This is a genomic window from Umezakia ovalisporum Ak1311, from assembly GCF_029891685.1.
Taxonomy (GTDB): Bacteria; Cyanobacteriota; Cyanobacteriia; order Cyanobacteriales; family Nostocaceae; genus Umezakia; species Umezakia ovalisporum.
Map to the genome: position 1 here is coordinate 57,672 of NZ_JANQDJ010000027.1, position 41,885 is coordinate 99,556.

The 41,885-nt window shown below is 40.4% G+C and carries 32 protein-coding genes and 1 tRNA gene (1 of these 33 only partly in view); 12 read left to right on the forward strand and 21 right to left on the reverse strand.

What is annotated here, in order from left to right; all coding sequences use genetic code 11:
• The 3 genes in view from ntrB to NWP25_RS04070 are tightly spaced (at most 58 nt apart) and all read right to left on the reverse strand, a layout consistent with a single transcriptional unit that may run on beyond the window.
• Window positions 1-747 carry the 5' portion of a nitrate ABC transporter permease gene (gene ntrB, locus NWP25_RS04060; protein ID WP_280649609.1) on the reverse strand. 93 nt of this gene lie to the left of the window's left edge, so only the first 747 of its 840 coding nucleotides appear in the window; it begins with the start codon at window positions 745-747; the stop codon falls past the left edge of the window.
• Window positions 748-805: 58 nt separating this feature from the next.
• Window positions 806-2,101: a CmpA/NrtA family ABC transporter substrate-binding protein gene (locus tag NWP25_RS04065; RefSeq protein ID WP_280649610.1), complete on the reverse strand. Its 1,296-nt coding sequence runs from the start codon at window positions 2,099-2,101 to the stop codon at window positions 806-808.
• A gap of 43 nt (window positions 2,102-2,144) precedes the next feature.
• Window positions 2,145-3,692, reverse strand: a complete 1,548-nt coding sequence (locus NWP25_RS04070; protein WP_280656801.1) for a ferredoxin--nitrite reductase — start codon at window positions 3,690-3,692, stop codon at window positions 2,145-2,147.
• 505 nt (window positions 3,693-4,197) lie between these two features.
• Here NWP25_RS04070 and NWP25_RS04075 point away from each other — a divergent pair.
• The 4 genes from NWP25_RS04075 (at window position 4,198) to NWP25_RS04090 (ending at window position 9,644) form a co-directional block, all read left to right on the forward strand.
• Window positions 4,198-5,907, forward strand: coding sequence for an NAD(P)H-quinone oxidoreductase subunit 4 (locus NWP25_RS04075; RefSeq protein ID WP_280649635.1), 1,710 nt, complete (start codon window positions 4,198-4,200; stop codon window positions 5,905-5,907).
• Between the two features lie 161 nt (window positions 5,908-6,068).
• Window positions 6,069-7,382, forward strand: coding sequence for a HEAT repeat domain-containing protein (locus NWP25_RS04080; RefSeq protein ID WP_280649612.1), 1,314 nt, complete (start codon window positions 6,069-6,071; stop codon window positions 7,380-7,382).
• Window positions 7,383-7,924: 542 nt separating this feature from the next.
• Complete coding sequence (locus NWP25_RS04085) at window positions 7,925-8,689, forward strand: hypothetical protein (protein WP_280649636.1); 765 nt, start codon at window positions 7,925-7,927, stop codon at window positions 8,687-8,689.
• A gap of 340 nt (window positions 8,690-9,029) precedes the next feature.
• Window positions 9,030-9,644, forward strand: a complete 615-nt coding sequence (locus NWP25_RS04090) for a hypothetical protein (RefSeq protein WP_280649613.1) — start codon at window positions 9,030-9,032, stop codon at window positions 9,642-9,644.
• A gap of 61 nt (window positions 9,645-9,705) precedes the next feature.
• Here the strand turns inward: NWP25_RS04090 and NWP25_RS04095 are convergent, their stop codons facing one another.
• From NWP25_RS04095 to pds, 4 genes are all read right to left on the reverse strand, one after another.
• The gene (locus NWP25_RS04095; RefSeq protein WP_280649614.1) at window positions 9,706-10,989 is read right to left on the reverse strand and encodes an ABC transporter substrate-binding protein; all 1,284 of its coding nucleotides are present in this window, start codon (window positions 10,987-10,989) and stop codon (window positions 9,706-9,708) included.
• Between the two features lie 202 nt (window positions 10,990-11,191).
• Window positions 11,192-11,283, reverse strand: a tRNA-Ser gene (locus NWP25_RS04100).
• Between the two features lie 149 nt (window positions 11,284-11,432).
• Window positions 11,433-12,365 (reverse strand): 15-cis-phytoene synthase CrtB, encoded by a 933-nt coding sequence (crtB, locus tag NWP25_RS04105; protein ID WP_280649615.1) that lies wholly within the window; start codon window positions 12,363-12,365, stop codon window positions 11,433-11,435.
• Entirely contained in the window at window positions 12,349-13,788 is a 1,440-nt protein-coding gene (pds, locus tag NWP25_RS04110; protein WP_280649616.1) for a 15-cis-phytoene desaturase, read from the reverse strand. The genes crtB and pds overlap by 17 nt, the downstream gene beginning before the upstream one ends.
• A gap of 522 nt (window positions 13,789-14,310) precedes the next feature.
• Here pds and NWP25_RS04115 point away from each other — a divergent pair.
• The gene (locus tag NWP25_RS04115; RefSeq protein WP_280649637.1) at window positions 14,311-15,084 is read left to right on the forward strand and encodes a glycosyltransferase family 2 protein; all 774 of its coding nucleotides are present in this window, start codon (window positions 14,311-14,313) and stop codon (window positions 15,082-15,084) included.
• 289 nt (window positions 15,085-15,373) lie between these two features.
• Window positions 15,374-16,483 (forward strand): beta-N-acetylhexosaminidase, encoded by a 1,110-nt coding sequence (nagZ, locus tag NWP25_RS04120; protein WP_280649617.1) that lies wholly within the window; start codon window positions 15,374-15,376, stop codon window positions 16,481-16,483.
• Between the two features lie 62 nt (window positions 16,484-16,545).
• Here nagZ and NWP25_RS04125 read toward each other — a convergent pair whose 3' ends face one another.
• The 3 genes from NWP25_RS04125 to NWP25_RS18500 form a co-directional block, all read right to left on the reverse strand.
• The gene (locus NWP25_RS04125) at window positions 16,546-16,944 is read right to left on the reverse strand and encodes a metal-sensitive transcriptional regulator (protein ID WP_280649618.1); all 399 of its coding nucleotides are present in this window, start codon (window positions 16,942-16,944) and stop codon (window positions 16,546-16,548) included.
• 92 nt (window positions 16,945-17,036) lie between these two features.
• Window positions 17,037-17,294, reverse strand: a complete 258-nt coding sequence (locus NWP25_RS18495; protein ID WP_313959060.1) for a hypothetical protein — start codon at window positions 17,292-17,294, stop codon at window positions 17,037-17,039.
• A 45-nt stretch (window positions 17,295-17,339) separates the two neighbouring features.
• Window positions 17,340-17,873: a hypothetical protein gene (locus NWP25_RS18500; protein WP_313959061.1), complete on the reverse strand. Its 534-nt coding sequence runs from the start codon at window positions 17,871-17,873 to the stop codon at window positions 17,340-17,342.
• Window positions 17,874-18,085: 212 nt separating this feature from the next.
• Here NWP25_RS18500 and NWP25_RS04135 point away from each other — a divergent pair, with 212 nt between their 5' ends.
• Window positions 18,086-19,324 carry an HhoA/HhoB/HtrA family serine endopeptidase gene (locus NWP25_RS04135; RefSeq protein ID WP_280649620.1) on the forward strand — a complete coding sequence of 413 codons (1,239 nt, stop codon included), beginning with the start codon at window positions 18,086-18,088 and terminating at the stop codon, window positions 19,322-19,324.
• 161 nt (window positions 19,325-19,485) lie between these two features.
• Window positions 19,486-20,667: an aldo/keto reductase gene (locus NWP25_RS04140; protein ID WP_280656793.1), complete on the forward strand. Its 1,182-nt coding sequence runs from the start codon at window positions 19,486-19,488 to the stop codon at window positions 20,665-20,667.
• A 55-nt stretch (window positions 20,668-20,722) separates the two neighbouring features.
• Here NWP25_RS04140 and NWP25_RS04145 read toward each other — a convergent pair whose 3' ends face one another.
• On the reverse strand, window positions 20,723-22,045 hold the full coding sequence (locus NWP25_RS04145; protein WP_280649622.1) for a hemolysin family protein: 1,323 nt from the start codon (window positions 22,043-22,045) through the stop codon (window positions 20,723-20,725).
• 241 nt (window positions 22,046-22,286) lie between these two features.
• Between NWP25_RS04145 and mfd the strand changes: the two genes are divergently transcribed.
• A complete protein-coding gene (gene mfd, locus NWP25_RS04150; RefSeq protein WP_280656792.1) occupies window positions 22,287-25,793 on the forward strand; it encodes a transcription-repair coupling factor in 3,507 nt (1,168 codons plus the stop codon).
• A gap of 256 nt (window positions 25,794-26,049) precedes the next feature.
• On the forward strand, window positions 26,050-26,289 hold the full coding sequence (locus NWP25_RS04155; protein WP_280649624.1) for a hypothetical protein: 240 nt from the start codon (window positions 26,050-26,052) through the stop codon (window positions 26,287-26,289).
• Window positions 26,290-26,412: 123 nt separating this feature from the next.
• Here the strand turns inward: NWP25_RS04155 and NWP25_RS04160 are convergent, their stop codons facing one another.
• Both NWP25_RS04160 and NWP25_RS04165 read right to left on the reverse strand, forming a co-directional pair.
• Complete coding sequence (locus tag NWP25_RS04160) at window positions 26,413-27,174, reverse strand: GDYXXLXY domain-containing protein (protein WP_280649625.1); 762 nt, start codon at window positions 27,172-27,174, stop codon at window positions 26,413-26,415.
• A 163-nt stretch (window positions 27,175-27,337) separates the two neighbouring features.
• Window positions 27,338-28,759, reverse strand: a complete 1,422-nt coding sequence (locus NWP25_RS04165) for a DUF2157 domain-containing protein (protein WP_280649626.1) — start codon at window positions 28,757-28,759, stop codon at window positions 27,338-27,340.
• 120 nt (window positions 28,760-28,879) lie between these two features.
• Between NWP25_RS04165 and NWP25_RS04170 the strand changes: the two genes are divergently transcribed.
• Entirely contained in the window at window positions 28,880-29,839 is a 960-nt protein-coding gene (locus NWP25_RS04170) for an RsmB/NOP family class I SAM-dependent RNA methyltransferase (protein WP_280656791.1), read from the forward strand.
• Window positions 29,840-30,038: 199 nt separating this feature from the next.
• On the opposite strand, the gene NWP25_RS04175 is transcribed toward NWP25_RS04170, so the two are convergent.
• The 8 genes from NWP25_RS04175 to NWP25_RS04210 all read right to left on the reverse strand — a co-directional run bounded on the left by NWP25_RS04175 (window position 30,039) and on the right by NWP25_RS04210 (window position 39,989).
• Complete coding sequence (locus NWP25_RS04175) at window positions 30,039-31,097, reverse strand: PstS family phosphate ABC transporter substrate-binding protein (protein ID WP_280649628.1); 1,059 nt, start codon at window positions 31,095-31,097, stop codon at window positions 30,039-30,041.
• A gap of 477 nt (window positions 31,098-31,574) precedes the next feature.
• Window positions 31,575-32,339, reverse strand: a complete 765-nt coding sequence (locus NWP25_RS04180) for an EH signature domain-containing protein (RefSeq protein WP_280698915.1) — start codon at window positions 32,337-32,339, stop codon at window positions 31,575-31,577.
• Window positions 32,340-32,360: 21 nt separating this feature from the next.
• Window positions 32,361-33,059 (reverse strand): hypothetical protein, encoded by a 699-nt coding sequence (locus NWP25_RS04185; protein ID WP_280698911.1) that lies wholly within the window; start codon window positions 33,057-33,059, stop codon window positions 32,361-32,363.
• Between the two features lie 22 nt (window positions 33,060-33,081).
• Window positions 33,082-33,726 carry an OmpA/MotB family protein gene (locus tag NWP25_RS04190; RefSeq protein ID WP_280649630.1) on the reverse strand — a complete coding sequence of 215 codons (645 nt, stop codon included), beginning with the start codon at window positions 33,724-33,726 and terminating at the stop codon, window positions 33,082-33,084.
• A gap of 5 nt (window positions 33,727-33,731) precedes the next feature.
• On the reverse strand, window positions 33,732-35,699 hold the full coding sequence (locus NWP25_RS04195) for a hypothetical protein (protein WP_280698913.1): 1,968 nt from the start codon (window positions 35,697-35,699) through the stop codon (window positions 33,732-33,734).
• A gap of 157 nt (window positions 35,700-35,856) precedes the next feature.
• Window positions 35,857-36,234, reverse strand: coding sequence for a hypothetical protein (locus NWP25_RS04200; RefSeq protein ID WP_280650106.1), 378 nt, complete (start codon window positions 36,232-36,234; stop codon window positions 35,857-35,859).
• Window positions 36,235-36,511: 277 nt separating this feature from the next.
• A complete protein-coding gene (locus tag NWP25_RS04205; protein ID WP_280650109.1) occupies window positions 36,512-36,973 on the reverse strand; it encodes a phosphate-starvation-inducible PsiE family protein in 462 nt (153 codons plus the stop codon).
• 298 nt (window positions 36,974-37,271) lie between these two features.
• Window positions 37,272-39,989, reverse strand: a complete 2,718-nt coding sequence (locus NWP25_RS04210; RefSeq protein ID WP_280650105.1) for a DUF3536 domain-containing protein — start codon at window positions 39,987-39,989, stop codon at window positions 37,272-37,274.
• A 508-nt stretch (window positions 39,990-40,497) separates the two neighbouring features.
• Here NWP25_RS04210 and cax point away from each other — a divergent pair.
• Window positions 40,498-41,589, forward strand: coding sequence for a calcium/proton exchanger (cax, locus tag NWP25_RS04215; RefSeq protein WP_280687629.1), 1,092 nt, complete (start codon window positions 40,498-40,500; stop codon window positions 41,587-41,589).
• Window positions 41,590-41,885: the final 296 nt, after the last annotated feature.

The following is a 41,885-nucleotide window of genomic DNA, read 5'->3' on the forward strand; positions in this document are numbered from 1 at the left end:
AATTTCACTTAAATTTGTGTCTGTAGTAGTGTTGTAAGCATTCCAAATAAATGAACCAATACCGACACCACCAACTAACATTTCTGCGGCAACAATCGCTAACCAAGATAACCCAATGCCAATTCTTAACCCGGTAAATATGTACGGAATTGTCGAGGGAAAGACAATTTTGATAAAATATTTTGCCCCTCTTAAACGTAACACCCTAGCTACGTTTACATAGTCTTGGGGAATTTGTTGTACACCAACTGTGGTGTTGATAATAATCGGCCAAATAGAAGTAATAAAAATCACAAAAATAGCCGAAGGATTAGCTTGTTGAAATGCTGCTAGTGAAATTGGCAGCCATGCCAGGGGCGGTACAGTACGCAACACCTGAAAAATAGGGTCAACAGCATTATATAAAAAGCGATTAGCACCCACTATAATGCCGATAATAATACCAACAATAGCGGCTAAAGAAAATCCGATACCAACCCGTTCTAAGCTACTGATGATTTGCCAACCTAGACCTTTATCTGTTTCGCCATTATCAAAAAATGGATGAATGATAAACGGGTCAAAAGTGTCATTTAAGGTTTTGATTGGTCCAGGTAGTTCAAAACTAGGTATCAAAACCAATGATTCCCAAATTACTAGAAAAACACCTAATGCAACTAATGGCGGTAACACTTTTTCTCTAATTAATTTACTAATAGCCTGCTGCGACTTTTTGCTGTTCCAGCGACTCCCCATAATAGCTGCCATTTTTTTGCCTCACCCTTTGATTTAGTTAACTAAAAAACAATTCACTATTTAGTACAGATTAAACTTTCTTGATTTTCAAACTATTCAAATATTCTTGTGGCTTTTCTGGATCAAACTTAACACCATCAAAGAAAGTCTCAATCCCACGAGAAGTATTGCTAGGAATTTCATAATCAGGCACATTCACTGCTTTAGCTGCTTGTTTCCACAAGTCTTCTTTATTCACCTCGTTAACAATTTCCTGGATTTTTAGATCCTTGGGCAAATAGCCCCAACGAATATTTTCGGTTAAGAACCAAATATCATGACTCTGATAAGGATATGAAGCATTATCTGCCCAGAATTTCATCCGATATGCAAAGTTTTCTTTTTTGCGTCCGTCGCCATAATCAATATTGCCTTTGAACCTATCAAGAATATCGGCAACTGCAACGTTAAAGTATTTACGTCCTGAGCAGATTTTACACATTTCTTCAGTATTCTCTAATTTGTCGCACCATTGTTGTGCTTCAATAATTGCCATTAACAGTGCCTGTGCAGCGTTGGGATTTTGGTTAACCCAATCTTGCCGCATAGCAAAGGCTTTTTCTGGATGATTATTCCACAATTCACCTGTAACTAAGGCCGAATAACCAATTTCTTGGTTTACCAATTGTGCGTTCCAAGGTTCTCCCACGCAGAAAGAATCAATAGTGTTAACTTTCATATTGGCTACCATTTGTGGTGGTGGTACAGGGGATAGAACTACATCTTGGTCAGGATTGATACCACCAGCAGCTAACCAGTAGCGCATCCATAAATCGTGTGTCCCACCAGGAAAGGTCATACCAAATTTCAAAGGCTTTTGGTCGCTTTTGGCTTTAGATGCTGCTGCTTTCAAAGCTTTGCTGTCTAACTGCACATTAAACTCTTTAAACTTATTAGCAAGAGAAATACCCTGACCATTGACATTTAATCGTGCCAAAATATACATTGGTACAATTTTGCTGATGGTCATTAAGTAGGGCATGGGAGTCAGGATGTGTGCGCCATCAATTCCACCACCGCTTGAACCAATTGCCAAGTTGTCACGGGTCACAGGCCAGGATGTTTGCTTGATGACATCGACATTAGTCATGCCGTACTTAGCAAAAAAGCCTTTTTCTTTAGCGATAATTAACGGAGCAGCATCAGTTAAGGCGATAAATCCTAACTTCGCTTTGCTGGTTTCTACTGCTGGTGCGTTAGCGGAAACTTCAGTAGCAGGGTTTGTGGTTGCTGATGGAGAGTTATTAGAACAACCATGAGCCAAGATAGAAACTGCTGCTGCTGCACCTGCGGTGAAAAGAAATTGTCTTCTGGGAAAGTTTGCCATTTGCTTAGTTTTGAAGAATAAGGAATGAGGAAATATTGAAATATTAATTATGGGGTTTTGCACCAAAGTGATGAACAAGTAAATCTCGCAATACAGGCTGTAAATCTTCGCAGGGTATACCTTTGTGTAGGCGGCTTCCCAGATGTGGATCTTTGCCAACTTTGCCACCCATATAGATGTCTACCCCTTCTACGGCTTTACCATTTTTACTAGTTTTGGTCCCCATCAAGCCGATATCTGCAACTTGAGGCTGTCCACAGGAATTAGGACAACCCGTCCAATGAATTCGTACTGGACGAGTGAGGGTCAACTCAGCTTCTAAGGCTTGAACCATTTCCAAAGCGCGGTTTTTGGTTTCTATGAGAGCAAAGTTACAAAACTGTGCGCCTGTGCAAGAAACAAGGGATCTGGTCAACAAATCAGGGTTAATTGTGAACCTCTGTAGTAGAGGTTCTGTTAAAAATGTTGCTAAACGCGAATCAGGAATATTGGGAATGATCAGGTTTTGCTCAACTGTCAACCGAATTTCACTACTACCGTAAACTTCTGCCATATTGGCAATTTCAAACATATCTTTGGCATATAGCCGACCAACAGGAATATGTAAGCCTACGTAGTTTAATCCTAGTTGTTTCTGTTTATATACACCAATGTGGTCACGTTTTTCCCAGTCAATTTCGTCTTTGGCAGCTGCAGGTAACAGTGTTTTACCCAAACGCTTTTCTACTTCTGAACGGAATTTTTCTATGCCCCATTCATCAATTAGCCACATGAGGCGAGATTTAAGACGATTAGCGCGTAAACCGTGGTCACGATAAACTTCTAAAATCGCTCTACACACAGTTACCACATCTTCTGGAGACACCCAAGCATTGAGGGGAATGGCTGCCTCGCAGCGTTTAGCTGAAAAAAAGCCACCCACTAGGACGTTAAAGCCAAGGATTGAGGATGGGTAATCTTTCAAGGCTGGAACGAAAGCTAAATCGTTGATTTCTGCATGAACTGAATTGTCACGACCACCTGTGATGGCGATATTAAATTTTCGTGGTAAGTTGCTAAATTCTGGATTTCCTTGACCTTGATTGGTGAACATATCTTGAATTTGCTGCACCAATTCTCTGGTATCGAATAATTCATCTGCATCTAACCCAGCCACAGGGTCACCCGTGATATTACGGATGTTATCCATCCCTGATTGGATGCTAGTTAAACCAACTGCTTCAAATTTAGCAAAGATATCTGGTAAATCCTCTATTCTGATGCCCCGGAGTTGGATATTTTGTCTGGTAGTAATATCAGCACTACCATCATCTCCGTAACGTTGCAAGATTGTCGCTAAAGCACGCAACTGAGCGCTACTGAGAATACCATTAGGTAACCGCATCCGCATCATAAACTTGCCAGGGGTGACTGGGCGAAAAAATACACCCATCCACTTGAGGCGATGGTCGCGGTCGTTTATGTCCATTGCTTCCCAGCCTAGAGAGGCAAATTTTTCTATCTCCTTCTTGACAGCAAGCCCATCTTTTTCAGCTTTGAGTTTCTCGAACTTGTTGAGGTTGGTTTTGGTGGTAGTTACTGTGTCTGTCATGAACTAACTCTTTACGAAGAATGGAGAACTGTGGACGGTAGTTGCCAAATATCAATTAACCGGTAGTCTTTTGATTACTGGGTCTAAAAGTACGTATACTTGTTTTTGCCTGATTTCTCGTATTCAAGAGCCTTTCCAGGTGAATCATCTGCTACTCAATGAGTGGCAAAATCTAAGTCTATCGAGTTAACTCAAGTTGTGCTTAGTTGTGAAAAAGTTGTAATCTTTTGCATTTTGAGAATTTGTCAAGCAGGTTTAGTTACTGTTTATGTAACGATTTCGATACTTATGAGGTTAAGGTGAGATCATAGTTAAAATCGTATAAGGTGCTACCTTTTTTGAGTAATTTTATTTAAGATGCATCAATTCAGTGCAATTTCTGCATAAACATTCCTGAGTGCTGTATTTTGGTTAAGATCTTTTCCACAATAAATACTTGTTAAGAAATTGTTAAAAAGTTTCATACTATGAGATGATTTACAAATAAATATTTTTTCTTATTGATATAATGGCGGATCAATTTCCCTGGCTAACCGCGATTGTCATGCTACCATTCCTTGCTGCTTTGGTTATCCCCGTGTTACCCAATAAAGACGGCAAGTGGGTGAGATCCTATGCCTTGGGTGTGGGAGTTGCAGATTTGATATTGATGTCCTATACCTTTTGGCGGCATTATGATCCCAGCAATGCTGGTTTTCAAATGGAAGAAAATTATACGTGGATGCCTCAATTAGGTTTAAACTGGGCGGTTGCTGTGGATGGGTTATCAGTGCCGTTTGTACTTCTGGCTGGACTGGTGACAACACTCGCAATTTTTTCGGCTTGGCAAGTTGATCGCAGACCCGGCCTTTTCTATTTCCTGATGCTTGTACTTTATTCGGCGCAGGTAGGGGTATTTGTGGCTAAAGACTTGCTGCTGTTTTTCATCATGTGGGAAGTGGAGCTAATTCCGGTATACTTACTTATTTCCATATGGGGCGGGCAAAAGCGTCGGTACGCAGCTACAAAATTCTTGCTGTACACGGCTGCGGCTTCTATATTTATCCTTGTGGCAGGATTGGCAATGGCGCTCTACGGTGGCGGTAATATCTCTTTTGATCTGACTGCTCTCAGACTGAAGAATTACCCCTTGGGTTTAGAACTGTTGCTATATGCAGGATTACTGATTGCCTTTGGTGTGAAGTTGGCTGTGTTTCCCATGCATACTTGGTTACCTGATGCTCACGGAGAGGCTTCTTCACCAGTATCGATGATACTGGCAGGTGTGCTGCTGAAAATGGGTGGATACGGACTGATTCGCCTGAATTTGGAAATTTTTTCTGATGCACATATTTACTTTGCACCAGTTCTCGCTATTCTCGGAGTTGTCAACATTATTTATGGTGCGTTGAATTCTTTTGCTCAATCGAATATGAAGCGTCGGTTGGCTTATTCATCAATTTCTCACATGGGATTTGTACTGCTGGGTATTGCCTCTTTTACTGATTTGGGCATGAACGGGGCAATGTTGCAAATGATTTCTCACGGTTTAATCGCCTCGGTGCTGTTTTTCTTAGCCGGGGTAACTTACGATCGCACTCGCACCATGTCAATGGATGATATGGGGGGTGTTGGTCAAGTAATGCCGAAGGTATTTGCACTATTTACCATCAGTGCGATGGCTTCTTTAGCCCTTCCTGGTATGAGTGGGTTTGTGGGGGAACTCTCGGTTTTTATGGGGATAACTACCAGCGATGTCTACAGTTCTGCTTTCTGCATCATCACGGTTTTCCTCGCCGCAGTAGGAGTTGTTCTGACGCCGATTTATCTACTCAACCTGCTGCGAAAGGTATTTTATGGGACTAGTGCAGCGCTGATGTGTGATATTAATAATGGAGCTTTTGAGAATCAGGATAATGAAGGAACAGCTTGTTTTGGTACTGACTGCTTGCTGCCGAATCAAACTGTTTATAGCGATGCTAAACCTCGTGAACTGTTTATTGCTGCTTGCTTTTTAGTGTTGATTATTGGTATCGGCTTGTACCCTAAGCTGACTATGCAGATGTATGATGTCAAGACTGTGGCAGTGAATGCTCAACTTCGCCAATCTCTTATGACTATCTCCCAAACAAACCCTCATGTCTATGCTCGGGAATTGTTAGTTCCCATTATGCCAGGATTAAATACTTGGGATGATTTAGCGATAGTTACACCGACGGTGAAAGCTGTGCTGTAAGTATGGTAGCTTGATCACCTCTGTGGCTATGAAACCTCAGGCAAATGGGTAAGTCTGATTAAAAAACAGTATTAACCCTGGGTTTCTCTGATTTGTATTTTTGATTTTTGATCTAGAATTGTCTGTGTTTCAACCACGGACATGTCCATTTCAAGCAAGGAATGGTGAACAGTATCAACCAGCTTTTAGTGCAAGCACAAACAGCATATGCTGCGGCAGATTGGTCATTGTTGACTCAATATCTACAAGAATTGATTTTCACTCTAGACTCTACACAACAAGAAATAGTTAAACATCGGGAATATCTGCTGGAATTAGCGCTCTCGATTTTCGCTGCGGGGAGTTTTCAGCAACGTTGGGATGTTGCCAAAATTTTCAGGCAATTGGGAGATATCGCTATCCCGCCATTGATTGATATTCTAAAAGATGAAAATGCTGAAGAAAATTTACGTTGGTATGCGGCTCGCACTTTAGCCGAGTTTGACCACCCAGATGTCATAGTATCTTTGGTGGATTTGCTGAAAACTACTGAAAATGAAGAACTCAAAGCTCTAGCAGCATCAGCATTGGGGCAAATGGGTACTACGGCAATTACAGTACTGACTCCACTTCTCGCTGAGGAAGAAACAAAACTTTTAGCAGTGCGATCGCTTGCTTATATTGGTACTAAGGAAAGTATTACACCTCTGTTGAGTGTTGTCCAAGATTCCCAAGCAGCAGTCCGCACCACGGCCTTAGAAGCCCTGAGTAGTTTTCATGACGAAGATGTACTACCAGCATTATTAAATGCTTTAGATGATGTTGCAGCTACAGTCAGACGTGCAGCTGTGCTGGGTTTGGGTTTTCGCCGTGATTTATCTATAGAATTGGATTTAGTAGCGAGATTGCAACCGAGGTTGTTTGATTTTAATCTTGACGTTTGTTGTGCAGCAGCCATGGCTCTTTCCCGCATGGGTAGTGATGCGGCTGCGAAACATTTATTTGAGGTGTTAATTTCACCCAATACACCATTTGAGCTACAATTACAAGTCATCCGCGCTTTAATGTGGGTGGAAACTTTATCTGGTTTGACATATTTGCACCAAGCACTTGATCAAAGTACATCAGAAATACTATGGCAAGAAATGATTACGGTTTTAGGACAAGTGCAAAACCCGCAATTAATCACACCAGCTGCAGAAATTCTGTTGGATGTTTTGCAGTCACAGCATTTAGGCACATTTGCAAATGCTGTTCAGGCTAAGATTAAAAGTTTGATCGCTCTCGGTTTAGGGGAATTAGGAAATAACCAAGCTGTTGAACCATTAATTTTATTATTGGCAGATGACAGTCAAGTTGTCAGATTAAATGCGATGGCCGCACTAAAAAAACTGGATAAAGAACTGGTATATCAACAGTTACAGGAATTAGCCAATAATTTGACTCTCACACCAGACTTGCAACAACGAGTAACCATCGCCCTTGCAGAATGGTAACACATTAAAAAAATCTCCCACTGCTTAAAAATTGCAGAGAGGAGATTTACAGTTAAAGTTCGTCAGGTGATCGGAATAGATATTTATTTAGTATTAATCACTAGTAATTTAATTCCTCCCAAAGATAGATAAATATTACTTGAATATTTTCATCAATTTTTATTCTTCCCAGGATAGTTGAACTCAGTGGTGATGAAGAAGAAAGTATAAAAAGTCAGGAAGAATCTGGATGAAAACTTGCATAGTCAAAGGGCGAACGCCGATGTTTTTTCAATTTCATTATCCATAAATAAGCAACTTTCAAGCCACCATCAGCAAATTCCCTCAACTCATCCAGTGCCATTGTGCAAAGGGCAGTGCCGGAGGCAATCGCTTATTATCAGCTGATTTCTGCTACCTAGTACCCAGTATTTTCATCAAGACTTATGTCTAGTTAAGGATGTAATAACTGATTTTCTGATGTTAAAGTTTGAATATCGTCAAATTTGTTTGAATCACAACCAGAAAATGTCGATGGCAACAATATTACGTTAGGAGTGAATGTGAATACTATTTTTATCGTCTTCGACGCGCTACGTGAAAGCAAAAGTTTATTTTACTTACCCGGTGTAGTTGCTCTAACAGTTTTGAGTAATGGTTTGTCTGCCGTTGCTGAAACAGTAGATATTCAACCGCTGACTAAATCTTGTGTAAATACAACATCTATAGATGATATTAAATTACACCAGTTTGCCTACGCTAATACTCAAAAAGTTGCTGATGGAACACTCACACCTGTACCAGGAACAGCAATAACTTCATCAGCAGCCCTGATTTCCGAATCCAAACCCACTGCTCAATTTTCTCCTACTCAGGTAGCACAAGCGGATATTAGTTTGGGTCAACCTACTCGTGGTGGCAGAAGCTATATTGGTGTTGCCGGTAATATTGGTTTAGGTGGCGGTGACTCATCTTTAGGTGACGGTAATTTTGCAGTCATGGGTAAAGTGGGAGTGACAAATACCTTATCGATCAGACCCGCAGCAGTATTTGGTAACAACACTACAATTATGGTTCCCATCACCTATGACTTCAGCTTACAACAGGCTGATCCATTTGACGAACCCTTAGCGATCGCGCCTTATGTTGGAGCAGGTGCAGCTATTAGAACTGGTAATGATTCAAAAACAGCCTTGTTGGTATCTGGTGGTATTGATTTTCCTTTAACTCCTCGATTCACTGCTACAGCTGCGGTGAATGCTGGATTTTTTGACGAGACTGATGTCGGTTTGTTATTAGGAGTTGGTTACAATTTTTCTGGTTTTTAATGACATAATGTGAAACATAAAAGGCGAAGTTAACAATAACTTTTGCCTTTTACATTTCGCAAGTTTAACAATGTAGAAAAGATGATTTAACTGAATTAATAGTTATATTAATAACATCTTGAATATCATATGAAATATATATTTTTTATCTTGATATGGGCAGCTAAATTATGTCATAATACTCAAAATATTAACTATCAGAGCTAACCTGCCAAAATTAACAAAGCTGCTTCCCACAGAATATAACAGTCTAAGTTTAGATCTAGTATTGCTTTTGGTAAAAATTATTTCAGTTTAAATAATACACAGGAAATCTTGGACAAAACTAGAGTTGATATATATGAATAAACCAGATCAAATAACCGATAATAAGACAAATTTTCTGGTAGAAAAGCAAAAAGAAGAAGAAGTTATGCATGATGTTCTTCTATTGTTGCAAAATTTAATTTCTAGAGAAGAAACTACAGTGAAGTTAGTATTAGATTCTCTATATGATGTAGGGTCAATTAATTTAATTAACCACAAGTTTCGCTCTGGAACTCTCAATACAACTTTGAAATTCATTTCCAGGACATCCAAGCCAATATTTAGAATTTTTGCTTGGCGGTGGTTTAAAAATAATGGTTCTCAATTAATCACTAACTGGCTAGCAAGCAAGGTTACTTTTACAACTAAAGAGAAACCAAAACCACAATTGGTTCTGGAACATCCGGAGATCAAGATTAATTCTGTTACCAAGCCTCAATATCAGCTTCAAGAAGTGAAACATCTGCGCTCTCAAGTAACATTGCTCACTGGTATTCTGGCGGGAGTTGTAACTATGTTAGGTGGTAGCTTTGTGTGGTTAGGTTATTCTCTGGAGCGATCGCATATGCAAAGAATTGTAGAATTGCAAACCCAGGTTAAAACTTTAGAAGCCAGTGTGAATGAGCCTGAATCAAAATTTGAGAATTAATTTGCCGAACTTGATGTGAAGAGGGGAAATTATAGCCCACAAACGTGGGCCGTGGAAGTTGTTATTGTGGATTAGGACTAACTTTGTCAATCACCTCAATTTTGCCATCTGGTGTTACAGTCCAAACATCGTATACACCGACAACATCACCATTAGCATCAACATCAACGTTACCGCTTGCGCCTTGGTAATTAATATCTTCACCTTCTCGGAGTAACTTCAGCCCTTCGCAGACATCAGTAACTTCTGTACCAGGCTCATTAGCAACTTCACGGACTTTTTGAGAAATACCAACCCCCGTGTTTTCCTGGGCGGCTTGTGCAGCAAGTACCAATAAAGCAGCTGCATCCCAAGCTTGGGGAGCATATTCCCCTGGTGAACCGCCTTTTTTCTCTTGCCACAGCTTGTTAAAATCAGCTAATGCTTTACCATTAGAACCTGGCACTGTACCCAAGGCGCCAGTGAGGAGATATTTACTGTCGCTACCTTTACCTACTTGGTCAGGGAAAGTGGGTGATTTGACTCCATCTGTGAGGAGAATTTGCACACCTTCTGTCAAACCTTGCTGATAAGCCGTTTTGAGGAGGAGACTACCAGTTTCAGCGTAAAGCACGGCTATGACTGCATCTGGCTTGTCAGCAAAAGCTGCTGCTGCTTCAGTATCAAATGTTTGAGCTTTGGGGTCGTAGCGGACAGGCTTATTTTTATTAATTACAGTTCCACCCAATTTTTCAAAAGCTTCTACAAATGCTTTTTCAAAGCCAACCCCATAGTCATTATTAATGACAACTGTAGAAACTCGCTTATAACCTTTTTGATTAGCTAGTTGAGCTAATGCTAATGCTTGGTAGGTGTCAGGAGGAGCGGTACGTGCCCAAAAGCCTTTAAAGTCTCCCTTTTGTGCCTTTTCTGTAAAAACTGGACTGGTACTACCAGGAGAAATTATCATGACTTGATTAGGTACAGCAACTGAGACAGCAGCAGTAGAAACACTGCTAGCAAAGGAACCAACTACGCCAGCTACTTTATCCAAAGTTGCCAATTTAGTCATCCCAGCCGCACCAGATCGAGGATCGGTTTGGTCGTCTACTTCCACTAGGGTAACTGGTTGGCTATTAACGCCCTCACAAGCGTTAACAGTTTCCACTAGCAAAGGAATTGAACCTACCATTTGCTGTCCGATAGAAGCTAAGTCACCTGTTGTTGGTAGTAGAGTACCAATTTTTAATCCTTGACTACTATTAGTTGTGCTATTGGTGTTGTTAGCATTTTCGCAAGCACCTAGGAGAAAACCGGCTGCTAGACTAGCTATACTCAATGCTAAAGCAGTGTTAATTCTTGGCATAGTTTACTTTTACTCCTGAAATATTTAGGAGTCTAAAAGTAAGATTCAAACTAGGTTGTTAGTTAGCCCAATCTTAAAAGACTCCAAAGGATAAATCATAGCATCTACCTAGGGGAGTACAACTGTTTACTGATACATTAATATCTGTTTGAATGTGACAACAACAGGCAAACCCTAGTTGCTCATGTTGAAAGGTTTGAAACGGAGAGGGAGGGATTCGAACCCTCGGTACGGAGTTACCAACCGTACAACAGATTAGCAATCTGTCGCTTTCGACCACTCAGCCACCTCTCCAGATGGGCTACAGATAATGATAATAGCAAACTTCTTTGAGTTAGTCAACTGCAAAAATTTGAGATTTGAGTTTTGTCAGAAATTGGGGCTTGCGCCCCGTCGCTATCCATCCCCACCGCATAAGCGGATGGGGAATTCGGGGAGGTTGGTTAAAGTACTTGCGATCGCATCCACGCCACTGGCAAAGAACATAATTTTTGCCATTGAGGTACGTAGGCACGACGAGTAAACACGTTGTAATCGTTGCGTTCAATTATAGTTAAAATGCGACTGTAATGCATGAGAGCGGCCCATACAGGCCAACGGGCATCAGTAGACAAGTAAGTAATACCTTTTTGGGCCTTGGTATAAAACTCTCTGGCTCTATTAATTTGAAACCGCATTAGGGAGCGCCAGCGATCATCTACTACACCTTTAAATAAATCTTCCTCGGTGTAATTAAATCGCGCCAAATCCTCCAAAGGAATATAAATTCGTCCACGTCGTGCATCTTCTCCCACATCTCTGAGGATATTGGTGAGTTGCTTGGCAATTCCCAAGGCAATTTCTTCAGCACTTGGCACATAAGGCTGTTGTTCACAGTTCCACGGGGCTGTGTTTTTGGTTTCATCCAATCCCATGACTGACGTTGACATTAAGCCCACAGTACCAGCGACGCGGTAACAGTATAGATATAAATCCTCAAAGGTTTCGTAGCGACTGCGATATAAATCCATGTGCTGGCCAGCAATCATGTCCCGGAAGGGCTGAATGTCGATTGGAAAGCGTCGAACAGTATCCGCTAAAGCTACATCATAATTTTCTACTGGGTTTCCAGCAAAAATTGATTCCAGCTGCTGTTCCCATAAATCTAGGGTTTTGGGGGTAGTCATGGCAGATCCAGGGCCATCTACCAGTTCATCTGTGCGGCGACACCAAGCGTAAATCGCCCAAATAGCTGGACGTTTTTCTTCGCTCAGGAGCAAAGTGCTTAGGTAAAAGGTCGCGGAGTACTTGGCTATAAGTTGCCGACAAAGTTTGTAAGACTCGTCTACAGAGACCAGCGTTTTCATGCGCGGAGGGGAATCAGGCAGTTGCAGCATTCGTTGCGGGCGGTCGGGTTGGCGTTTGCAGGGTTGAAGAATTTGCTACCGGGAGTGCTTCAGAGATTGCCTGCGCTGTCAGCTTACCAGAAAGTACAGCACCTTCCATACTGGCTAAGTAGCGTTGCATGGTGTAATCCCCAGTCAAATAAAAGTTAGTTATGGGGGTTTTCTGAGAGGGGCGATACTGTTGACGACCAGGAGTCGCTTTGTAAACTGAACGCGGTGTTTTCACTACATGGTATTTCAACAATTGCGCTGGATTTTCTCCTCCAAAATGGTTGGGGAAGAGTTTTTCCAACTCAACAATAGTTGCGGTAACAATTTCCTCATCTGATTTTGTGATCCAATCTTTTGCCGGAGCTAACACTAATTCCAGCATCGAGCGATCAGGATTAGCATATTCACGACAAGTATTACTCATATCAGCATAAACGCTGAGGAGGGGCGATCGGGAAAATAGCAGGTGATCAATTTTTGTTAATTTACGATCAAACCACAAATGTACGTTAATTACAGGTACGCCTTCTAGCCCTTCTAGCTTCTGGAAGAACTCCAGCTGCTGCCAAGCTTCTGGTAGCATCACCTTAAGGGGGTCAACTGGCATAGCGGATACGTACAAATCAGCCGTAAAGACTTCATCTTCTGCCCCATTTAACCCTCTGAGTAAAAATCCTTTCACAGTACCATCAGGGTTCAGCAAAATTTCTTTTAATGGTGCATTCAGGCGCACCTCACCACCGCCCTCGGTGATGTAGTCTACTATGGGCTGACACAAGCGTTCCGTTGGTGAACCATCTAAAAACGCCATTTTTGAGCCATTTTTTTCTTGGAGAAAGCGATTCAGGGCAGTTAGCAAGATGGTAGCAGAAATTTCATCTGGGCCGATAAAGTTGAGTGACTTGCACATGGCAATAAAAACTTCTTTATTCACCCGTTCAGGAATGTTTTGCTTACGCAACCACTCTGTCCAAGAGTATTGATCCATTTCCTCAACGTACTTCTGCCCCTGAACCATTGCCGGAATTAGACCTAATCCAAATTTAATTTTTTCCGGCCATGTCAGCATGTCGTTGTTTCTCAGAATTGCCATCACACCATTGAACGGAGCTGGTAAATCTGGAAAATCGAAACGGCTGTAAGTTCCTGGCGCTTCGGGCTGGTTGAAGATCATTGTGTGTTCTTTCCACTGCAATCGATCTTCAATATTTAACTCTTTAAATAGTTGCAGCATATTGGGATATGCGCCAAAAAAAATGTGTAAACCCGTTTCGTACCAGTCTCCATCAGAGTCTTGCCACGCAGCCACCTTGCCACCCAATACATCCCGGCGCTCCAAGACAATGGGAGTGTGACCTGCGTCTGTGAGATATTTCGCGCAGGATAACCCTGCTAGACCAGCACCCGCGATCGCTACTCGCATTTAAACTTACTGCCTTCCAATATTTTTTGATCGTTTTGTCGTTCTCATTATACGTTGCAATCCGTTACATTTGGCAGGGATTATGCCACCCCTTGTTCAAAAACTTCTCTGCCAGGCAACTTGATTATGATACACAAACAACAGCACACCCCCGGTATCATTACCACTTCAGTAATTCATCCTGTGGATGTGAGGCAAGATTTTTGTTTCCATCCCACTTAACCAGATTACTGTCATTACCGATTTTCGCGACTTAGCAGTTAAAAATAATTTTCCACCACTGTATCTCCTACACCAAGGACACTCTACGCAAATTAGTAGGTGTCCATAGAAATCACTACTATAACCCAGATTGCATTTATTTGATGGTAATTATTTGACTGATTGCTGAAAAATTGACAAATTTTTGCTTATCTATGCTATCCAAATAACAAGACTCAATTAAGAACTAGATCAATTATCTCATCTCCTATGGCGACATCTACTGCAGAGAATTCCTTTAATTCTAATGAAATGGTATCGATGTTAAAACAGATTACGCCTGTGATTCTGACTTACAATGAAGCAGCGAATATTGAGCGTACCCTCCAACAACTTTTTTGGGCTAAAAAAATCATAGTTGTTGATAGCTATAGTACCGATACAACCTTAGAAATTCTCAACTCCTATTCCCAAGTAGAAGTATTTAAACGTAAATTTGATACCCACGGTCAACAATGGAACTATGGCTTAGAGCAAGTCAAATCTCCTTGGGTACTTTCTTTGGATGCAGATTATGTAGTTACAGATGATTTAATCTCTGAAATGGCAGCTTTACCTGTGGATGGAGAAATTGATGGCTACTTTGTCAAGTTCAATTACTGTGTGTTGGGCAAACCTGTTCGCAAAACCAGAATACTTCCTCCACGTCAAGTTTTGTTTAAAAAAAGCAAAGCCACTTACATTGATGATGGACATACACAGGTTTTACAATTGACTGGTAAATCAGCGTTACTCTCTAGCTATCTGTACCACGATGATCGTAAATCGTTTAGTCGTTGGTTATGGTCACAGGAACGCTACACAGTGTTAGAAGCCAAGAAAATACTAGAAACTCCCGTCAACGAACTTGATTGGGTTGATCGAATCCGGAGAAAAAAAATCTTGGCTCCTGGGATGGTTTTTTTCTATTGTTTGATTATTGAAGGGTGGATTTTCAATGGTTGGCATGGTTGGTATTACGTATTCCATCGCGTTCTAGCAGAAACTATTCTGGCAATTCGGCTTATTGAAGCAGAGAAATTAAAAAATCAGTAAAATCATGCTACTTTAATTAGGTATCAATTCCTGGCATTGGCAACACACATCAAAATTAATGCAGCCTAGATGCGAACCGGGTTTATGCCTGATTACTTCTGAGCTATAGGCTTAAGAAAGCGAATTTTTACAAAAAATAAAGTATTGGATTGTATCAGGTTTTGCTCATATAGTAATCTTCCCAAGGAATAAACATGTATATAAAAAACAGCTTTTTAACTGCTATTACCTCCTGAGCAGGATTTGTTTGTTAATTAATCATTTGTTAATGAATCACAGGTCAAGCATTATGGCAACATCTCAACAGCTAGAAAGCTTTGGACGTCACTTAATAGTTGGTGTTTCTGGTACTTCATTAAGTGATGATGATAAACGCATCCTGAGTGAATTAAAACCAGCTGGAGTAATATTTTTCGCTAAAAACTTTCTGGATGGTCATCGTTATGAAGTTTGGCTGGAAAACTTTAAGGAGCTAAACGAGCAAATCAAAAAATATACTGAACGTGATTCCATGTTTATGACATTAGATCACGAAGGGGGAAGGGTAGTTCGGACACCTCCACCAATTACCCGCTTTCCCTATGCTTTATTATTGCCAGAGACAAAAACAGGAAAAAGCTTATCGTCAGTACGTCAAGTAGCAACAGCTACTGGTATAGAATTAAAATCCTTGGGAATAAATTTGTCTTGGTCTCCTGTAGCAGATATTTTTTCCCATGCTCAAAATCCGATTATCGGGCCTCGTGCCTTTGGTCGCACCCCAGAAACAACAGCTGAAGCGGTGCGTGAATACTATCAAGGACTACAGGAAGCAGGAATATTAGGATGTGCTAAACATTTTCCTGGACATGGAGACACCAGCAAAGACTCTCATATTGAATTACCAATACTCAACCTCTCCTTAGAAGACCTGCGGAAACGAGAACTGATACCATTTCAAGTACTCATAGCCGAGGAAATTCCTTTAGTCATGACAGCTCACATTTTATTCCCCAAGATAGATGCGTATTTGCCGGCAACACTTTCTCCAGGGATTCTCAAGAGCATACTCAGGGAAGAATTGGGCTTTAAAGGAGTGATTGTATCTGACGACCTAGATATGAAAGCTGTGTCAGATATGTTTACCCATGCCGGTACCGTAGCACGCGCCTTTAATGCTGGCTGTGACTTATTTATCGTTTCCCGTAATATTGATTCAATATCTATTGAGAGTACCTATGGGATGGCTGAAGATTTTGTTAATTCCTTAACTGATGGTAGCTTAGACCAATCAGTTGTAGCCGCAGCCAAAGAAAGAATTGACAAATTACTAGCAATCACCCCCCAATATATGATCCATACCTTGGAGCAAGATATACTCAAACAACACGCTGAATTAGCGATCGCTTGTGCCTATTAGGGAAAATTAGACTGTCTGAAAATACACTCTAACTAACTAAACCCCTGTCATAGCCTAGCCTATTACGGTAAAAATCGGTCTAAAGCAGCTTTTAACTGTTCAATTTCCACTTCCATATTGCCTTCTTGTGCTGCTCTAGCAATACACTCACTTAAATGTTCATCTAAAACAATTCTCGCTACTTTATCCAAAGCGCCCCGCACAGCTGCAATTTGCAATAAAACATCAGGACAAGGGGTATCCTGCTGCACCATTGTTTTAATACCGCGAATATGGCCTTCTATGCGTGACAGGCGATTGACAATTTTCCGTAGTGACTCTTGACTATGAACGTGAGAATGAACCGAATTTCCATGCCCGTGAGTATGATTGTTTTGGTCGTCTGCATTGTGAGTGTGAGGATTTTTGATTGGTTGGGATGCTGACGAAGATTCTTGAGCTAATCGGTTTGATCCGTTCATGATTATCTAAGCACTGGTAATACTCAGATCCTAGCCTAGAGACTCAAGAATCAAAGAAAAAATATTTCCTGAAGTTAACCCCAGTCAAACAGTTAAATTTCGTGGTCTCGTAGTTTTAAACCTAAACCCTCCCGACGACTGCGGAGGTCGTAGTAAATGACAGCTGTGAGAGTTTGATAAAAGGGTAAAATCACAGCACTAATACTAAAAATGATGGCTGGCAAAAATAGAAAATAAAGTAAAGCATATAGACTAGATCCATCTAGTATCAACGGTAAGAAAACTAATTCTAACAAACTAGTCATAACTGGCATCATAATCCGAGCCGGGATGGTAATTAAAAAAGCCACAAAGTAAATCAACAACAACCGCCAGCCGTAACCCTGAGTTAATTGTCAACTGCGACTAATGGCTGACACCCCGTCAACATTTTCTTCAATAGCCAAGAGCTCATATACTAAGCATAACCTCATTATGATCCAGAAACCGGTTACCACAATCAGACCCACCAAGGTAATCAGACCCAAAAGAAGAACAGCAGCAGAATTTTCGTATGGAAATATAAAGCCCCAGAAAACCCCTAAGATGACAAGTATAATCACTATACTTAGGCTAAATCCCACAACCATAAAAAATAATAACACCATCGCCATTAAAAACTGCCACAACCGAGAATTAACAAAGCGTTGACCAGAGGGGATACTTTCTGGCTGATTCACCAATTCACCGAAAGCCAAGCGGGAAATCAGAGCTGTGAGAGCTATAAACTTAACCGAACCATAGACGGGAACTAAGACCCAAAGGTGGGCCTTGAGTGCTAGGAAAAAATAGTCTTGAACATGAGAACGATACAAGCGTATTCCATTACTGATAACCTTACCTACACTCAGTGGTTGTGTGGGATCAGGAGAACCAATATTTCCCGCCATAGACCTAAAGCCTCGTTGAGATTACAGATATATGTAAGTATTGTACAGTAATTTAATTACAAGTAATTATAAGTAATACCAATTTTTCGTCAGAAACCGACAAAAACAATGCCAAGGCCAATACACAAGGGTTATTATCGATTTTGTCAAAATAAATGTAGGAAGATGTTTCATAACGTCTCACAATTAACCTTCTAGATGAGGTTGTGATTATGCGATTTTCTCAAGTAAGCGCTTTTCTACGTCAATTCAGTTCTTATCTGTTAGCCATGATTGTAGGTGTAGCGTTAACGGTGGGTACTTTTCATGTGTTACCTTCCCAAGCCAACCCGGCGCCGACTGTGGTCAGGGGTGAGGATGATATGACCATACCAACCCAAACATCAGGTATCAGCCCCCAACAGGAATCCCCCGCTAAGGTGGCTATAGGTAGCACTAGTTTTGTTACCGCTGCTGTAAATCGTGTGGGAAAGGCAGTAGTACGTATTGATACGGAACGCACTATTGCTCGTCGTATAGACCCATTTATGGAAGACCCATTCTTTCGGCGGTTTTTTGGTGATGGTTTCCCTCAACAATTGCCTCCTGAACAGTTACGCGGTTTAGGTTCCGGGTTTATCATTGACAAAGGTGGTTTGGTTTTAACCAATGCCCATGTGGTTGATAAGGCTGATAGAGTAACAGTCCGCCTCAAAGATGGTCGTACTTATGAAGGCAAAGTGCAAGGAATTGATGAAGTCACAGATTTAGCAGTTGTCAAGATTAGCCCTGATAGAGATTTACCTGTTGCACCTTTGGGTGATTCTGATCAAGTACAAGTGGGAGACTGGGCGATCGCAGTGGGTAATCCTTTAGGATTTGATAACACCGTGACCTTGGGAATTGTCAGCACCCTCAAACGTTCCAGCGCCCAAGTTGGCATTGCTGACAAACGCTTAGACTTTATTCAAACTGATGCTGCTATTAATCCTGGTAACTCTGGCGGGCCACTGTTGAATGAACGGGGCGAAGTCATTGGTATCAACACAGCTATTCGTCCTGACGCAATGGGTATTGGCTTTGCGATTCCCATTGATAAAGCTAAAGAGATTGCATTGAAATTGCAACGTGATGGCAGAGTTATTCACCCTTATTTAGGTGTGCAAATGATCACTTTAACCCCTGACCTAGCAAGGCAAAATAACACTGACCCTAATTCTCCTATTCAAATACCAGAAATTAATGGTGTTTTAGTAATGCGAGTCGTACCTGATTCCCCAGCAGCGTCCGCGGGTATGCGACGTGGTGATGTAATCGTACAAATTGACCGGGAATCTATCACCAGTGCAGATCAATTACAAAATCTGGTGGAAAATAGTCGTCTTGGTCAGTTGTTACAGGTGAGAGTGCAACGTGGTAATCAGACACAGCTGCTTTCAGTGCGTACAGCTGAGTTACAAGATCCTGTTTAATGTAGAGGTATTAGTGAGCCAGGGAATAAATTAAGATTCTCATGGCTCAAGTCGATTAAAAACCGACTGATCCCTCACCACTACACAAAGATACGAGCAACAAGCACAAGTAGAGGCACTATTAATTGTGTCTCTAGAAAATTTACTCTTTATACAAGTTTATGCTTTATAGAAGATTTGGCCGCACAGAATTACAGATGCCTGTTTTTTCTTGTGGGGGTATGAGATACCAGTTCAAATGGCAAGATGTCCCCGATTCGGAAATTCCTGGGGATAATCAGGCAAATTTAGAAGCGACTATTCGCAAAGCTTTAGATGTGGGAATTAATCACATTGAAACTGCCCGTGACTATGGTACATCAGAAATGCAATTGGGTAAAATATTGCCCCAGTTTCCCCGGGAGCAATTAATTGTACAGACAAAAGTTTGCCCTGTGGAAGATGCCAAGGAATTTCGTCAAACATTTGAACAATCACTGCGAAATCTCCAGTTGGATTATGTAGATTTGCTGGGATTACACGGTATTAATCATGGGGAATCTTTAGACTACAGTATGCGCCCCGGTGGCTGTTTAGAAGTGGCGCAGCAGTTACAATCTGAGGGAAAAGTAAGATTTATTGGCTTTTCTACTCATGGATCTGAAGATGTGATTTTGCAAGCAATTAATAGTCGTCAATTTGATTATGTTAACTTGCATTGGTACTACATTAATCAATGGAATTGGGAAGCAATTACAGCCGCTAACCGCCATGATATGGGGGTATTTATTATTAGTCCCTCAGATAAAGGTGGAATGCTATATAAACCACCCCAAAAGTTAGTTCATCTTTGTGATCCTTTAAGTCCGATGGTGTTTAATGATTTGTTTTGTCTTAGTCACGAAGAAGTACACACCCTCAGTTTGGGCGCTGCTAAACCTGGAGATTTTGATGAACATCTCCAAACTTTAGAATATTTAAACCGGGCTGAGGAAATTTTACCTCCAATATTGAGTAAGTTAGAACAAGAAGCGATCGCTGTTTTAGGAGAAGAGTGGGTAAAAACTTGGGATACTAACTTACCCAATTGGGAAGAAACCCCTGGACAGGTGAATATTCGTGTGATTTTGTGGTTGTTAAATTTAGCCATCGCCTATGATTTAGTAGATTACTCCAAAATGCGTTATAACCTACTAGGTCATGGTAGTCACTGGTTCCCTGGTAATCAAGCAGATAGTTTAGATGAGCTAGACTTGCAACCATTTCTGGTGAATAATCCCCACGCCCATAAAATTCCTCAAATGTTAGCAAAAGCTCATCAAATGTTAGCAGGTGATGAAGTTAAGCGGTTATCGAAGACCTAGGGCGTGGTCATAAGTGATTGGGAAGTGACTATTTTCACTCCTGGTGTTTGCTTTTCTAATCTTTAGTGGCTACTTCGTAATCTACCATCGGGATTACTAGCACTTTATCAACGCGGTTAGCATCCATATCCATTACTTCAATCCGCATACCACGCCATTGAAAATAGTCGGCTGCTACGGGAATACGCCCCAGGTGATTGATCACAAAACCACCCAATGTCTGATAGCTACCTCTTTCGCCAATTTCCCATTCTTCTAAATCAAACAGCTCATAAAACTCATCTATGTGTAACATCCCATCTAGTAACCAGGAACCGTCCTCCCGTTGGACAGCTTGGGGTTGTTCTTCTCCTGGTTCTTCTGGAACCTCGCCGACGATTTCGCTCATGATGTCGTTGAGAGTAACTAATCCTTGAATGACACCGTATTCATCCACTATCAAGGCCATGTAAGTAATGGTTTGTTTAAACAACTCCAATACTTTCAAACCATGAGTAACTTCTGGTACAAACACAGGCTGTCGCAATCCTGTTGTTAAGTCCATTAGTTCACTGCGGAAACAGCTAGCTAATAAATCGGTGACGGTGATTATACCAAGTACATTATCTAGTCCTCCCTGGCAAACTGGATAGCGGGAATAGCCACTGTCAATGATCTTTTGCCGATTTTGGGCGGGAGAATCTTCTAAGTCTAGCCAGACAATATCAGGACGCGGTGTCATAAAAGAAGTAGCAGGGCGATCGCCTAAACGAAATACTCGCTCTACCATGTCTTGTTCAGCTTCTTCAAAGGTTCCCGCTTCTGTACCTTGTTCAATTAAGATTTTAATTTCTTCCTCAGTAACTGCTGGCTCAACATAGGGTTTCATACCCAATCCTCGCACTATGATGTCAGTAGAAGCATTGAGGCAAGATACCATTGGTGAAGCAAGTGTGGTTAGAGCTTTCATGGGAATAGCCATAAATGTGGCAATTCCCTCTGGGTTATTCAGTGCTAAACGTTTTGGTAGTAATTCACCAATAATCAGAACCAAATAGGTGATCATCAAAACCACTAAAGCAAAAGCGATGATTTGACTGTAAGAAGCTAAGAAAGGAATCAACCGTATATATACTGCTATTCGTGTAGTAATTGTTGCTGCCGAAACAGCACCTGCAAGAATAGCCAAGAAGGTAATTCCCATTTGAATTGTCGAAAGAAAATAATTGGGCGACTCAGCTAGTTCTAATGCTACCCTTGCTTTGATATCTCCTTGATTGGCAAGTTGTTGTAGCCGGACTTTACGTGCTGAGACGATTGCCATCTGTGATAAAGAAAACAGGGCATTGGCAATAATTAGCACCAAAAGGACTGAAGTTTCAAAAGTAATGGAAAACATTTTTGAGAATTGCCATTAATCAAAGCGAATGTAGCTTACCTTTTAGTATCTAGTATTGAAGATGCCCACATAAATGGTTTTACAGTACATAAAGTAATATTTTTAATCTTTTAACCTAGGAATAATTAAATATTATTCTTCCACAGAAATAAAAATACTGCGGTTAACACTTTTAAAATGGTGAATATAAACTAACTCTAATTTTTATTATCTTTAACCACTTCCTCCTCTAGTAAAACTTATGGCATTTTCTTCTATTGTGCGTGCCTTGGGACGATCGCCTTTGAGCAATGAATTACTTTCCAAGTTAAATCGCCAACAAGAATTACGGTTAAATGGCATTTCTCGCCTACCTAAAGGTCTGGTAGCTTCAGCATTAGCGCAAAATTCAGGAAGAGATTTGTTGGTAGTAGTACCAACCCTGGAGGAAGCAGGACGCGCCTATGCACAGTTGGAGGCCATGGGATGGTACACAGTGCATTTTTATCCCACTTCTGAAGCCTCACCTTACGAACCCTTTGACCCAGAAACAGAAATGACCTGGGGACAAATGCAAGTCCTAGCGGATTTGGTAAATAAGAAATGGCAATCAGAAACAAATGGTGGTAATTCTACAGCCCAGGGTTGTTTGGCTATTGTAGCCACCACAGGAGCATTACAACCGCATTTACCACCACCAGCAGCTTTCACACCTTTTTGTGTGACCGTCAATGGGGGAATGGAATTTGATTTGGATACCTTTGGGGAAAAAATTACCAGTTTGGGATATGAACGAGTCCCCCTGGTGGAAACAGAGGGTCAATGGAGTCGCCGGGGTGATATCGTTGATATTTTCCCGGTTTCCTCGGAAATGCCCGTGAGATTAGAGTGGTTTGGTGACGAAATTCAGAAAATCCGCGAATTTGATCCTGCTAGTCAACGTTCCGCCCTTGACAAAATTCAGCAAATCACCCTGACTCCCACTAGCTTTGCTCCTATTATTTTGGCTGCACTACAAGACAATACCCATTTTACCCAGGCGATGAATCGTCTATCCACAGACTCAGAACTACCAGAAGGACGGGGGCGTTTTTTAGGCTTGGCTTTTCCACAACCCGCATCACTGTTAGATTATTTAACTGCAAATACTTTAGTCGCTATTGATGAACCAGAACAGTGTCATGCACATAGTGATCGCTGGGTAGAAAATGCCGAAGAACAATGGGGATTGGGTTTTGGGGAAGAATTGGCTGATATTTTCCTAGAATTGCCCAAGATTCATCGCTCTTTTGATCAATGCCTAGGTGATGTGATTAAATTTAAAACTTTATATTTATCGGAATTAGCCGAAGAAAGCAGTGGTATAAATTTGGCTAGTCGAGGCTTACCTCTGACACCACATCAATTTGGTAAACTGGCGGAAACCTTGAGACAACAGCGCGATCGCAATTTTTCCATTTGGTTAATTTCTGCCCAACCTTCCCGTTCTGTTTCTCTCCTGCAAGAACACGATTGTCCGGCTCAGTTTATTCCCAATCCCCGGGACTACCAAGCAATTGACAAGTTACAAATTAATCATATACCTGTAGCTCTGAAATATTCTGGTTTAGCAGAACTAGAAGGCTTTATCATGCCTACATACCGTCTGGTGGTGGTGACTGACCGCGAGTTTTACGGACAGCATTCTCTAGCTACACCAGGATATATCCGCAAGCGTCGCCAGGCCAGTTCTAAACAAGTAGACCCTCATAAGCTGCGTCAGGGAGATTATGTAGTTCACAAAAGCCACGGCATCGGTCAATTTGTTAAACTGGAGAGTCTAACAATTAATCACGAAACTCGTGATTATTTAGTAGTAAAATATGCCGATGGCATCCTCAGAGTTGCCGCCGATCAAGTAGGTTCTTTATCTCGCTTTCGCCGCATAGGAGATAAACCGCCAGAATTGCACAAAATGACTGGTAAAGCTTGGGATAACACCAAAACCAGAGTTCGCAAAGCCATCAAAAAATTAGCGGTGGACTTGCTCAAACTGTATGCAGCACGATCCAAGCAACAAGGCTATACCTATGCACAGGATATGCCTTGGCAAGAAGAAATGGAAGATTCTTTTCCTTACCAACCCACCACAGACCAGCTCAAAGCAGTGCAAGACGTCAAACGAGATATGGAAAGCGATCGCCCAATGGATCGTTTGATTTGTGGTGACGTGGGTTTTGGGAAAACAGAAGTAGCTATTCGGGCAATTTTTAAAGCTGTCACCGCAGGGAAACAAGTTGCACTGTTAGCACCCACCACTATCCTAACTCAACAACATTACCACACCCTCAAAGAACGCTTTGCTCCTTACCCAGTAAATATTGGCTTACTTAACCGTTTCCGCACAGCTGAAGAACGCCGCACTATTCAAAAGCGATTAGCTACCGGGGAGTTAGATATAGTCGTGGGTACGCACCAACTTTTAGGCAAAAATGTCACCTTTCGCGATTTAGGACTGTTGGTGGTGGATGAAGAACAAAGATTTGGGGTGAACCAAAAAGAAAAAATTAAAAGCTTGAAAACTCAAGTTGATGTCCTCACCCTTTCCGCTACTCCCATTCCCCGTACTTTATATATGTCTTTGTCCGGGATTCGGGAAATGAGTTTGATTACTACACCGCCTCCCACCAGAAGACCAATTAAAACCCACCTAGCGCCGTTGAAACCAGAAATTGTCCGCAGTGCCATTCGTCAGGAATTAGACAGGGGCGGACAGGTATTTTATGTAGTACCCCGAGTGGAAGGTATTGAAGAACTCACAGCCAACTTACGAGAAATGATACCAGGGGGGAGGTTTGCCATTGCTCATGGCCAAATGGATGAAAGCGAATTGGAATCAACTATGCTGACCTTCAGTAATGGTGATGCGGATATTCTTGTTTGTACAACCATTATTGAATCTGGTTTAGATATTCCGCGAGTGAATACAATTTTAATTGAAGATGCCCATCGTTTTGGTTTGTCTCAGTTATACCAATTACGTGGTCGTGTGGGACGCGCAGGAATACAAGCGCACGCTTGGTTATTTTATCCCAAACAACAAGCTTTATCAGATGCAGCCCGGCAAAGGTTACGGGCGATTCAAGAATTTACTCAACTCGGTTCTGGATATCAGTTAGCAATGCGGGACATGGAAATTCGGGGTGTGGGTAACTTGCTAGGTGCAGAACAATCCGGTCAAATGGAAGCCATCGGCTTTGATTTGTATATGGAAATGTTGGAAGAAGCGATTCGAGAAATCAGAGGACAAGAAATACCCAAAGTTGATGACACCCAAATTGACCTCAACCTCACAGCGTTTATTCCATCTGATTATATTCCTGATTTAGACCAAAAGATGAGCGCTTATCGCGCTGTGGCCGCAGCGAAATCTTTAGAAGAATTAAAGTATATCGCAGCTGAGTGGGGCGATCGCTATGGTGCTTTACCGACTCCAGCAAATCAACTGTTACGAGTGATGGAACTGAAGCAATTAGCGAAAAAGTTAGGATTTAGCCGCATTAAACCAGAAAATAAGCAACATATTGTCTTAGAAACCCCTATGGAAGAACCTGCTTGGAATTTACTAGCAGGGAATTTACCAGAACATTTAAAAACACGTTTTGTTTATTCTCCTGGTAAGGTGACAGTACGCGGTTTAGCTGTGTTAAAAGCTGATCAGCAACTGCAAAGTTTATTAGATGCGTTCAATAAAATGCAAGGTGCTGTTGGTGAGGTAGTTGTGGTTTGAATAAAACTCTTCCATGATTTGTGAAATCTAAGATATGGGCTGTTGACTGTTGACTGTCAATAGCTACCAAAACATCAGGCGCAGTTTCCATTCAATTCAATATGATATCCCTAGGGAGTAGGATTCGTCAGAAAAGTATCTGCACTGATGATGGTAGCAGGACATAAAAAATAGATAAATAGTAGTCAACATTATAAAAACAGGTGTAGAGTAGTTGAGATCATCTATCAGTTTCTCACCTTTAAATCATCCATCTATGGATAGAAAAATCAAGCGCCTGTTGTTACTGGTTTTTTCCTGTAGTCTAGCTGGTGTAATTCTAGGCGGTACGTCGAGTTGGGCAAAAAGCAATCTTTGCTTGCAGTCCGAAACTGTCACAAGTGATTGTTTGCAACAAGAACCCCTGGAAAAAACTCTACAGGGAATGAGTACGGGTTTATTAGCAGGAGCAACCGCAGCTGGTTGTGCAGCATGGAATTTCCGCCACGAAGATTAATTCCTCATGGGTAAGTTAGCGTTTCCACCATACATATGTGTTCAAGATATGTGTAAAAGAATTCTAACCAAGAATGTAGAGACGTTGCATACAACGTCTCTCGAGATTTGAGAACAAACACATTTAAAAACGATAATTGCGATCCATTGGGAATGTTTTGCCATTCCGCACCCACAAACTAACGGGTACAGCATTTCCCTGAGGATCTACTTTCACTCTGACTGTAATTGGTTGAATTTGTCTACCTCGATTTTTTCTGGTTAGCTGCACGCTTTGGAGAATATCGTTACTAATTTGCTGGCGTTGCTCTTGTGGAAGGTAGTATGTTTCTATGCCATAGATAACAGCATTATCTTGATACACGCCTTTTAATGCTACTTGATTTCTCGGCAGGGATTGGGGTAAATTACTACTAACCCGTACAGGTTTCCAAGCTCTGGGAACACCACGGTTTGATAAATTTTGTTGCTCTTGTAAAATTAAGTACAAGTTAGTTCCCGATAGTAGTCGTCTGTTTCTTCCCTTATTTACCCTCAGTAAATCATCCCAACCAGGAAGTTCTCTCAAATTTTCAACACGGGATATGTTGTATTCCAACCTAAGATAAAAGTCCTGAACAAAATTGTTCGGGTCTTGGGCTAGAGTTTGCAGAATCACATCCCTCCCGGTGAAATTAGTATACATGGCTTGGGTGGGAACTGCGAGAATTATTCCGGTTTGAATCAACAAAGGAATTAACAGCCGCCATAAAGGTAGAGGCCGGTTCGCTTTTTCTTCAGTCGCAATTAGGTAGTCTCGAAAAGTCAGCTTTTCGGAAAATTCGAGTTCAGGAGATAAAGTTCTAAATGATTTATTTCCACTTGATTCAGAGGAGTCACTTCTCATGAGCGTAGTCCTAAATTAAAAGGTGATTGGTCACAATTGTGTCTGGTCAAATTACCAGAATTAGGAATAACGCAGAGAGCCTCTAAATAAAATGATGGATGGCCATTCTACCAGACCGAAACCTTGTAGGCCAAGAGCAACAACCCACTTATTCAAATTGTTATTAGGAATGAGATCGAGCAGGTGAGCGACGTTCAAACCAAAGTCCAGCGCCAATTAATGCCGAACCGCATAGAACAAAGAGAAGAGACTGAAAAAGTGGGTCTGTGTCGTATTCTATGGCGCGACTAATAATTTGTAGCATTAATAATAGCATACCTCCCCAAAAGCTGCTTCTGCTATTTAACTTTAATCCTTCTCGAATTAGCCCTGATGCGAAGAAAGCTAAAAGTACATTGAAGATGAAACTGCCTAATTCATCAATGCGCGTAATAGCTAGATGCCAGAAAGGTGTAATAATAATGAAAGCCAAAAAAGTACCAACCACAGCAATAGTGAAAATTAATTCCCGGCGAGGAGGGTTGTTTCTCAACCGCAGCAGCGATAACCATTGTAACACTGCTAAACCACTGAGAATGCCTAAATCAATGATGGGCAAAGACATGAACAAGTTATTTGTGCTGTTTGGGGCAAAAGAATTTAAAGTCGAGGCTACCCATTGCCAACGAAAAGACAAGGCATAAAACACCAGAGCGAAAAATAGCAATGCCAGGTTACGGGCGAGGGGTTGAAATAGCCTATAGTTGATGGTGGGAAACAGCAAATCATCATAGCTCCAGAATAATGCAGGTGGTAGTGCAAAAGCAAACGATGCTACCCAAGGAGCGATATTAGAAAAATTCAGCAGTGGTAGGGGATTGAGATTTAACTGTAAAGTAGTAGCAAAGACGAAAGCTGCCAAAACAAAAATCCAGCGCGAGCGACAAAAATATGCTAAGGGTACAAATAGTAACCACGACAACAAAGGCATATGTCGAACTACCAAAAGTACCCAATTCCAGTCATCTGCAAATACCGAGAATTCTCTTCTTCCCAGCCAATAACCAATTTGAATGAGGATAATTGCCATGATTCCCAGAGAACTTAAGGATAGACTGTAGGCCATGACTAAAACACCAAATCCCCAAGCAAAAAATAGTTCAGCCAGGGAACCATTAACATTGAAAATCTGTGCCATCAATAATATGTTTGCCCCTAAGATAAAACCACTTAGAATAAGTAGTCCTTCTCCGACGATGCGTTTAGATTTTTGCTGTTGATTTTGTTGATTGTTACCTGATTTAGCTTCTCTTTGGGTATAAAAACCAATGATAGTAGTGGAGAAAAATAAACTCATCATCAAGATGAATTTAACTTCTCGTGACCATAATCCCCAGTTTGCTGCTACAAAGGTAATTACACCTAAACACAAAAAGATACTACCTATAGTAATCACAATTACCCCAAAGCGATCGCGCGCAGCCCTTTCCAGATTATTAAATCCATAACGTTGTTCTAGGTTTTGATACTGTGAAGCGCTAATCAGTCCCTCATCTCGCCACAATTGTGCTTCTTGGCGTAATTTTTGCTGAAAGTTATCTAACATTTATGACTATCTCCAGTGTAGTAGGTTAGCTGAGAAATCATGTTTAGCATCGTGGTCATTATGCTTTCAGTATGCAGCCAACAGTATCGATAACATTGTTCTTATCTAACAATTTTACTTATGGAAAAACCATCAAATTTATTGCTTAAACTCTCACGGCGTTTGTTCACTAGCCTTGAACAACAACAAAAATTTATTGATTCATTGATTCATCCTCAGTCTTTTAATCCTGCTATTCTTTGGTGTCAAAACAAGCCAGATATATTGCCATTTACCGTAGAAACACCAACCAAATGGCAACCAGACTTTGTGGAGCGTTTATTATTAGGAGAAAAGCCAGGTAAACATCCTCTCCATGAACAAGGTTATTTTTATTGCTTGGATTTTTCTTCTGTGTTTGCGGCTGCTGTTTTATTGACAATTCCTCGTCCTGTAGGTTTGGTTTTTGATATGTGTGCTTCTCCGGGGGGTAAGAGTATTTTTGCTTGGAGAGCATTGCAACCTCAACTACTAATTTGTAATGAAGTGATCGGTAAACGTTTGGGAATGCTAATTTCTAATTTAAAGCGGTGTCAAGTTAGCCCTTGCGCTGTGGTAAATCGCGATTCTAGTATTTTTGCAGAAACCATGCCCTTATCTAGTGATTTAGTCATAGTAGATGCGCCTTGTACTGGTCAATCTTTACTGGCTAAAGCTGAAAAAGCACCAGGATGTTTTCATCCCACAGCTATTAATAGAAGTGCTAATAGGCAAAAAAGGATTATAGCTAATTCTGCTCAATTAGTTGCACCACAAGGATATCTTGTTTATATGACCTGTACTTACTCTCCTGAAGAAAATGAGGAGGTTTGTGAATGGTTTTTATCAAAATTTCCTCAATTTCAACCAATACAGGTGAATTATTTACATCAATATCAATCCAAGTTAACTGATATTCCTTGTTATCGGATTTTTCCCCAAGATGAACTAGGTGCGGGTGCATTTACTGTACTTTTTCAAAATACTCAGGAAGGTAAAGGGCAAGATGTAGATGTCAATGCTTTGTCTGGGTTGTGGATGAATAAAGTTTTACAGAAGTAAAAATAACAGTAAAAATTCAGTCTTATATTACCTGTAATTAACAATAAACATTTGCCGCCTCTTCTAACTGCTGATGAATAAAACTCCTCAAATTCCTATACCAACAGAATAGATATCAACAAAAAAACAGACCCCCCACTTCTCAGAGAACTCAGGGATCTGCCACTTGTGGTGACTACCTTTTTTTAAGTATAGCTACTTAAAATTCGGCTTCTTTGCGTAACAAATCACCAATAGTTAAGTTCATTTCAGCTTTGCCATCAAATACTGTGCCTACCTTACCTTGGTACATATGAATATAATTAAGTCGGTAGCCATCCTCTGGTAAAGGTATGTATCCCACAGAGCTAATTACCTCTGGTGCTTTCTGAATATAAAAATCAGTAAATTTGTAAAGTATTCCTCTACCTGAGAGAGACCTAGGATTAACATAAATAAACAAAGGACGAGCAAGTGGTTGATACTGGGCTTTCTCTACAGCTTGACGTGAAGGTAATACTGCACCACGTCCGCTATCTATGGAGAGTGCTTTTAACTTACCTTGATGTTTTTCGTAATAGGCATAGCCAAAGTAACCCAAAGCATTTGGATCTTTGCTTACCTCATATACTAATACATCATCATCTTCACTAGCTGTATAGTCATTACGAGAAGCTCTGGTTTTACCGACAATAGCTTCTGTAAAGTAATCAAAAGTACCAGATTTATCACCTGCACCATATAAAGTTAAAGGACGATCCGGCCAGGATGGGCGGACTTGATTCCATCGAGTAATTTTTCCCTGGGCTGCAGGTTCCCAAATCTTTTTTAATTCTGCTATCGTAATGTCTTTTGCCCAGTTATTTTGCGGATTAACAACCACCGTTAAAGCATCAAAAGCAATGGGAAGCTCTATATACCCCACTCCATTCTTCTTACAAGCTTCCATCTCTGCCACTAAAATTGGTCGAGACGCGTTATTAATCTCTGTTTCTCCAGCGCAAAATTTTTCAAATCCGCCTGTGGTACCAGAAATCTTTACGTCTATTTGCAGCTTATTCTTAGAGTTTTCTTGAAACTCCTGGACAATTGCTTGAGTAATGGGATGTACTGTACTCGAACCGTCTATTCTAATCGTTGTTCCAGTCTTGACTGTATTACTAACTTCAATGACGTTTTGAGACTGCTGACTTTGACTAGAAGTTGATTGATTTCCACAACTACTTACTAGGATTAACATTCCCAGTGCGAGAACCATATTCTTAATTGTTATTTTCATCAAACTCTCCATTGCGTGTTTTAACTAAAGTTATCTTCACCATTATTTCAAAAAAACTTGATATATAAGTAATTGTCAAGTATAAAATACAAAAATTTATCAAAAAGAATTGACATTACCCATAACCGTTTGAGAGGATGTTGTGAAACTTCCTCTTGATGTATAAAAAACTTTTCCCTCTCCCCCAATTCCCCTAAAAATAAGGGACTTTGAGGAATTTAGCCTTCTGTCTACACTTTGGATTGAAGCTGCTGGTAGTTGACTGGCAAGGTCAAAATGTAGGGTTATAGTTTCTCGGTGGAACAGGAGCATTGGCTATTGTCTGCAAGCAAGATGCTCACCCCACAAAAGTTTAATATTCATTAAATTATGCAAACTCTGGATAGTCAAATAATTTAATTACGAAAATATACCATAAATGATGGTATCTGACTATATCTGATTGTATTTTTGTTATTTAAACTAAATACGAAGTTTTTAGTATATTCTTTCTATGTCCCTGCGCCAATGTACTAATGCTCTTTCGCGATCGCTCTGTTTATCCACTGAAGGAACGGGTAACCCTGTGTTTCGATTGTATGTGTTCCAAGGATGATCAAGTCCTTGAAAACTAATTATCCCGTCATTAGGATAAATTCCGTGTTGTCCTCTCAACCATTGTTCAGCATAATATTGCCAAAGGTAGACATGATCATGAATTTCTCCTCCCAAACGACGCAGACGGCGAATATCTGAGATAGACAAATTTTGAGATTGAAATAATTTTTCTTCAAACCTGGTAGAGCGATCGCGGTTAAAGAGCAGAATTTCACTTCCATTTCCACGAAAGAATTCCACTATAAACCAATCACCAAAATCAAAGATACAAACTTCTGTTTCATTACTGCCGTCATCTACAAGAATATCAATATCTCGTGTTAATTCATCACTGATCCAACTAGTTGACTTTGGTACCAAAATACGCAGCCGTTCAAAGCGATCGCTATAATTTGACCAGAAACCCTTGCGTCTGTCCAGTTGATTTTTCTGATACTTTACTTCTTGATATTCTCTACTCCCTGGGGATAATAATTGTAAACGTGACTCCAAGTGACGAATTAGGGCTGTGAGGAGTTTATCAAAATCTCCCCAAGTAGCAGCACCAATCCATTGACGGAGTGCTGACTGAGCTTGTGATGATAGTTCACGCCATTGAGAATTAATGGTACGAGGCCCATAATTTTGACGTAACCATTCAACTATTGATAAGAAACAACTTCCTGTTTACGCATTTACTGTGGTTAGTAACTTATTGACTTGCTGATGTTGTTGTTCTCGGGACATTTGCTGAAAACAACGCAGTAACCATTGTGGCTGATTGTCATTAACAAATATTGTGACTACATAATTTAAAGCCTGACTAACCGCAGGAATGCTAGATGGAAAATTGGCATTTTTGAGTAATTCTTTAGGTGTAAGATTGTTTTCTTTTGCAACTAGAGCTAGTTGTTGATAATTGTTTTGCCTAATTGTTTCTATAATGACTATTTGAATGTCATTTTTTCCCCCTTGCTTGACAAAAGATACAAAAGTTTTCACTAAAGAATCACTAATAATTGATGATGACTGGCTGTAATGAAGCACTAACAGCCATAACAATCTTTGTTTCAGCCATAAATTATTCATTGCTACTGTCCAAATCAACTCTGAAGTTTCCTGACTGCTTTCCGGGTGTTCTTGATCCCATTCGGCTTTGTTGTAGAGACAATATACCCATTCAATACATTTAATTTGGTCACTATTTCCCTCTTGCAACGTTTGAATAATGTCATCTAACGAACGGCAACTATCTATTTCTGCTTCGCGGAGATTTTGCAGATGTGAGAATTGTTGAGAATTACGAAAATTATTGACTAATTGCAGTAAATTTGCTGGTTGTTGTAACTGTGGCTGCTGGAGAGATAAAGTGGGAAAATTAAACATGATGATTTTTGTTTAGTAAAAGTTATTTTCGTTGAAAAATATCAGACAAATCCTCTCCTTTAAATTGCAATTGAAAAGTTACTTTTCTATCTTTGGGGTAGTCAATCTCTTGACGAGCTTCAATTTCTCCCCTTCCAGAGGAAATGATTTTTTCACTCAGCTTTGATTTACTTTTAAATTGCATCTTGGGAGAGAAGATATATTCAGCGACTGAAAAAGACCTTAACAAACTCAGTTGTAAATTTGCGTTGTAATTACCCTTAGAACTAGTGTGTCCTTCAATCACTACCCGCGTGATTACATCCTCATATACAGGCTTGGAAAAAATTACATTGCTATAAACAGGGATAAACTTCTGTAGAAAATTTTGACCCCTAGGAGTTAATTCTGCACTATTTTCTGCAAAAAGTATACTTTCTGCAAGAGTGACCTCTCCGTTTTTGGCATTAACTTCTACATTGACATCATTGGAGTTTAAAGCAGAAATCACTTCTGCAATCACATCTTGCTTAGGTTTTTCTCTTTGACTCAACTGTAACGAAACAGTAATGAACAATAAAGCAAATATCATTAATAATCCAGACATCATATCTCCAATGGAGAGTAAAACACTGGAATTATCTTCTTCTGTTTGAGATTCTTGTTCCCACTCAGTAAAATCATTCATGATTATTAACTATTATGATTGTTTTGATCACGACGATAAGCTTCCGCAGCTACTAAGTAATTAGCAGCTTGGAGTAATTGGTGAGAAATCCTAGCGGTGGCTTCATCAGCTTGAGTGAAAAAGACTCTTTCAGATGCAGATGCTTGTTCTAAGTAAGTAACTAAATGTTGATTACTCATGGCTAAAGCTTGATTCAATTGTTCAATCATACCTGCATAAACTTTCTCAATCCTAGTAGCTTCTGAACCCAGCAATCGAGAAATTTCTATAATTTGCTCTAGTCTTTCTCCTGAGTGTAAACCTACAGCATTGGCAAAGTTATTCATAATACGAACCGTTTCCTGAATTCTTGTCATGGTTTCCTCTATCCCTGCGGATAACCTTAAGCGTCTTTCGTATTCATCGTTAAAAGCCGTCTGTAAATCATTGACTACCTGAGCTAGCCCTTGACGTTGCTCACCTAAAGTTTCTTCTAATAACTCATGTTGGCTAGTGAAGAAATTTTGTAAAGCTTCTTGATAGTTCAGACGAAATTGTTGTAACTCTTCCTGTACAGTGATGCGAGTGTTTTGCAGCATTGTATCAATATTGGAGAGGGTAGATATTAAATTTTCTCTAGCTGCATCCATTAATCGAGATGCTTCATTTCCAACTGTAGTAATGCTTTCAGTTTGTGTAGTGATAATAGCTACAGTTCTATCTTGAAACTCCTGAAGCATTTGGCGTTCTATTTCAGCTTGGGTATGTAATGCTGCTTGTAAGTCTTCGCGAATACCTCTAAAAGTATTAGCTGCTTGACTGGCGCTACTTTCAAAAGCAATTTTTTGAGCATCTATAGCCTGAACACTAGCATTAACTGCTGACTGAATTTCTGTAGAAACGCGCTCCATTACTCCTTGAGTATCAGAACGAAATTCGTTTAAAATAAACTGTAAATTACCAGCAAAATCTTGCAATTTTACTAAAGTATCCTCTTGGAATCTTTGGATAGTATTTACAGATTGGCTGAGACTTTGAGAAATTCCACCGAGTTCTTTTTTGAGTTCATGGACAGCTTGAGAAGCTTCCTGAGTGAGTTTTGCGCTTCTGTTTAGTTCAGCTATCAGGGGTTCAATTAATTGTTCTCTTTGTTCTCTAATTAAATTCTTTAAAATTTCTCCACCTTGGTCATGTTTAATGTCTTTTAATAGTGATAGTTCTTCTTTAATACCCTCAAAAATGGGATACATCTCTTGTCCTATTGCTCTACCAATAGCATCAGGACTTAGTTTACCTTGTGCTTCAATTAATTTTGTAAATGAAGTTGTGATAGTTCCAGCAGTTTCCTCCAGACTTTTTGCTGCTCCATCAATAGCATCAAATTTTAACCGAGATAAAACTCTTGCAGGACTTTGGACAAAAGCAATTTTATCTAGTTCATGGCGTACTTCCTTAATACGTTGGCGTTTTCGTTCTTCTGCAATTGCTAATACAATAGTGAATATACTGCTAGAGCCTAATCCCATCAATGAGGTAGAAAAAGCAGTTTTCATACCTCGTAGTAGCTGAACGCTAGCTTCTAATAAGTTAGAACTATTTTGCTCAATATTGCTGATATCTATTTTCGATAGTCCTTCTTGAATACCATAAAAAGTCCCTAAAACACCAATGGCAATGAGAATAGTAGGTACAAAACGCCAAAAACTACTAGGAATAGAACGGGTGAAAACAGTTGGATATTGTAATAATACAAATCTTCCCCCCTCAACTTGGGCGTGGAAATTACCATCATTATTCTCACGAATCCTAACTAAATGCTTTTCGAGCCACCGGGATACTTTATCATCTGAATTTCTTAAAGTTAGACTTAAAACTTTTGAAGTTTCATCACTCGGTTTGTTTTCTTTCAAGTCTTCAATAATTTCTTCATTTTCTTTCAGATTTATATCTATAGAACTAGAAGGCTCATACAGAAATCTAAGTTTTCTTTTCAAGCGTTTAATAATTTTTTGATTTTTTTCCTGATTTCTAAATATTGAAAACCTATTGAAAAAACTATGCAGAAATCCACTTTCGAGTATTACCGCTATTAGCGCCACCAGAAAAACAATCACAATAATCCAATGAAAAAAAGTATTTTGCCAAAAAATATTAAGCACAGTTAGAATCATGTTTCTTCTCAACTTCTAATGGGATGATGAATTGTTCTATTTCTTGAGCAGACAATAATTTTTCAGCAACACGTACTGGAAGATGAGCAGCGTTCCAATAACCTTCTATGGGTTCCCGCAGAATCAACCCATAGAGTTCTTCCATTTCTGTGCTGTCTGTAGAGGTATCAATTTGCAAATAAACTTTTTCAGGAGCGTAATTCCGTAAAAGTTGTACTTGTAACCGATTTTTTAACTCAGCTAGTGAGTCTGATAGGGCGGAAGCATAATCACCGATTTCCTCAGCTAACTTCCAGCCTTGATTGATCGCGATAATTTCTTTGACTAACTCTATCAAAGGTGGTTTCCACTGTATCATATACGTTTGCTCACCCCCAAGGGACGATGGCTGTGTGAGGTAGGATAGATAACTCAATCATTATACAAGCTGATGGAAGACGCATATTCCAATAAAGAGGTAGGAATATTTTTAATAACGAACCACAGATCCAGAGAAGACACGAATCTATTTTGTCGGTTATGGAAGTTGTGTAATTTTTGTCATCTTTAGTCAAGGGTAATAATCTTTACCTTTACAAAAAAAGAGACACTGAATGTCTCTATAGTAACTGCAATTGCCATAGTTATGGCCATATTTAATCTGTGGTCTCGGAAGTGCTAGCTTTTAAATTTTCAAAAAACAGAGATATACAAGGTAAAGTGCCGAGGATTGTGGCTAAGACTGCTAAAAATACAGAAATTGCCAAAATTTGCTCACGAGGAATTTCCAGGACGCCTCGTAAAATGACTTCGCGCAGTGCGGAAACAATAGTAATTTCTACTGCTGCGCCCACAGAAATACGCTGCTCTTGTAAATAATCAATTAAGAGTCGAAATAACTCTACTAAAATCAAAATAAATAAAATATCAGATGTTACTTCCCGTAAATCTAATGGATGTAAAAAGGAGTAAAACATATCTCCCAATCGGATCAGCATCACACCAAATAAGCCTAAGCACAGGGAAATAACAATGAAGTCTTGGAAAATTTCTAAATTCCCAACAATTCTTCCTCGTTTAAACCAACTTTTTACTTCTGCAATCACCCGCTTTGGCATAGTAACTCCAGATATTTTAGTTTCTTCTAAATTTATCTTAGGCAATTCACAATTTTAAAAGTTATTCTGGAGAACTTTTTCACATCAACCTCTGGGGTCGGTGAGGATAAAATGGTTGATTTCAACTGACTTCAGCAATGAGACTCTTCATTTATTCCCTGGCTCCCTCCACTAGAGTAGCTGAAGTCATTGCTTTGACTAATGCTTTTTTACCAACAGCCTCTTAACACATCCGTAAACCTGTGGGTAAAAAAAATGGTGCATTGTCCTTTATAACAACACACCCCAAAGATTTCCTTTAATCAAACTTACTCAAAATATGGCTCACATCAACTGCTAACTTTTGTCCTAATTTTAGGAATTGACGACATTGATGATTGTCCTCTTGACTGATTAAAGATGTGACACATAGGGGCACAATTTGACTGTGCAGACAACTAAAGTATAACTCTTGAGATCTGTGCAGGGATATACCGATATTTAGCTGATAGCTGACATCAATTAAGCGTTCTAAAGTTTGGATTTCTGTAGCCAAACTGCCATGGATATCGTGCAACAATTGCCAAAGTAATCGCGTGATCAACTGTTCTAATATCTGCCTACCTTCGGGAATATTGAGCCGACAATGTAGGTGTTTGGCCTCAGTAGCGATCGCTTCTAGTTCTGCAATGTGATTTAAGCTCGGTGTTGGTTCTGTGATATCTTGCTCAAGCGATCGCAATATCATCATACAACGTGATCCCAAGGCAATCTCTGCTGCCACCTGCAACTCTTGGGGAACTTCTAGTTCGTCTCGGTGAAATGCCATCAACACGCCATAATTATCACGGTATGTTTGGGTATACAGTTGGTCTAGACGTGTCAGTGTTTCCTGACTAAGTAAGCGCATAATTCGGTGACGTTCTTCTGCAAAAAGATTCTGCAAACTGAACGTATCTTCTTTAAATAGCTGTGTCATCACCAAAATAGCGTGAGACGCGCTCGCCTGACGCAATGCTATAAACAGCTTTTCTTTCAATTGGCTGTAATCACGTCGTCCGGTAAATAATTGAGTGCAGCAATGGAAATCCCAGCCACCTAAATGCAGGACGGCAAAGACCAAATTTTCACTTTCCCAGGTAATTTCTGACACCAGCTTTAAATGTCCTACCGCCAGTGTCAATGATCCCATGCGTTGGAGTTGGTAATCTATCTCATTGATTGTGTAGCAATAAACCCGCTTTTGATCAGGATGAGGATATTTAGTAGTTTGTTTTGTGACATGGGGATTTGGCTTTTCTGTGGATTTGTGATTACCAAATAAAGAAGTAATAGCATAATGTGCAGCTACTTGTTTAACGCTGACTTGGGCAGTTTGTACCATTTGCCGATACACTTCCGCACCATTTTTAAAGATATCTACATTACTGGGAGCTAACCCTAAGCGTTTGAGGAAACCTTTTTCTAACTGTACACCTGCCACGTCTCCAGCCAATTCTAAGGCACGGGCGGCATAGCGGAGAATCTGCGTACCTTCTGGGCGAGAAATTTCTTCAAAAAACCAGCCACAACTAGTGAACATCAGCAAAGCATGACGCTGCATTTCCAACAAGCGCAAAGCATCTACTTGTTCTACTGCTATGAGTTTGTGGGTTTGATGGCGGGTCAGGAAGGAATTAATATTCCCAGGAGAGCGATCGCCCATGACCTGGATATATTCATCTCGCGCTTGCCAGGGGTCACGGAACAGCTGTCTACCATTTTCCTCATATACATCAATCAGCTGATCCCGCAGCCAATTTAAAGCATTTCGCAACGGTCGCCGCCATTTTTGATGCCATACACCACCTTCACCACCACAACCACAGTCATCCTGCCATCTATTGACACCGTGGGCGCAACTCCAAGCTGTAGCTGCTGGTTTAATTTCTACTTCCCAAGTGGGAGGATTGAGGCTGAGATAGTGAGCAAAGTTGGTCACTGTCCAACCATGGTTAGGAAACTCCGCAACAAAAGCGTAAGCTAAGGTTTTCTCGGTTCCTTTCTTGTGGTGTCCAAAAGTTTCCCCGTCTGTAGCTACCGAAATTAATTGTGCTGGACGATGATCTCCACGCACTGCGGAGCCGATACGTCGGGCGAAGTGACTGGAACTATAAACCACATCACTAAAACCCATATCCCTGGAAATAGGCCCATCGTAAAAGAAAATATCAATGTAAGGAAGGGAATTATCAATATCTTTAGTTCCTTCCTTTGTTGTGCTCAGAGGTGAAGCCGCAGTACTTAGTTTTGGCTTTAAATAACAACGATAAGGGCGGGTGGGATCAATTTGACTACCGCCGACTTCTTGCCATTCTGGGTGGGGATGATTCTCTGTTGGTAGGGGACGACAACGCTGGGCCTGGGATGGTGCAAGGATAATAAACCGGATTTTTTCAGCCACCAAAGCTTCTAAAGTGGGATAGTCCACACCAGTTTCCGCTAGCCACATACCTTCGGGATCACGTCCAAAACGAGAGCGGAAGTCTTCTTTTGCCCAACGAATTTGGGTGTATTTATCCCGTTCATTAGCCAAAGGCATAATGATGTGATTGTACACTTGGGCGATGGCATTGCCATGACCATGCAAACGCTGAGAACTCTTGAGATCTGCTTCTAAAATTCGCTGATAAACCTCGAAATCGTAGCGTTCTAGCCACGACATCAGCGTTGGACCGATATTAAAGCTGAAGTATTCGTAATTATTGACAATATCTAATACTTCGCCCTGGTCATTTAACACCCTAGCAAAAGCATTGGGGCGATAGCATTCCCAATGAATGCGTTCATTCCAGTCATGAAAAGGTGCTGCACTGGGTTGACGTTCAATCGCCTCTAAATAAGGGTTTTCCCTGGGTGGCTGATAAAAATGACCATGCACCGTCACATATACACCAGCGGCCTGTTTCAGGGGGTCAGTCTGATCAGTATCGTTGGCTAGTGAATGTGATGTAAAGGTTGTGCCAGGGTTCACTGGCATTTCAGCAGCAGAAGTCATGTATATTCATCCAAATAAAAAACTTACATTCGCGCCCAAAACTTGGCCTTTAAACCTTTTTACAAGGGTTTTAATCCAAAATCCGGTATAGAGCAAAACTATGGGTATAGGATACAGTTAAATCTCCCCAAAAATTGTTTGACTAGAGCGGTAAATCTGCGTTATCTCACAGACATTAGGATTTTTTATTAACAACGTCTGTCAAATATTTTAGAGTCTTTTCTTCTATTAAACCCTATATTTAGCGGAAAATGCTAGTTTAGATAGATATTTTTACTACGAAAGTTTGCTAAAACTTTATAAATTGCAATTTTATTTTACATCTGTAGTAGACCATTGAGTAAATACTATAAGGATTTGAAATCAATGAAAACCATATCCAAAAGATTATAATTTGTCACAAAAGCCCACATGCTTGAGAGTATCCTAGTATTTGGTTGCAGAGTGCTTGATATATTGCGAATAATTAGAAACATCTGTGCATGATCATCTCACTTGAAGGTAGAAAATGTCAGTTAAAAACACTCTCTTGCTGATTTTATTACTGTTTATACCAGTTTCTTTAGCAGCCCACTTTTTAGAGTGGGGAGATTTGATAGTCTTTATTACAGCTGGTTTAGCAATTTTACCCTTAGCGGCCTGGATGGGTACGGCTACAGAAGAAATAGCCGTGGTAGTTGGGCCAACCTTGGGAGGATTACTAAACGCCACCTTTGGCAATGCGACAGAGTTGATTATAGCTTTAGTGGCTCTGAACGCTGGCTTAGTGGATGTAGTGAAAGCTAGTATTACAGGTTCGATTATCGGTAACTTGTTACTGGTAATGGGTTTTTCCATGCTTTTGGGTGGACTGCGCTACAAGGAACAAAAATTTCAATCGGTTGTAGCCCGGGTAAATGCTTCGTCAATGAATTTAGCGGTAATTGCCATTCTCTTGCCAACGGCAGTGAATTATACTTCCACAGGAATTAGTGAAAAAATTCTGCAAAATCTTTCCCTTGCAGTGGCACTAGTCTTAATTCTGGTGTATACCCTAACGCTGCTTTTTTCCATGAAAACCCACGCCTATCTATATGATGTAGGTGTTGCAGAGATAGAAGCAGAAGACACCCACCATACCAAACCCAATATATGGTTATGGAGTGGGGTGTTGTTAGTGTGTACTTTGTTGGTAGCAGTGGAATCGGAAATGTTGGTAAGTTCTTTGGAAGTAGCCACATCTCAACTAGGTTTGACATCTCTATTTACAGGGGTGATTTTAGTTCCCATAGTTGGTAACGCTGCTGAACACGCCACTGCAATCACCGTAGCCATGAAGAATAAAATGGATCTTTCCCTGTCCGTAGCCGTGGGATCAAGTCTGCAAATTGCTTTATTTGTCGCGCCAGTTTTAGTGATAGCTGGGTGGGTACTTGATAAACCGATGGATTTGGATTTTAATCCTTTTGAACTAGTGGCTGTAGTGGTGTCAGTTTTCATTGCCAATAGTATTAGTTCTGATGGTGAATCCAATTGGTTAGAAGGGATTTTACTATTAGCTGCTTATACAGTTTTGGGGTTTGCTTTCTACTTCCATCCAGTCATGGATAATATTGGTTAATATGTCACCTTAGCGGTCCTTCCCCTGAGCAACCTTAGGGTGCTGAACAACCCCACGGATTTATCCGTGGGGTTAAAACAGCGCAACACGCCATCCTATATTTTCGGTGCTTTGTCTGATGGCAAAACAACTTGTTTTTAGGGGGTGTGTCCCAAAACACAAGTGTTGAATGTTAAGAAAGAGGTGATAAAAATAGCCCAAAATATGGTAAATTCTGGGCGAAGTATTAAAATAGAATAATTGATAATGATTATAAATTCATTTCCCAAGATTGTCAAAGACATCCTCAGACCGTT

Bases quoted from the DNA above. Each gene is read 5' to 3' on its own strand.
- NWP25_RS04065 (WP_280649610.1), bottom strand. From the start codon at position 2,101: ATGGCAAACTTTCCCAGAAGACAATTTCTTTTCACCGCAGGTGCAGCA.
- NWP25_RS04070 (WP_280656801.1), bottom strand. From the start codon at position 3,692: ATGACAGACACAGTAACTACCACCAAAACCAACCTCAACAAGTTCGAG.
- NWP25_RS04080 (WP_280649612.1), top strand. From the start codon at position 6,069: ATGGTGAACAGTATCAACCAGCTTTTAGTGCAAGCACAAACAGCATAT.
- NWP25_RS04090 (WP_280649613.1), top strand. From the start codon at position 9,030: ATGAATAAACCAGATCAAATAACCGATAATAAGACAAATTTTCTGGTA.
- NWP25_RS04095 (WP_280649614.1), bottom strand. From the start codon at position 10,989: ATGCCAAGAATTAACACTGCTTTAGCATTGAGTATAGCTAGTCTAGCA.
- crtB (WP_280649615.1), bottom strand. From the start codon at position 12,365: ATGCTGCAACTGCCTGATTCCCCTCCGCGCATGAAAACGCTGGTCTCT.
- pds (WP_280649616.1), bottom strand. From the start codon at position 13,788: ATGCGAGTAGCGATCGCGGGTGCTGGTCTAGCAGGGTTATCCTGCGCG.
- NWP25_RS04115 (WP_280649637.1), top strand. From the start codon at position 14,311: ATGTTAAAACAGATTACGCCTGTGATTCTGACTTACAATGAAGCAGCG.
- nagZ (WP_280649617.1), top strand. From the start codon at position 15,374: ATGGCAACATCTCAACAGCTAGAAAGCTTTGGACGTCACTTAATAGTT.
- NWP25_RS04125 (WP_280649618.1), bottom strand. From the start codon at position 16,944: ATGAACGGATCAAACCGATTAGCTCAAGAATCTTCGTCAGCATCCCAA.
- NWP25_RS18500 (WP_313959061.1), bottom strand. From the start codon at position 17,873: ATGGCGGGAAATATTGGTTCTCCTGATCCCACACAACCACTGAGTGTA.
- NWP25_RS04135 (WP_280649620.1), top strand. From the start codon at position 18,086: ATGCGATTTTCTCAAGTAAGCGCTTTTCTACGTCAATTCAGTTCTTAT.
- NWP25_RS04140 (WP_280656793.1), top strand. From the start codon at position 19,486: ATGCTTTATAGAAGATTTGGCCGCACAGAATTACAGATGCCTGTTTTT.
- NWP25_RS04145 (WP_280649622.1), bottom strand. From the start codon at position 22,045: ATGTTTTCCATTACTTTTGAAACTTCAGTCCTTTTGGTGCTAATTATT.
- mfd (WP_280656792.1), top strand. From the start codon at position 22,287: ATGGCATTTTCTTCTATTGTGCGTGCCTTGGGACGATCGCCTTTGAGC.
- NWP25_RS04155 (WP_280649624.1), top strand. From the start codon at position 26,050: ATGGATAGAAAAATCAAGCGCCTGTTGTTACTGGTTTTTTCCTGTAGT.
- NWP25_RS04160 (WP_280649625.1), bottom strand. From the start codon at position 27,174: ATGAGAAGTGACTCCTCTGAATCAAGTGGAAATAAATCATTTAGAACT.
- NWP25_RS04165 (WP_280649626.1), bottom strand. From the start codon at position 28,759: ATGTTAGATAACTTTCAGCAAAAATTACGCCAAGAAGCACAATTGTGG.
- NWP25_RS04170 (WP_280656791.1), top strand. From the start codon at position 28,880: ATGGAAAAACCATCAAATTTATTGCTTAAACTCTCACGGCGTTTGTTC.
- NWP25_RS04175 (WP_280649628.1), bottom strand. From the start codon at position 31,097: ATGAAAATAACAATTAAGAATATGGTTCTCGCACTGGGAATGTTAATC.
- NWP25_RS04185 (WP_280698911.1), bottom strand. From the start codon at position 33,059: ATGTTTAATTTTCCCACTTTATCTCTCCAGCAGCCACAGTTACAACAA.
- NWP25_RS04190 (WP_280649630.1), bottom strand. From the start codon at position 33,726: ATGAATGATTTTACTGAGTGGGAACAAGAATCTCAAACAGAAGAAGAT.
- NWP25_RS04200 (WP_280650106.1), bottom strand. From the start codon at position 36,234: ATGATACAGTGGAAACCACCTTTGATAGAGTTAGTCAAAGAAATTATC.
- NWP25_RS04205 (WP_280650109.1), bottom strand. From the start codon at position 36,973: ATGCCAAAGCGGGTGATTGCAGAAGTAAAAAGTTGGTTTAAACGAGGA.
- NWP25_RS04210 (WP_280650105.1), bottom strand. From the start codon at position 39,989: ATGACTTCTGCTGCTGAAATGCCAGTGAACCCTGGCACAACCTTTACA.
- cax (WP_280687629.1), top strand. From the start codon at position 40,498: ATGTCAGTTAAAAACACTCTCTTGCTGATTTTATTACTGTTTATACCA.